General features: G+C 57.1%; 53 protein-coding genes (1 of these 53 only partly in view). 29 read left to right on the forward strand and 24 right to left on the reverse strand.

What is annotated here, in order from left to right; genetic code table 11:
- From ACR0KC_RS13300 to ACR0KC_RS13335, 8 genes are all read right to left on the reverse strand, one after another.
- A protein-coding gene (locus ACR0KC_RS13300) for an ABC transporter ATP-binding protein (RefSeq protein ID WP_170392212.1) crosses the window boundary here: on the reverse strand, positions 1–275 show its start. The gene continues 781 nt to the left of window position 1, outside the view; 275 of the gene's 1056 nt are visible here — the first part of the coding sequence; it begins with the start codon at positions 273–275; its stop codon lies off the left edge, out of view.
- Positions 275–1522, reverse strand: a complete 1248-nt coding sequence (locus ACR0KC_RS13305) for an MGH1-like glycoside hydrolase domain-containing protein (protein ID WP_480503505.1) — start codon at positions 1520–1522, stop codon at positions 275–277. Before ACR0KC_RS13305 ends, ACR0KC_RS13300 begins: the two co-directional genes overlap by 1 nt.
- 5 nt (positions 1523–1527) lie before the next feature.
- Positions 1528–2736 carry a carbohydrate ABC transporter permease gene (locus ACR0KC_RS13310; protein WP_170392208.1) on the reverse strand — a complete coding sequence of 403 codons (1209 nt, stop codon included), beginning with the start codon at positions 2734–2736 and terminating at the stop codon, positions 1528–1530.
- The gene (locus tag ACR0KC_RS13315) at positions 2736–3968 is read right to left on the reverse strand and encodes a carbohydrate ABC transporter permease (RefSeq protein WP_170392206.1); all 1233 of its coding nucleotides are present in this window, start codon (positions 3966–3968) and stop codon (positions 2736–2738) included. The genes ACR0KC_RS13310 and ACR0KC_RS13315 overlap by 1 nt, the downstream gene beginning before the upstream one ends.
- Positions 3969–4025: 57 nt before the next feature.
- Entirely contained in the window at positions 4026–5381 is a 1356-nt protein-coding gene (locus ACR0KC_RS13320) for an extracellular solute-binding protein (RefSeq protein ID WP_170625244.1), read from the reverse strand.
- Positions 5378–6538, reverse strand: coding sequence for a LacI family DNA-binding transcriptional regulator (locus ACR0KC_RS13325; protein WP_480771945.1), 1161 nt, complete (start codon positions 6536–6538; stop codon positions 5378–5380). The genes ACR0KC_RS13320 and ACR0KC_RS13325 overlap by 4 nt, the downstream gene beginning before the upstream one ends.
- 438 nt (positions 6539–6976) lie before the next feature.
- Complete coding sequence (locus tag ACR0KC_RS13330; protein ID WP_010441904.1) at positions 6977–7714, reverse strand: Bax inhibitor-1/YccA family protein; 738 nt, start codon at positions 7712–7714, stop codon at positions 6977–6979.
- A gap of 195 nt (positions 7715–7909) precedes the next feature.
- Positions 7910–8128: a DUF1127 domain-containing protein gene (locus tag ACR0KC_RS13335; protein ID WP_480771946.1), complete on the reverse strand. Its 219-nt coding sequence runs from the start codon at positions 8126–8128 to the stop codon at positions 7910–7912.
- 127 nt (positions 8129–8255) lie between these two features.
- Between ACR0KC_RS13335 and ACR0KC_RS13340 the strand changes: the two genes are divergently transcribed.
- A complete protein-coding gene (locus tag ACR0KC_RS13340; RefSeq protein WP_170512372.1) occupies positions 8256–9134 on the forward strand; it encodes a LysR family transcriptional regulator in 879 nt (292 codons plus the stop codon).
- Here ACR0KC_RS13340 and ACR0KC_RS13345 read toward each other — a convergent pair.
- Complete coding sequence (locus tag ACR0KC_RS13345) at positions 9118–10086, reverse strand: NADPH:quinone oxidoreductase family protein (RefSeq protein WP_480706783.1); 969 nt, start codon at positions 10084–10086, stop codon at positions 9118–9120. The genes ACR0KC_RS13340 and ACR0KC_RS13345 overlap by 17 nt on opposite strands.
- A gap of 337 nt (positions 10087–10423) precedes the next feature.
- On the opposite strand from ACR0KC_RS13345, the gene ACR0KC_RS13350 reads away from it, so the two are divergent.
- The 3 genes from ACR0KC_RS13350 (at position 10424) to ACR0KC_RS13360 (ending at position 13080) form a co-directional block, all read left to right on the forward strand.
- Positions 10424–10795, forward strand: a complete 372-nt coding sequence (locus tag ACR0KC_RS13350) for a helix-turn-helix domain-containing protein (protein ID WP_170343628.1) — start codon at positions 10424–10426, stop codon at positions 10793–10795.
- Between the two features lie 44 nt (positions 10796–10839).
- Positions 10840–11631: a histidinol-phosphatase gene (gene hisN / locus ACR0KC_RS13355; RefSeq protein WP_170392196.1), complete on the forward strand. Its 792-nt coding sequence runs from the start codon at positions 10840–10842 to the stop codon at positions 11629–11631.
- 114 nt (positions 11632–11745) lie between these two features.
- The gene (locus ACR0KC_RS13360; RefSeq protein ID WP_480706781.1) at positions 11746–13080 is read left to right on the forward strand and encodes an 8-oxoguanine deaminase; all 1335 of its coding nucleotides are present in this window, start codon (positions 11746–11748) and stop codon (positions 13078–13080) included.
- 65 nt (positions 13081–13145) lie between these two features.
- On the opposite strand, the gene guaD is transcribed toward ACR0KC_RS13360, so the two are convergent.
- Complete coding sequence (guaD, locus tag ACR0KC_RS13365) at positions 13146–14435, reverse strand: guanine deaminase (protein WP_480771947.1); 1290 nt, start codon at positions 14433–14435, stop codon at positions 13146–13148.
- 138 nt (positions 14436–14573) lie between these two features.
- On the opposite strand from guaD, the gene mgtE reads away from it, so the two are divergent.
- The 5 genes from mgtE to ACR0KC_RS13390 all read left to right on the forward strand — a co-directional run bounded on the left by mgtE (position 14574) and on the right by ACR0KC_RS13390 (position 20169).
- Positions 14574–15968, forward strand: a complete 1395-nt coding sequence (gene mgtE, locus ACR0KC_RS13370; RefSeq protein WP_170401569.1) for a magnesium transporter — start codon at positions 14574–14576, stop codon at positions 15966–15968.
- On the forward strand, positions 15965–16531 hold the full coding sequence (locus ACR0KC_RS13375) for a 5-formyltetrahydrofolate cyclo-ligase (RefSeq protein ID WP_480562395.1): 567 nt from the start codon (positions 15965–15967) through the stop codon (positions 16529–16531). Before mgtE ends, ACR0KC_RS13375 begins: the two co-directional genes overlap by 4 nt.
- Before the next feature lie 112 nt (positions 16532–16643).
- A complete protein-coding gene (locus ACR0KC_RS13380; protein WP_170594671.1) occupies positions 16644–17456 on the forward strand; it encodes a TIGR00282 family metallophosphoesterase in 813 nt (270 codons plus the stop codon).
- A gap of 91 nt (positions 17457–17547) precedes the next feature.
- Positions 17548–19326 carry an SLC13 family permease gene (locus tag ACR0KC_RS13385; protein ID WP_170392185.1) on the forward strand — a complete coding sequence of 593 codons (1779 nt, stop codon included), beginning with the start codon at positions 17548–17550 and terminating at the stop codon, positions 19324–19326.
- A gap of 96 nt (positions 19327–19422) precedes the next feature.
- Positions 19423–20169 (forward strand): YbaY family lipoprotein, encoded by a 747-nt coding sequence (locus ACR0KC_RS13390; protein WP_170625249.1) that lies wholly within the window; start codon positions 19423–19425, stop codon positions 20167–20169.
- Here ACR0KC_RS13390 and ACR0KC_RS13395 read toward each other — a convergent pair whose 3' ends face one another.
- From ACR0KC_RS13395 to ACR0KC_RS13410, 4 genes are all read right to left on the reverse strand, one after another.
- Positions 20170–21831, reverse strand: coding sequence for an FAD-binding dehydrogenase (locus tag ACR0KC_RS13395; protein ID WP_480771948.1), 1662 nt, complete (start codon positions 21829–21831; stop codon positions 20170–20172).
- An 11-nt stretch (positions 21832–21842) separates the two neighbouring features.
- A complete protein-coding gene (locus ACR0KC_RS13400; protein ID WP_480706771.1) occupies positions 21843–22700 on the reverse strand; it encodes a bile acid:sodium symporter family protein in 858 nt (285 codons plus the stop codon).
- Positions 22701–22772: 72 nt separating this feature from the next.
- Positions 22773–23507, reverse strand: a complete 735-nt coding sequence (locus ACR0KC_RS13405; RefSeq protein ID WP_170594678.1) for a glutamine amidotransferase — start codon at positions 23505–23507, stop codon at positions 22773–22775.
- A 16-nt stretch (positions 23508–23523) separates the two neighbouring features.
- Entirely contained in the window at positions 23524–25296 is a 1773-nt protein-coding gene (locus tag ACR0KC_RS13410) for an SLC13 family permease (protein WP_170732952.1), read from the reverse strand.
- Between the two features lie 110 nt (positions 25297–25406).
- On the opposite strand from ACR0KC_RS13410, the gene ACR0KC_RS13415 reads away from it, so the two are divergent.
- Positions 25407–26147 (forward strand): YebC/PmpR family DNA-binding transcriptional regulator, encoded by a 741-nt coding sequence (locus tag ACR0KC_RS13415; RefSeq protein ID WP_170392173.1) that lies wholly within the window; start codon positions 25407–25409, stop codon positions 26145–26147.
- A 172-nt stretch (positions 26148–26319) separates the two neighbouring features.
- Positions 26320–27594, forward strand: coding sequence for an MFS transporter (locus tag ACR0KC_RS13420; protein WP_480771949.1), 1275 nt, complete (start codon positions 26320–26322; stop codon positions 27592–27594).
- Here ACR0KC_RS13420 and ACR0KC_RS13425 read toward each other — a convergent pair.
- Positions 27591–28484, reverse strand: a complete 894-nt coding sequence (locus ACR0KC_RS13425; RefSeq protein WP_170420738.1) for a LysR family transcriptional regulator ArgP — start codon at positions 28482–28484, stop codon at positions 27591–27593. The genes ACR0KC_RS13420 and ACR0KC_RS13425 overlap by 4 nt on opposite strands.
- Positions 28485–28568: 84 nt before the next feature.
- Between ACR0KC_RS13425 and ACR0KC_RS13430 the strand changes: the two genes are divergently transcribed.
- The 6 genes from ACR0KC_RS13430 (at position 28569) to ACR0KC_RS13455 (ending at position 34396) form a co-directional block, all read left to right on the forward strand.
- Positions 28569–29168: a LysE/ArgO family amino acid transporter gene (locus ACR0KC_RS13430; RefSeq protein ID WP_170420740.1), complete on the forward strand. Its 600-nt coding sequence runs from the start codon at positions 28569–28571 to the stop codon at positions 29166–29168.
- A gap of 40 nt (positions 29169–29208) precedes the next feature.
- Positions 29209–30141, forward strand: a complete 933-nt coding sequence (locus ACR0KC_RS13435) for a DMT family transporter (RefSeq protein ID WP_480771950.1) — start codon at positions 29209–29211, stop codon at positions 30139–30141.
- Positions 30142–30198: 57 nt separating this feature from the next.
- Complete coding sequence (gene betI / locus ACR0KC_RS13440) at positions 30199–30771, forward strand: choline-binding transcriptional repressor BetI (protein ID WP_170392164.1); 573 nt, start codon at positions 30199–30201, stop codon at positions 30769–30771.
- A complete protein-coding gene (gene betC / locus ACR0KC_RS13445) occupies positions 30768–32276 on the forward strand; it encodes a choline-sulfatase (RefSeq protein WP_480771951.1) in 1509 nt (502 codons plus the stop codon). Before betI ends, betC begins: the two co-directional genes overlap by 4 nt.
- 88 nt (positions 32277–32364) lie before the next feature.
- Positions 32365–34023 carry a choline dehydrogenase gene (gene betA / locus ACR0KC_RS13450; RefSeq protein WP_170647960.1) on the forward strand — a complete coding sequence of 553 codons (1659 nt, stop codon included), beginning with the start codon at positions 32365–32367 and terminating at the stop codon, positions 34021–34023.
- Between the two features lie 133 nt (positions 34024–34156).
- Positions 34157–34396 (forward strand): HP1242/YdcH family protein, encoded by a 240-nt coding sequence (locus ACR0KC_RS13455; RefSeq protein WP_170392158.1) that lies wholly within the window; start codon positions 34157–34159, stop codon positions 34394–34396.
- 56 nt (positions 34397–34452) lie between these two features.
- On the opposite strand, the gene ACR0KC_RS13460 is transcribed toward ACR0KC_RS13455, so the two are convergent.
- Both ACR0KC_RS13460 and ACR0KC_RS13465 read right to left on the reverse strand, forming a co-directional pair.
- Positions 34453–35853 carry a helix-turn-helix transcriptional regulator gene (locus ACR0KC_RS13460; protein WP_170392156.1) on the reverse strand — a complete coding sequence of 467 codons (1401 nt, stop codon included), beginning with the start codon at positions 35851–35853 and terminating at the stop codon, positions 34453–34455.
- Positions 35854–35917: 64 nt separating this feature from the next.
- Positions 35918–37123 (reverse strand): multidrug effflux MFS transporter, encoded by a 1206-nt coding sequence (locus ACR0KC_RS13465; protein WP_480706756.1) that lies wholly within the window; start codon positions 37121–37123, stop codon positions 35918–35920.
- A gap of 181 nt (positions 37124–37304) precedes the next feature.
- Here ACR0KC_RS13465 and ACR0KC_RS13470 point away from each other — a divergent pair, with 181 nt between their 5' ends.
- From ACR0KC_RS13470 to ACR0KC_RS13480, 3 genes are all read left to right on the forward strand, one after another.
- Complete coding sequence (locus tag ACR0KC_RS13470; protein ID WP_480771952.1) at positions 37305–38837, forward strand: acyl-CoA carboxylase subunit beta; 1533 nt, start codon at positions 37305–37307, stop codon at positions 38835–38837.
- A gap of 28 nt (positions 38838–38865) precedes the next feature.
- Complete coding sequence (locus ACR0KC_RS13475; protein WP_480562390.1) at positions 38866–39345, forward strand: DUF6497 family protein; 480 nt, start codon at positions 38866–38868, stop codon at positions 39343–39345.
- Positions 39346–39481: 136 nt separating this feature from the next.
- Positions 39482–39835 (forward strand): hypothetical protein, encoded by a 354-nt coding sequence (locus tag ACR0KC_RS13480; RefSeq protein ID WP_170392151.1) that lies wholly within the window; start codon positions 39482–39484, stop codon positions 39833–39835.
- Between the two features lie 86 nt (positions 39836–39921).
- Here the strand turns inward: ACR0KC_RS13480 and ACR0KC_RS13485 are convergent, their stop codons facing one another.
- The gene (locus tag ACR0KC_RS13485) at positions 39922–41073 is read right to left on the reverse strand and encodes a DcaP family trimeric outer membrane transporter (protein WP_480752420.1); all 1152 of its coding nucleotides are present in this window, start codon (positions 41071–41073) and stop codon (positions 39922–39924) included.
- A 650-nt stretch (positions 41074–41723) separates the two neighbouring features.
- On the opposite strand from ACR0KC_RS13485, the gene ACR0KC_RS13490 reads away from it, so the two are divergent.
- Positions 41724–41927, forward strand: a complete 204-nt coding sequence (locus ACR0KC_RS13490; RefSeq protein WP_170392147.1) for a hypothetical protein — start codon at positions 41724–41726, stop codon at positions 41925–41927.
- A 117-nt stretch (positions 41928–42044) separates the two neighbouring features.
- A complete protein-coding gene (locus tag ACR0KC_RS13495) occupies positions 42045–44090 on the forward strand; it encodes an ATP-binding protein (RefSeq protein WP_480771953.1) in 2046 nt (681 codons plus the stop codon).
- A gap of 76 nt (positions 44091–44166) precedes the next feature.
- Here ACR0KC_RS13495 and ACR0KC_RS13500 read toward each other — a convergent pair whose 3' ends face one another.
- Positions 44167–44613 carry a DUF4174 domain-containing protein gene (locus ACR0KC_RS13500; protein ID WP_170512329.1) on the reverse strand — a complete coding sequence of 149 codons (447 nt, stop codon included), beginning with the start codon at positions 44611–44613 and terminating at the stop codon, positions 44167–44169.
- A gap of 170 nt (positions 44614–44783) precedes the next feature.
- Here ACR0KC_RS13500 and ACR0KC_RS13505 point away from each other — a divergent pair, with 170 nt between their 5' ends.
- The 7 genes from ACR0KC_RS13505 to ACR0KC_RS13535 all read left to right on the forward strand — a co-directional run bounded on the left by ACR0KC_RS13505 (position 44784) and on the right by ACR0KC_RS13535 (position 51050).
- Entirely contained in the window at positions 44784–45599 is an 816-nt protein-coding gene (locus ACR0KC_RS13505; RefSeq protein ID WP_170594698.1) for a hypothetical protein, read from the forward strand.
- Positions 45596–47722, forward strand: a complete 2127-nt coding sequence (scpA, locus tag ACR0KC_RS13510) for a methylmalonyl-CoA mutase (RefSeq protein WP_480771954.1) — start codon at positions 45596–45598, stop codon at positions 47720–47722. The genes ACR0KC_RS13505 and scpA overlap by 4 nt, the downstream gene beginning before the upstream one ends.
- A 109-nt stretch (positions 47723–47831) precedes the next feature.
- Positions 47832–48434: a VOC family protein gene (locus ACR0KC_RS13515; RefSeq protein WP_223116798.1), complete on the forward strand. Its 603-nt coding sequence runs from the start codon at positions 47832–47834 to the stop codon at positions 48432–48434.
- Complete coding sequence (locus ACR0KC_RS13520; RefSeq protein WP_223116797.1) at positions 48431–48955, forward strand: GNAT family N-acetyltransferase; 525 nt, start codon at positions 48431–48433, stop codon at positions 48953–48955. The genes ACR0KC_RS13515 and ACR0KC_RS13520 overlap by 4 nt, the downstream gene beginning before the upstream one ends.
- Before the next feature lie 9 nt (positions 48956–48964).
- Complete coding sequence (locus tag ACR0KC_RS13525) at positions 48965–49645, forward strand: molecular chaperone DjiA (protein WP_170392133.1); 681 nt, start codon at positions 48965–48967, stop codon at positions 49643–49645.
- Positions 49646–49648: 3 nt separating this feature from the next.
- Complete coding sequence (locus ACR0KC_RS13530) at positions 49649–50641, forward strand: endonuclease/exonuclease/phosphatase family protein (RefSeq protein WP_480771955.1); 993 nt, start codon at positions 49649–49651, stop codon at positions 50639–50641.
- 49 nt (positions 50642–50690) lie between these two features.
- A complete protein-coding gene (locus ACR0KC_RS13535) occupies positions 50691–51050 on the forward strand; it encodes a hypothetical protein (RefSeq protein ID WP_480436234.1) in 360 nt (119 codons plus the stop codon).
- Here ACR0KC_RS13535 and ACR0KC_RS13540 read toward each other — a convergent pair whose 3' ends face one another.
- From ACR0KC_RS13540 to ACR0KC_RS13560, 5 genes are all read right to left on the reverse strand, one after another.
- Positions 51051–52595 carry a Ppx/GppA family phosphatase gene (locus ACR0KC_RS13540; protein ID WP_480771956.1) on the reverse strand — a complete coding sequence of 515 codons (1545 nt, stop codon included), beginning with the start codon at positions 52593–52595 and terminating at the stop codon, positions 51051–51053.
- Positions 52596–52645: 50 nt separating this feature from the next.
- Positions 52646–53335 (reverse strand): HdaA/DnaA family protein, encoded by a 690-nt coding sequence (locus ACR0KC_RS13545; RefSeq protein ID WP_480771957.1) that lies wholly within the window; start codon positions 53333–53335, stop codon positions 52646–52648.
- A complete protein-coding gene (locus tag ACR0KC_RS13550; protein ID WP_170392915.1) occupies positions 53336–54409 on the reverse strand; it encodes an AI-2E family transporter in 1074 nt (357 codons plus the stop codon).
- 90 nt (positions 54410–54499) lie between these two features.
- Positions 54500–55474, reverse strand: a complete 975-nt coding sequence (locus ACR0KC_RS13555; protein WP_480706749.1) for an isopenicillin N synthase family dioxygenase — start codon at positions 55472–55474, stop codon at positions 54500–54502.
- Positions 55474–56871 carry an FAD-dependent oxidoreductase gene (locus tag ACR0KC_RS13560; protein WP_480706748.1) on the reverse strand — a complete coding sequence of 466 codons (1398 nt, stop codon included), beginning with the start codon at positions 56869–56871 and terminating at the stop codon, positions 55474–55476. The genes ACR0KC_RS13555 and ACR0KC_RS13560 overlap by 1 nt, the downstream gene beginning before the upstream one ends.
- Between the last annotated feature and the right edge of the window lie 96 nt (positions 56872–56967).

The following is a 56967-nucleotide window of genomic DNA, read 5'->3' on the forward strand; positions in this document are numbered from 1 at the left end:
ACCGTCAGGTGGGGATAAAGCGCATAGGACTGGAACACCATCGTCAGACCCCGCTTGGAGGGTGGGTGATCCGTGACATCATTGCCGTTGATTAGTAGCGATCCGCGCGAGATATCTTCAAGCCCACCGATCATGCGAAGCAGGGTGGATTTTCCACAGCCCGACGGACCGACGAAGACGATGAATTCACCTTCATCAATCATTAGGTCAACGCCTTTGATGACCTGGGCCGAGCCAAACCACTTTTCGACGGATTTTAGTTCGATGCTGCCCATTAGTTCCTCCCTGCCCAATGCAGCCAAACCGCGGCTGTCCAGGTGAATGAATTCCCTCCGGCAGGGCTGCCGGTCAGAGGATCGTAGTATTCAGCGAAGCCGTTTGTTGCGATCAGCTGCGACGTTTTCTGGCGCAGTGCCTCGGCTTCTTCGAGGTGCCCCATATCCGCTAATCCAAACCCGATCAGCATATTCATGAACCCCCAAGTGGGACCCCTCCAGTACCTGCGTTGGTCGAAGTTGGGCATCGCGGGGTCATAGCTGGGAACTGGAAAGGGTACTTTTGCAAGCGTCGCCTGCAGGCGCTCCAGCATGTGCTGTGAATCAAGTCCCCCAAACCAGCAAAGATACGACGCGTTAGAGATGCTTCCGGCCCAATCACCAGTCAGCGCATCACGCGAGTCGAACGAGCTCAGCGTTTCGTTCCACAAAGATCGCGCGCCCGCTTCGAGCCTTTGAATGTCGCTACTTAGTCCATCCGCAGCAATTCCAAGCCTTTCGCTGATCTCCTGCAGATCGCGTGCGGCGCGCAGAGTGATAAATGTCATCGTCGGATCTGCGACTCGGAAGGGATTCAGGCTCAGCAACTTCTGTTGATCCCAGTCGGCCTGACAGCCGATCTGAACCAATTTGATATAGCGGTCATAGTCGTATTTGGTCGGTCGATCTGCACTGTTGACGTGGCTTGTGTCACGGCGCTGGTAGTCTCCGACACCTGTGGGATCTACGCCCTCCATTGCTTTGTCCCAGTCCGGTGCATTGTCGCGACCAGCTTCCCACGGATGCGTGGTGCAGACCGCGCCGTGTTCGTCGAGTCGCCATCTCATGATCCAGCGATGCCACGCCAGCAGAGATGGGAAAAGCGCGCGAACGCGGTCCGCGCCTGCATCGCCATCTTTTTCCCAGATCTTCCGCGCCACAGTTGCAGCCACCGGGGGCTGAATGATGCCTGAGGATGGGATCGGCCCGTGGCCACCCCAGACATCCGGGCCGGGGTAATATCCGTCATCCTGTTTGTGGAACAGGATATGCGGCACCATTCCATCATCCCACTGGCCCGAGAACAGTGTTTCAAGTTCCACCCAGGCTCGATCAATGTCGAACTCGGCAAAACCAAGCGCCGCAATCGCGCTGTCCCAATTCCATTGATAGGGGTAAAGCCCTTCGGTCGGGATGGTGTAGCCGCCACGATCATTGGCAACCAGAATGTTGCGCGCCTCGCGGTCGGGGTTTGTATGTTGGTTCATCTCAGTCATCCTTTGACGGACCCCGCAGTCAGGCCCTTAGTCATGAAACGTTCAAGTCCCAGGAACAGCGCCATGATCGGAACGGTGGCGATCACCGCACCGGCCATCAGATGCTGTCGGGGAATTTCCGAGGAGTTCAGCATCGTGACGCCTCGGGTCAGGGTAAATTTCGAAGGGTCGTCCAGCAGCATGAAGGCCAGCAGGAACTCGTTCCAAGCGATCATGAAGACGTAGAGCGAGACCGACGCCAGCGCAGGCAGGCTAAGCGGCAGCGTAATCTTCCAAATCACTGCCAGCCGCGAAAGCCCATCCATGAGACCGGCCTCTTCCACCTCAGTCGGCAAGCCACGGAAATAACCTTGCAGCATGTACAGCGCGACAGGGATCGTCGTGACCGGGTAGATCATCACGATGCCAAGGATCGAGTTGCGCAAGCCAGTCAGCGAGAACGCGATATAGATCGGCAGCGCCAGAACGATCATCGGCACCATGTAGATCAGCAGGATCGAGCGTGAGAACGCCTTTTGCCCCGAGAAACGGAACCGCGCGACGGCATAGGCTCCGGGGACGCTGAACAGCAGGGTGATAAAGACCGTCAGGACCGAGACGTAGAGCGAGGTCCAAAGATAGGTGCCGAAGTTGAAATCGCGAAACAGCTCGGTATAGCTGCGAAACAGCGCGGTGCCTTGTGATAGATCTACCGAGAAATCCAGCGGGTTCTGCAACAGGGCCTGTTGCGACTTCAGGCTGGTCATCACCATCACATAGAACGGAATGATCACGATCGCCGTGAAGAAGATATAGCCAAAGCCCGTGCAGAACCGGATCACGGCCTCTTCGTACTCGTGGCGGGTGAGCTCGCCGAACGGTGTCTCTTTCAGGATTGCGGCAACGGATAGGTGTATCACGACCGCCATCGCCACGACGGTGACCAGTATTGCCTGCAGGGATGTGTCAGAGCCGATCAGGACAGGCCCGACTCCGGTCAGGCAAGACAGGCCTAACAAGGCGGATACACCCAGTCGGGCCGGTGCGCGTTGCGCCGAGAAGCGGACATACACCAGACCGGCAATAGCCCCCCATATCAAGCAGAGCAAGACCTGTGGCCGGAACGCAGCCCCGGTCGAGAATGACATGGTGATGGCGACAGTAGTGGCGATCACCACCAGCCAGAGCGCGCCTAGAATCGGGGCGGTTATATACCCTTTGCGCATCACAAACCCTCCTCACGGCTGATGAAGCGGAAGAAGACGAAGCTGAAGGCGATCAGGCACATCAGGATCACAACGGCCACCGCTGCGCCTGCGCCGATGTTCGAAACCGCAAAGGCCTGTTCATAGACATTTACGGTCAGAGTACGGGTGCCGGCATTGCCGCCGGTCAGCAGGAAGATGTCGTCGAACTTGTTAAACGTCCAAATGAAACGCAGCAGGAACAGTACCGACAGGATACCCAGCAATTGCGGGATGCTCAGCAGCCAGAACTTCTGGAATGGTGAGGCTCCATCCATATCCGCTGCTTCATACATGCTAGAGTCGATGGATTGCATCCGCGCCAGAATGAACAGGAAGGACAGCGGGAAATAGCGCCAGATCTCGAACACTGTCACCATGATCAGCGCCAAAGGGCGTTCCCCGAAGAAGTTGATCGGTTCACTGCTTAGTCCCATCTGCACCAACAATGCGTTGGCAGAACCCGAGAACGGGTCGAACAAGGTGACCCATGTGAAGGCCACAGCGATGACTGGCGCCACATAGGGGAACAGATAGAGGCCGCGTATGAACCCTTGTCCCTTGAAGCTTTTATTCAGTAACAATGCTGCAAACAGGCCCATCACCAAAGCTCCAATGGTGCCGACCACGGTGTAGAACAACGTGACCCACAGCACGCCCCAGAACTCGTCTCCATCAAAGACACGGGCGTAGTTTTCCAGACTGAATTCAAGGTTGGTCAGGACGCTGGGTCCGCTCCCGGTCACGCCGGGCTCTGATCCTTCGAGCAGCTCTTCGAAAACGTCCGGATCTCCGTTCAAAGTGACCGGAATACGGATGCGTTCGCGTTGACCGCCTTCCAGTGTGCCGAAATCGCAGAACAGGTTTTGCCCGTCCAGAACACAGGGACTTGCAACTTCGCGCGCCGTCACGCCGTCCGGTAGAACATCTGTCAGGGTGACGCCGACAACGGCGATGTCCTGACTTGAGTTGCGGACGCGGTATTCAATCCGCAGATCGTCTCCCGATCCGCGCAGGCTTTCACGCACCACAGGTGCAGGCGGACGAAGGTCAGACAGGGTGAAGGGCTTGAAGCTGATCCAGAAGATCGCCAGCAAGGGCAGGATCACCACAAGCGATACACTGATCACTGTCGGAGCCAGCAGCGTCCAGGCCAGACGCGCCTCGCGTTTGGCTAGCGCCCCGGTTCCGGTCGGTGGGGTGGCCGAAGACATGGGATACCTCGAAGGGTTGGGTGCAGCGGCGTAATCGCCGCTGCATGTGTCACAAGGTTACTGAACCTTCGCGAGCTCGTCGTTCATTGCGGCCACTGCAGCGGCGGCATCGATTTCATCGTCGATATATTGGCGCACGACCCGGTTAATTGCCTGGCTGTTGATCATTTTGGACGCCAAAGCCAGCTGGCCTTCAGCAACGCCCCAGCGCTGCGCCACGTCCAGACCGCCGACGATCTCATCGATCATCGCCTGATCATACAGCTCGCCCAACGGGGCTTTGCGGTCCACGCCAACAGGCAGCTCTGCCCATGCTTCCGAGAACGCGGTCGGGTTGTCAGCATTACCGCGACGGACCGGAAACTTGCCCTCGGGTGCGATGGCCAGTGTTTGAGTATAGCCGTCGTCCATGGCGAATTTCACGAACTCCATCGCCGCGTCGGTGTCGGCGTCGTTGGTGATGCCAAAGTAACGAACGTCACCCCAAGCCGCGCCATCCGGGTTCGATGGGCCCGAGAAGTTAGTGACGATACCAGTCTTCGAGGCCAGATCGCGCGAGGTCGGATCATCGTTGATCGTCGGCGGGGCGCTGTCGCGCAGACCGGCCAGTTCGTCAAGGATGAAGGGCGACCAGATGATCATCGCTGCTTTGCCATCAAAATACAGCTCGCGCGATTGTTTCCAGAATAGCTCACCCGGGGGCGAGGCTTTCGAGATCGCCTTGTAGAAATCCAATACCTCAATGGTCTTGGCTTCATCCAGCGGTTGGAAGCCGTCCGCGCCAACAGGGGTCACGCCATTGGCGAGGAACACATGCTCCAAAACCTGACTCATGAAGTTTTCATCAACTTTGGTTGCAGCAACGAAACCGTACATCTCGGGCGGGTTGTGCAACTGCTCCAGCGCAGCGACGACGTTGGCGAATGAGTTCGGGGCCTCAAGGCCAGCTTCATCAAACAGGTCTTTGCGGTAGACAACCATTTGAGTCCATCCATCGACCGGTACCGACGCGGTTTCGTCGTTGAACGCCGCCATACCAAGCGCGCCGGGGGCGAAGGTGTCGGCGCCCAGTTCTTCGATCACTTCGGTGGCGGCTTCGGTGTCCAAAATGCCCGCTTCAGCCCATGGCAGGGCATATTGCAGCGGATGATAGACCACATCTGGCAGGTCTCCGGCGGCAAATGCTGCTGTGGCGCGTGTACCCAGATCACTTTCGGTGACCGGGATAACCTCGACCGTGGTGCCGGTTTCAGCCTTGAACTGGTCAGCCATTTCCTGTTGCTTGGCCAGCCGCTCGGGCTGTTCTTCGGTGGTCCAGAAGCGGATCGTATCCGCCTGAGCGGACATCGCCGCCAATACTAGCGCAAGCGATGTTCCAAGCATCATTCGCGATGCTACAGGTGCAAGTTTCATAGTCGGTTTCCTCCCCGGTTATGATCTTTTGAAAGTTGAATTTTTCGGGCCAGTTCCTCGGCTGTAACGCTTGGTGGCCCGTCGGAATTGCGTTCGATCAGAACGGCCTCACTAATCTCACGCAGATCTGTCGGTGCTTCACCGCGAGTCTGGCTGATCAGCATCGTCGCAAGGCGTTCTCCGGCCCGCTTAGAATCGACGCTGAACGTGGTTAGACCAGGGCTGACATATTGGCATTCAGGGATGCCGTCATATCCCAGAATTGATACATCTTGCCCGACCTCGAGGCCCAGTTCTGCACAGACCGAGTAACACCCCAGCGCAGCCAGATCCGTTGCAAACACTATTGCAGTAGGTGGGTGATTCAGCGTCAAAAGCGCGCGTGCCTCAACCGCACCCTCCTCACGCGTACGAGCACCTTCCCGGATCAACTCGTGATCGGCAAGCAAGCCCGCGATCTTGAGACCTTCGAGATAACCGTCACGGCGCAGATGGCTGTAGTTGAATTTCGGATCGCTACCGACATAGCCGATGCGCGTATGGCCAAAATCAACGAGCCGACCGACCGCATCACGGGTTGCAGATTCACCCGAAATGTCGAACCAGGATGTCTCATCCTGCCAGTCCGCTTGCCCATACCCCGTGCGGCCATACATGATGAAGGGAACCTTCAACTCTTGCAGGTATTTCACCCTCGCATCGTCGACCTCGGTCCGGGGCAGAATGAATCCATCGGCTTTGCGCTCTTCGACAAGCCGCCCCAATACATCAAGCATATCTTTTTCGGACTTCGCCGTAGAAATCGTCATCGTCCAGTCGGATGCGCTCGCCGCTTCGCATGCTCCGGCCAGAAAATCCTGAAGAAATGGGTTATGCCGGTCTGGTTCTTCGCTGTTGATGACCATGGCAATAGCGCGCACCCGCCCGGTTCGTATCGCCTGCGCATGGCTGAGTGGGCGATAGCCCATCTTTCGCGCCGTGGTTTCAACGCGCTTTCTCGTGGATTCCGAGATGTCGGTATATCCATTCAGGGCGCGGGACACCGTGCTCTTAGAAAGCCCAAGATGATCGGCCAATTGATCCAGTTTTACCCTGCCGGGGCCAGAATGACTCCGGGGGCGAGACTGCGGTTGCTGGAGACTTGGATTCGTCATCATTCTTCTATTTGTTTTCTCCGAAACCGGTTTCGGCAATCAAAATTATGAAATTCTTTGATTGGATCGACCAGGTACACGAACGTTCCAATGGCGAAAGGCGCTGATGAACGCATATGCAAACTTGCAAACGCGGCTTTCAGAGTGGTGCAAATTAGGGTTGCGCCAACATGGTTGACTGCCGACTGCTACAGTAACTGCAGGCTGATCATTGTTCGCGGAGCTTTGATGGGAATCGGTGAATTGAGCATGAGGACTATGCGTAAATACGGGCGACTATCCGGCTATGAGGGCGTGTAAAATTTGTGGAGGAAAAAGAATCTGGTCGGAACATCATGCGAATTCACCAAGGCTTGGTATTGGCTTTTGAAGAGCAACATAAAAAAAGCCCCGCTTAGCGAAGTGCCAAGCGGGGCTTTCTGTATTCTGTTTGAAGCGGTTTTATTCTCTGTTGCCCAGTAGTTGCAGCAGGAACATGAACATGTTGATGAAGTCCAGATACAGGTTCAATGCACCCATGATCGCCGCTTTGCCAAGCCATTCCTGATCGCCAGCATGAGCCATCTGCAGATAGGTGGTTTTGATCTTCTGCGTGTCATAGGCGGTCAGGCCGGCAAAGATCAGCACACCCAGGATCGACACTGCGAACATGATCGCTGGTGATTGCAGGAAGATGTTGATCACCATCGCAACGATCAGGCCAATCACACCCATCATCAGGAAGGTGCCCATGCCGGACAGGTCTTTCTTGGTCACATAACCGTACAGCGAAAGACCTGCAAACGCGATCGAAGTCACCAGGAACACTTGCGCGATCGAAATGCCTGTAAAGGCTACGAAGATCCAGCTCAGCGACAGGCCCATGACTGCTGCAAATGCATAGAAAAACAGCTGTGCGCCAGATGCAGACAGCCGGTTGATCGCAGCGCCAAAGCCAAACACCATCGCCAAAGGTGCAAACATCACGATCCAGCCCAGGATATTGGGGCTCAGCGTGACCGGATCACGGAAGATCGACAGCAGTTGCGGGCTCGAGCCCACCGCCCATGCCACGGCAAATGTGATCAGCATGCCTACGGACATCGTGCCGTAGACTTTGTTCATATGGGCGCGCAGGCCCTCGTCTATCTCGGCAGCGCGCGCGCCGGACGCCGTCCGGATCGTGTCGAATTGTGCCATATAGGGGTCTCCCTTCAATATTCTGTTCGCAGCCCACGGATGCGAGCCGGTTTCCCGGTAAATATCGGAGAGTGTGGCCCTCGTTTCAAGGGTTTTAAGCCTGAAACTCAGCAAAACTGTCGGCAATTTTTGCAACTGTCGCCAAAAAACCGGCGGCTTGGTCGCCAAATCCCTCAAGCCGCCGGTATTTTCGAATTAATACAGATGTTTGTGCCAGCTGTCGGGCGCGTGCCAGAACGGGCGCTCTGCTTCGTTACGCGCGTCTTTGCGTGAAACGCCGATGTCATTCAGTGCATCATCATCAAGCTGGGCGAGGGCGCGCCGCTGACGAGCGAGGTTAAACAGGTCAAGTATCCGAGCACCAATCGCCTTACGCTTGATGCGACGATGAGCTGAGATGGCTATATGGGTCATGATGATTGCCCTTTCCTGATTGTTTGATGAAACCTAGCGCTTCAATCAATTTCCTTGATCTATATGGAGCAGTCTGACATATTTTGGAAATGAATGTTTATGACGAGTCTCATAAGGAATCTTGAACATGCGAAATTTGGACATCACCACATTGCGGTCTTTCGTAGCTGTTGCTGACCATGGGGGCGTGACGCGTGCCGCTGGATTTCTTCACCTCACGCAATCTGCGGTCTCTATGCAGCTCAAGCGGCTGGAAGAGCTTTTGGGGCTGGAATTACTGGATCGATCCGGTCGAACCATCGCGCTAACGGCGTCCGGAGAGCAATTGCTGGCATACGCACGGCGGATGATTGCGTTGAATGATGAGGTAATCGGGCGGTTGACGGATCAGGCGTTTGAGGGCGAGGTCGTGCTAGGCGTACCGCATGACGTCGTTCATCCGTTCATCCCGCGCGTGTTGAAGCGTTTCAATGCCAGCTTTCCTCGGGTCAGCGTGAACTTGGTCACTTCCAACACGCGGCACTTGAAAGAAGAGTTCGCACGCGGAAGCTTCGATCTGATTGTGACTACGGAATCGGGTGCGGGCGAAGGTGCCGAAACCCTGCACCATATGCCTTTGCGTTGGGTTGGCGCGCTGAACGGATCTGCCTGGCGCCAAAAGCCTTTGCGGCTGGGGTTTTGCCGGAATTGCATTTTCCGTCCGGTTGCGACAGCGGCGCTGGATGATGCGGGAATCGAATGGGATATGAGCATCGACAGCGATTCCGACCGCACCGTTGAAGCCACCGTCAGCGCTGATCTGGCTGTGGGAGTTTTGCTGGAAGGCACCCAGCCCAGCCATCAGGAACTGATTGACCATGCCGGAGTGCTGCCGGACCTGCCGGTGCAGTTCATCAACCTCTACGGTGCAGAGCGGGTACGTGAGGAATATGTATCAGAGCTTGCGAACCTGCTGCGCCAGAACTTCAGTCATCCAACGGCGCAGCCGCTTAAAGTGGCGAGTTGATGCGGATCACCACCTTGCCAGTGGATTTGCGATCGCGCAGCAGTTCCAAACCTTTTGCTGCATCCTGCAAGGGCAGGACGTGGCTGATATGAGGCTTAATCCGGCCCTCAGAATGCCAGCGGAACAAGGTGCTGAAGCTGTCGCGCACGATCTCGGGTCTGAAATTCAGATAGCCGCCGATATATACGCCGATCACGGTCAGGTTCTTGACCAATAGATGGTTGGCCGGGATCTGGGGCACCTCACCTCCGGCAAATCCGATCGGTAACAAGCGGCCTTCCGGGTTGGTCGCGCGGAAGGCGGCCTTGAAGACATCTCCACCAATCGCATCGTAGACCACGTCAGCACCACCCAGAGCGAGAACGCGGTCGCGCAGGTCTTCGCTTGCGTCAAGCAGATGGTCTGCACCAGCTTTTTGTGCCACGGCCAATTTGTCCTGCCCGCGGGCTTGGGCGATGACTGTCGCACCCATCAGTTTTCCGATTTCAACTGCGGTCAATCCCACGCCACCGGCAGCACCGGTGACCAGTAGGGTCTCGCCCGGTTGCAGTCGCGCCCGGTGCGCAAGAGCAATATGGCTGGTGCCATAGGCAATTTGGATCGCGGCCGCGTCTTCGAAACTCATGGAATCTGGAAGGGGAATTGCCCGGTCCGCATCAAAAACGCCTGATTCGGCCAGGCCGCCTTGACCTGAATAGACTGCAACACGATCGCCCAACTTCAAATGCGTAGCATTGTTTCCAATTTCGGTGACAATCCCTGCAATCTCCATGCCCAGCGTAAACGGTGCTTCGGGGGTGTCTTGATACGTTCCTTTCTGCATCAGAAGGTCTGCAAAGTTCAGGCCGCAGGCGCGGATTGCGATACGAACTTGGTTCTCTTGCGGCGGTGCTTCGCGTGTTTCGCATAGCTGAGCGGGTGCCCCTTTGGTCTCGATACGAAATGCCTGCATCATTGGTCTCCGCTCTTTTGTCGCCATAGGCCGTTTGGCTTGACCGTTTGTCAATTCCATTCGCAATCTTCACAGCGTTAAACTGAATAGGGTGGATCAACTGTTTCCCATTTAGAAACTATCAATCTCTATGTTGGCCGTACAACCACAAACCACTGTTCGATTTCTCTGATTCAACCAGCTTGAAAAAATAACGGATTGCGGCAATATTGTACTATGGTGCTGTTCGGGGGGCACGATCCGAATTAGGGAGTTCTTAAGCAGCGACCCGCTAACTAAGCGGCGATGGCTGCTGTCGCGGTTTCCCGGACAGGTGTTTGTGTAAAGGAGACTACCAATGACCCATCACGTCGATGTCCATGTGGGCAAACGCGTCCGGCATCGCCGCTGGCTGATTGGCATGACTCAGCAGCAGTTGGCGCAGCAAGTTGGTATCAAGTTTCAACAAATCCAAAAATACGAAACAGGGGCCAACCGGATAAGCGCATCGCGTTTGTGGGACATTGCCGAAGCGTTGGATGTTCCCGTCAGCTTTTTCTTCGAGGGTCTTGAAGAGGCTCAGAAGTCGGATGCAGACAAGAAATCGGTTCCTGCGGATTTGATGGGTGACAAAGAAGCGCTTGATCTTGTTCGCTCGTATTATGCGATCCCGGAAAACCAGCGTCGCCGCCTGTTTGAACTGGCACGCGTGCTGAGCGACGTCGCCTGATACAAGCGCTTGACTTCGCGGGGTGTCGGGCGCACGGGTAAGCAATGCAAAACACCCTACGAAGCGATCTAGAGATTGCCGAAGAAATGGCCGACGCTGCGCGGGCGGCCATTCTTCCGTTTTTCCGCCAATCTAACCTGAAGACAGACAACAAACTCGATGCCGGTTTTGATCCGGTGACAGCCGCTGATCGCGAAGCAGAAAAAGCAATGCGTAGGGTGCTGGCTGATCACCGGCCTGAGGACGGTATCCTGGGGGAAGAGTTCGGTCATTCCGAGGGAACTACCGGACGAGTTTGGGTGCTGGACCCAATTGATGGCACGCGCGGTTTCATAAGTGGTACGCCCACATGGGGTGTTCTGATCGCCCTAAGCGATGAGACTGGACCGAAGCTTGGTGTGATCGATCAGCCCTATATCGGCGAACGTTTTATCGGAGATAAAGAGCACGCATTTGTCAAAGGCCCTTTGGGACGCACAGAACTTGGGACGCGTGACACTCGATCTCTGGACCAGGCGATCATCTTCACCACTTTCCCGGAGGTTGGCAGCGCGGTCGAGGCCGCCGCATTCAAGGCGGTTTCTCAGAAAACGAAGCTGACACGCTATGGGATGGATTGTTATGCCTACGCGTTGCTCGCTGCAGGTCAAACCGATCTAGTGGTCGAGGCCGGATTGAATTCCTACGATATCCAGGCCCCAATCGCGGTGATCGAGGCCGCGGGTGGTATTGTGACGGATTGGCAGGGCAATCCGGCTCATAATGGTGGGCGTGCGCTCGCTGCAGCCAATACTGAGATTCATGCGGCAGCGCTAGAAATTCTGAAGCAATACTAAACGGGTTGCCGACCCTTCTTTGCGACTTTAAACTGATCACGGCTGGTTCTTACGCCCGTTTTCCACCAGCCCATCACTCCATGCATGAGACGGGCAGTATGCGGGAGTGCGAAAATGACAGAATTTCTGATCCGTAACGCCGATATGATCCTGACGATGGATGATGATCGGCAAGAGCTTGCAGGCGCTGATCTGCTGGTTCGGGATGGTAAGATTGCCCAGATTGGCCAGCGCCTTACGAGCGATGGCGAAATACATGATGCAAATGGGTGTGTTGTGACCCCCGGTCTGGTGAACACCCATCACCATCTCTACCAAACGCTCACCCGCGCGGTTCCCGGCGGGCAGGACGCATTGTTGTTTGGTTGGTTGCGAACGCTCTATCCCATCTGGTCCCGCTTTGGTCCTGACGAGATGTTTATATCTGCCCAGATCGGATTGGCCGAGATGGCACTGTCCGGCTGCTCGCTTAGCTCTGACCACCTTTACCTATATCCAAATGGCGCGCGGCTTGAACACACGATCCATGCAGCGTCAGAGCTGGGGCTGCGTTTTCATCCCACGCGTGGGGCAATGAGCATTGGAGAAAGTGACGGTGGACTGCCTCCTGATGCTTTGGTCGAATCCGAGCGGGCTATTCTGGAGGATATGATCCGCGTAGTAGATGCCTATCACGACCCATCTGAGGGTTCGATGTGTCGCGTTGGTTTGGCGCCGTGTTCACCGTTCTCGGTTAGTCGGGACTTGATGCGCGATGCCGCGCTGTTGGCGCGCGACAAAGGTGTGATGCTGCACACCCATCTGGCGGAGAACGATGAGGATATAGCCTATTCTCAAGATCAGTTCGGCTGTAGACCCGGCCAATACGCCGAAGAATTGGGCTGGACCGGTTCGGATGTCTGGCACGCTCATTGTGTCAAGCTGGATGGCGCCGAGATTGACCTGTTTGCACGTAGCCGAACCGGCGTTGCGCACTGTCCATGTTCCAATTGTCGTCTTGGTTCAGGTATCGCGCCAGTCCGAAAAATGCGTGATCAAGGCGTGCCAGTCGGGTTGGGTGTGGATGGATCAGCCAGCAACGACAGCGGCAATCTGATGGCCGAGGCGCGCCAGTCTATGCTGCTGCAACGAGTCGCAAACGGCGCTGACGCCATGTCGGCCCGTGAGGCGCTTGAGATCGCCACCCGAGGCGGGGCGGATGTGTTGAATCGGCCCGATTGCGGCCGGCTTATGCCCGGTAAACGAGCTGATATTGCCATTTGGGACGTGCAAGGAATTGAAAGTGCAGGCAGTTGGGACCCCGCTGCGCTCCTTCTGGCCGGACCAACGCGTGTCAAACACCTCTTTGTCGAGGGACGCCAGATTGTTCGTAACAGTCAGATCGCCACGATCGACCTGCCAAGGGTCATAGAAACCCAGAATCGTCTGGCACGCGCGCTGGCAGAATAGCGAATCCGCTCTTCATCTGGCTAAAAATACCTCCGCCGGAGGCATGGGCCATAGGCCCATTCCTATCAACCAGAAACAGCTCGTCCGGCGATCCAGGTATCGGTTACGGCACGGTCATCACCCATCATGATGGTCGGGAACACCGCTTCCCAAAGATCATCAGCATGAGCTTCGCGCTGGGCGATAGCAGGCGTCGATGCGAGGTTCAGCACCGCCAGATCGGCTTCCATGCCCACGGCGATGTTGCCAATACGGTCATCCATCCGCAGGGTACGGGCCGATCCCACCGTTCCAAGCCAAAGCAATTGCGAGGGGTGCAAGGGATGGCCTCGCAATTGACCAATCTCATAGGCCGCAGCCATTGTGCGCAGCATTGAAAAATTTGAGCCGCCTCCGGTGTCGGTGGCCAAGCCCACGCGGTGCCCTGAGTGAATTAGACCATTCATGTCAAACAGGCCAGAGCCGATAAACGTGTTTGATGTGGGGCAGTGGATCAGAGCTGCATCTACCTCGCGCAGACGATCGCGCTCCCGCTCTTCCAGATGGATCACGTGCCCGTAAAGGCCATTTCCACCCAGCAGCCCAAACTGCTCATAGGTGTCCAGATAGTCGCGCGCGTCGGGGAACAGGGATCGGACCCATTCGATCTCATCGGTCTGTTCGCTCAGATGGGTTTGCATCAGGCAGTCGGGATGCTCGGCCCAAAGCGCGCCCATCGCCTCCAGCTGTTCTGGCGTCGATGTCGGCGAAAATCGTGGAGTGATGGCGTAAGATATGCGATCAACCCCATGCCACTTTTCAAGCAGAGCTTTGGACTGGTCGTATCCGGTTTGTGCAGTATCTCGCAGCCCCTCAGGCGCATTGCGATCCATGCAGGTTTTACCCGCGACGACCCGCTGCCCACGCGCCTGCGCGGCGGTAAAGAAGGCATCAACACTCTCTGGATGAATGGTGCAAAAGCTGCACATGGTTGTGGTGCCATGGGCTGCGGTTAGGTCTAGATATCTGTTTGCAATTTCAGCGGCATAGGCGGGGTCGTCAAACTTCATCTCTTCAGGGAACGTGTAGCTGTTCAGCCAATCGATCAGCCGCTTTCCCCAGCTCGCGATCATCGCCGTCTGCGGATAGTGGACATGAGAATCCACAAATCCCGCCATGATCAGCTGATCGCCATAATCCTTAATGTTGGCTTCGGGATGCGCGTCAGACAGGTCGGACGCCTGGCCCAGTGCCGCGATGCGGCCATCTTCGATCAGGACGGCTTGGTGAATTTTGGTCGCATCGGTGGGCTCACCTTCGAACGGTGATCCGTTGAAGCTAAGCACACGTCCCTTCAGAAGCGTCTTTTGCGCCATTTGTTCTGTTCTCCGCCTGTTTTGGACCGCCAACCAGCATAGGGGCGCGAAAGATGCGGGTAAATTGGACCATTGTCATTGTTTTCCGGTAGCTGCTTCTTCTATCTAGGGGCAATCGACAAGATAGAGGGGCAGCGCATGACGACAGGCAACGACGAAGCCAGACCCGATCAGCCCCGTGACGAAGACGCCTATGCGCTGGACCCGCGAACCGTTGCAGCCATCCTGTATGCGGTTGATGTCGAAGATCGCGCCAAGCTGATTGAGCTGATGGAGCCGTTGCACGCGGCCGATATCGCTGACCTTCTGGAACAGATCAATCCTTACGACCGTGCGCGCCTGATCCGGCTGTATGACAAAGAGTTCGACGGCGATATCCTGTCGGAGCTCGACGAGTCAGTTCGGGAAGAAGTAATCAATGTCCTGAAACCGGACGTTCTGGCCGAAGCCGTTCGGGATATGGAAAGTGATGACGTTGTTGACCTTCTGGAAGATCTTGAAGAGCCGCAGCAAGAAACCATCCTGGGCGCGCTTGAAGACTCCGAACGCGTCGCGGCAGAGCAAGCCCTATCTTATCCAGAAAACTCTGCTGGCCGCCTTATGCAGCGCGAGGTGGTCATGGCGCCCGATCACTGGACCGTGGGGCAGGCCATCGATTTCATGCGTGCCACCGACGATTTGCCGGAACAGTTCTATCACGTCATACTTGTTGACCCGCGATTGAAACCGGTTGCTCAGGTCACGCTGGGCAAGTTGATGGCAACCCGGCGCGAGGTGCCGCTGCAGGACATTGCCGAAGATGAATTCCACACCATCCCCGTCGAACAGGATGAAGAGGACGTAGCCTATGCGTTCAATCAGTATCACCTGATTTCGGCTCCCGTCGTGGATGGCGACGGTCGTTTGGTCGGTGTCATCACCATCGACGATGCGATGGTGGTCCTGGACGAAGAATACGAAGAGGATATGCTGCGTCTTGCGGGCGTCTCGGACGAAAGCTCTCTGTCCGATAGTGTAGCGGCAACCAGTAGGCGCCGCTTGCCTTGGCTTGGTGTCAATCTGGTTACGGCGATTTGCGGATCGCTGGTGATTTCTCAGTTTGAGGCCGCGATTGATCAACTGGTGGCGCTCGCGATCCTGATGCCGATCGTCGCCTCGATGGGGGGCAATGCCGGGACCCAATCACTTACCGTTGCAGTGCGGGCGTTGGCAACACGCGACCTGACCGGCTCGAACGTAGGGCGCGTAATCCGGCGAGAACTGCTGGTGGGAATGCTCAACGGGCTGTGTTTCGCTATCGTGTTGGGAACCGTCGGGATGATGTGGTTCGACTCCCCGCTGCTGGGCGTCGTGATCGGATCGGCGCTGGTCGTGAACATGATCATCGCGGGCTTTGCTGGTACGGTAGTACCGGTAGTGCTGGACCGTCTGGGTGTTGACCCGGCGCTGGCGTCAGGAACCTTTGTGACCACGACAACGGATGTCATGGGGTTCTTCATCTTTCTGGGGCTTGCCAGCGTGGTGCTACTGTGAACGAGACAACCGATCTGACCGAAATCAAGGCCACAGCGCGCAAGGCGGCATTCGTGCGACGCAAGGTAGCGTTTGATATGCGCATCCCTGGCGCGGCCGGGCGCTTGTCCGAGGTTCTGGCGGGTCATCGCGGTGTTCCCATGTCTGGCTATATGCCGATCCGCACCGAAATCGACCCGCTGCCTGCAATGGCCGAGGCTTCTGCATATGGCCCAGTGGGCGTGCCTGTCATTCAGGCCGCAGGGCAGGCCTTGCGCTTCTCTCGATGGACGCCTGAGGGCATGCTGAAAGATGGACCCTTCGGCGCGAAAGTTCCCGAGATCGATGACTATTTCGACCCGGAAATCCTGATCGTGCCACTGGTTGCCTTTGATGCGCAGGGTGGTCGCTTGGGGTATGGCGGCGGCTTCTATGATCGCACGCTTGAAGGGTTGCGCGCCAAGCGCCCGACGCTTGCCATAGGATTTGCTTTTGATGCGCAGGAAGCCGAACACCTGCCGCTGGAGCCGACTGATCAACCACTCGATATGGTGATTACTGAAAGCCGGGTGCTAACTTTCTAAGTTATCCCTCGCTATGCGCGATCGCGATTTCCTTTACATTGGCAGCCTTCAGGCTGAGTGATTGTTTGCTTCTGCCTTGTTATTGCCACTTCCAGCCCCTAGGACCGCAATCATGAGGATTTTGTTTCTTGGTGACGTCATGGGGCGCTCGGGTCGCGCCGCCATCCAACAGCATTTGCCACGTCTGCGTGACGAATGGCGGCTGGATTTTGTCGTTGTCAACGGCGAGAACGCCTCGAACGGAATGGGGCTGAGCGGGGATCACGCCAAGTTGCTTTTGGACGCGGGGGCCGATTGTATCACCTTGGGCGATCATGCTTTCGACCAGAAAGACATGCTGCAGTTTATTGAGAAAGAACCTCGCATCGTGCGTCCGTTGAATTATGCCAAAGGGGCACCGGGGCGGGGGCATCGACTGTTCACCGCGCCGGGCGGTCGCAAGGTTTTGGTGGTGCAGGTGTTAGGGCAGGTCTTCATGAAACGCCCCTTTGACGATCCCTTTTCGGCCATTGAACCAATCCTGAAATCGCACCCACGCGGCGGCCAGGCGCAGGCGATCATCGTCGACATGCATTGCGAGGCAACGTCCGAGAAAATGGCGATGGGCCATTATTGCGACAAACGCGCAAGCCTTGTGGTTGGGACGCATACGCATGTGCCTACCGCGGATGCGCAGGTATTGCCGGGCGGTACAGGATACCTGACCGATGCCGGGATGTGCGGCGACTATGACTCGGTCATCGGAATGGACAAGCAGGAACCGATGCGCCGGTTCATAACCGGGATGCCCAAGGCGCGGTTTACGCCTGCGACCGGTGAGGCGACCTTGAGCGGAGTTTTTGTCGAAACCGATGACCGCGATGGAAGCGCAAAATCCGTGCAGATGATTCGTGTTGGCGGGCGGTTGCAGCAGTCTACACCCTGAAAAGCACGTCAGACTTGCCCCGCCGCACGCAATACGTGAAACTACCTATTAGGCGCGTATGCCAGATCAGGGTTCGGACAGAATACCAAGAATGCAATTCCTTCAACTGACAGAGATGGGCAGCGCAATTCTGGCGCTGATGATCGTAGCGGGCATGTTCATCATGTTTCTGCGCGAGGTCTATCCGACCGAAGTTGTCGCCATCGGCGGGGCGGCCCTGATGCTGGCAACCGGTATCCTGCCCTATCAAAGTGCGCTTGCAGTCCTTTCGAATCCCGCGCCGTGGACCATCGGCGCGATGTTCATCATCATGGGTGCCTTGGTGCGCACCGGAGCGCTTGATGCCTTCACCTCGCTCGCGCAGAAGCAGGCGCAGGTGAACCCTCGGTTTGCCATCGGGTTATTGATGGCGTTTGTCGTCGTCGCTTCGGCGGTGGTGTCGAACACACCGGTTGTCGTTGTAATGATCCCGGTCTTTATCCAGATCGCCCGCACGCTGAACGTTTCGGCGTCCAAATTGTTGATCCCGCTCAGCTATGCGGCGATCCTTGGGGGTACGCTGACGCTGATTGGCACCTCGACTAACCTGTTGGTCGATGGTGTGGCCCGCGCACAAGGTATGACGGCGTTTTCAATCTTCGAGGTTACCCCGCTGGGCATAGCGCTGGTGATCTACGGTATGGTGTACCTGCGCTTCATTGCGCCACGACTGCTACCCGAGCGTGACAGCATGGCCGAGATGCTCAGCGACCGCTCCAAGATGAAGTTTTTTACCGAGGCGGTCATTCCACCCGACAGCAATCTGATCGACCGCGAAGTGACCGGCGTTCAGCTGTTCAAGCGCCCCGGAGTGCGTTTGATCGACGTGATCCGGGGGGATGACTCGCTGCGGCGGAACCTCAAGGGGGTGACGCTTAAAGTGGGCGACAGGGTAGTTTTGCGCACCGAGATGACCGAATTGCTGAGTCTTCAAAGCAACAAGGAACTCAAGCGCGTTGATCAGGTCTCAGCTGTTGAGACCAAGACGGTTGAGGTTCTGATCACGCCGGGCTGCCGCATGGTCGGTCGAACGCTTGGTGCGATGCGGTTACGTCGCCGATATGGTGTCTACGTCCTGGCGGTTCATCGCAGGAACCAAAATATCGGGCGTCAGTTGGATGCTTTGACCGTGCGTGTCGGGGATACACTGCTGTTAGAGGGCTCGCCTGCGGATATCCAGAAGCTGGCCGCCGATATGGATATGGTCGATGTTACGCAACCTTCGGCACGAGCGTTTCGCCGCAGCCATGCGCCCATAGCCATCGGTGCGCTGGTCGGGATCGTCGCCCTGGCGGGGTTGGGCGTGGCACCGATTTTGCTGTTGTCGATCATCGCCGTTGCTGTGGTTTTGCTGACCCGATGTATCGACGCGGATGAGGCGTTCTCATTTGTCGAAGGCCGATTGCTGGCCCTAATCTTCTCCATGCTCGCAATTGGGGCTGCGCTCGATAAATCGGGCGCGGTTACACTGATTGTCGAAGCGGTCGCACCGGCGCTTGGCATGTTGCCACCTTTCTTGATCATATGGGCCGTATATCTGTTGACCTCGGTGCTAACCGAATTGGTTTCGAACAACGCCGTGGCGGTGGTGGTCACTCCGATCGCGATCTCTCTGGCTCAGGCTGTAGGAATTGATCCGCGCCCGCTGGTGGTCGCGGTGATGGTGGCGGCATCGGCATCCTTTGCGACGCCGATTGGCTATCAGACCAACATGATGGTGTATGGCCCGGGTGGGTACAGATTCACCGATTTTCTGAAAGTTGGTGTGCCGCTGAACCTGACTGTGGGTCTGCTGGCGTCACTTCTTATTCCGTTCATCTGGCCGCTCTGACACTGGCACGGATTCGCCGACCTGGTGTTTCGGGCCTTGTAAATGTCGATATCGTCACAATCTTTTTGCCTAAGATGAATGTGAAAGGATGGGATCATGCCTTTTCCAAAACTCGGGCAGGCCATTGTGGCCGGAGCAATCGTATTGGCCTTGCTGGGCAGCCAAAGCTCGGCAGGAACAGTCACTGGCACGGCAACCTACCGTGAACGGATCGCCCTGCCACCGGATGCGACGCTATTTGTCGAATTGCAGGATATCTCTCGGGCCGATGCGGCAGCGGTCACGCTGGCGGCGCAACGCTATGCGTTGAACGGAGTGCCCTCGGAATTTGAGCTGACTTTTGATGACGCGCTGATCCGCGAGGGTATGACCTATGCAGTACGCGGATCGATCTATCGCGGGGGTGAGCTGTTGTTTACGACGGATACGGTCCATCCCGTGCTGACCAACGGCGAAGGCAATTCGGCAGATCTTGTGCTGGTGCAGGCCGGTGCTCAGAGCCCCGCGACCCTGGAAGGGACTGAGTGGACAGCCATCGGTATCGGTGGAACCGTGCTCGATACAAAACGGCCGCCCCAGCTTTCCTTCGCCCAAGGTGGTGCGTTCGGTGGCACGGGCGGTTGCAACCGGTTTTCCGGGCAAGCCGAGATCACCGGCAACAGCCTTGAGTTTCCAGACAATATGGCCGCGACTTTAATGGCGTGCCCGCCAGAACTGGACGAGGTCGAGGATCAGTTCTTTGCCGCCCTGCAAAACGTGACGAGCTATGCCGTTGCCGGTGACAGCATGGTTTTGCTCGATGCTGCAGGTGAGCCGATACTGAAATTCGTGCGCACCCAGTAATCAGGCCACTGCGCGGGACCTTCCTGCGTTGCGACCCGAGAAGATGCAACCGCCCAGAAACGTGCCCTCTAGCGCGTTGTACCCGTGATAGCCGCCACCGCCAAAGCCCGCGACCTCTCCGGCTGCAAACAAGCCGGGGACGATTTGTCCATTGGCGCCGATCATCTGACTGTCAAGATTGGTCTGCAGCCCGCCCAGTGTCTTGCGGGTCAGTACGTGCAGCTTGACCGCGATTAGCGGGCCGTTTGATGGATCGAGGAACTTGTGCGGTTTGGCCGTCCGGATCAGCTTGTCGCCCCGATAATTGCGTGCCGCAAGGATGGCCATCATCTGGGCGTCTTTGGAAAACGGATTGTCGACCTGAGAATCCCGTGCCTCGATCTGGGTGCGCAAATGCGTCTCGTCTATCAGACCTCCGCCTAATTGGTTCATGCCGCTGACCAATTCAGTCAGCGTGTTGGCGACGACGAAATCCTCGCCCTTTTCCTTGAATGCCTCGACCGGGCCAGTCGCCTTGGTGCCAGACAGGATGCGCTGACGGATCACCTCTTTCCAGCTGCCCGAAGTGAAATCCGGGTTCTGCTCGGACCCCGATAGCGCAAATTCCTTTTTGATGATCTTCTGGGTCAGAACGAACCAGCTATATTCATATCCGGTTTTCAGGATCTCTTTCAGCGTTCCCAGCGTATCGAACCCCGGCAAGCAAGGGGGGTGCAGGCGATTGCCGCGCGCATCGAACCACATCGAACTTGGGCCGGGTAGAATACGTATACCGTGCGCGGGCCAGATCGGATCCCAATTGCGCACACCTTCAGTGTAATGCCACATTCTGTCGCCGTTGATGACATGTCCGCCAGCTTTCTCGCTGATCGGGATCATGCGGCCATCGACATGAAACGGAACGCCTGCCACCATATCTTTGGGCGGTTCACCCAGCCGGTCGCGGGGCCAGTTCTGTCTCACCATCTCAAAATTCCCACCGATCCCACCAGAGGTGACAATAACCGACGGGGCATAGACTTCGAATTCGCCTACTTCGTCCCGGTTGGTCTTGCCACCTCTTTGAATGCCGTCATCGGCCAGGACTTCCCCTGACACGCCTTTGGCAGAACCATTTTGCATAATGATGTGGCTGACTTGGTGACGGAACTTCAATTGGATCAACCCGGCGTCGACATGCGCGCGGACGCGGCGAATAAAATGCTCAAGTACACCTGGGCCGGTTCCCCAAGTGATGTGAAAGCGCGGGACCGAGTTGCCATGGCCGTCCGCATAAGACCCTCCGCGTTCGGCCCAGCCCACGACGGGAAACCAGCGCAGCCCCATGTCTTGCAGCCAGGGACGCATTTCACCTGCGGCGAACTCTACATAGGCTTCAGCCCATTTGCGGGGCCAGTTGTCTTCGTCGCGGTCAAACTGCGCGCTGCCCATCCAGTCGCGCAGCGCCAGATCGTGGCTGTCGCGGATGCCCATGCGACGTTGCTCGGGGGTGTCGACCATGAACAGGCCGCCGAGGCTCCAAAACGCCTGTCCACCCAGAAAATGCTCGGGCTCCTGATCCAGCACGATCACCCGCTTGCCCCGGTCGCCCAATTCGGCCGCCGCCGAGAGGCCCGCAAGGCCGCCTCCGATCACGATCGCATCTGCGGTGTTATTGGTCATCGGATGTCCTTTCAGCGGCTGCGGAACCAAAGGATGAAGGGGGTTACGACCACATACATCGTGATACCATAAACGGCGGCAGGAACGGCAAGTGGGCTGAAGCCGGTCGTGGTGCCGGTGATCAAAGCTGCCAGCGTAATTCCCATCGCCGAATTCTGAATGCCAGTCTCGACCGAGATCGTTTTCGCCTCACTCCATGTCAGATTGGCGATGCGCGCCAGCCCCAGACCGATCAGCAAAAGCGCAACGTTCAACGCGATCAGAGCTGCCCCAATCGAGCTGAGGTTTTGGATGAAGAACTGCCAGTTTCCGGCCAGTGCCGCCGCGACGATCAGCACGAACAGTATCGATGCGAGCGTCGAAAGCGGGCCGTCGACCCGAATGGCGAACCCCCTTGCAAAGTGACGTATGGCGACGCCAATGGCGACTGGAAGGGTCGTGATCAGGAACAGCGCGGTGGCTAATGCGCTGATCGAAACTTTGGGTGCGGCCTCGCCCATGAAATGATCTATGGACCATGCGGCCAGAATGGGGACGGTCGCGATGGACAGCAGGCTGATCACCGCTGTCAGGCTGACCGACAGCGCCACATCACCTTTGGCAAATTTTGCGAGGATGTTGCTGGTGACCCCACCGGGGCAAAAGCTTAAAAGCATGACACCCACGGCGATTTCAGCGGGCAGTCCGAACAGAGTGACCGTCGCGAAGGCAGCCAATGGTATCAGCACAACTTGACTGATGGCGCCAATGGCGAAGGGGTACCCCCGCGCCAAAACTCGGCGGAAATCGGCGGCTTCTAGCCCGATCCCCAGTGACAACATGATAATGGCCAGCGAAATGGGCAGGCCAACGTTGATAAGCAGGTCCAAGAACAACTCCTCCCAAAGTCATTCGGGCCAGCCTATGCGAGGGGTCGTAGATCAGGCAACAACGCCGTTGGGTCACCCGTAGCGTTGAGCAAACCGGCGCAGGATTTCACCCGGCTCCGTAACGTCTGCGGCATGGCACATATCGATCAAGCTTTGCGCATCCTCTGGCGGAAAATAGCCGTGGTCCTTGTAGATGTTGATCCGCTGTTCAAAATCTTTGGCGTCCGCTTCGGGGTGGAATTGGGTGGCATAGACATTCTGCCCCCAGCGGATCATCTGAAACGGGCAGGGGTCAGACGCTACCAGATGAACGCAGCCATCCGGCAGTAGCTGTACGGCTTCCTTATGTCCCACAAACGCTTCGAATTTCGGCTTTAGGCCTGCGGTCAAGGGGTCTTGAGCGCCATCTTCTGTCAGACGGCAGTCGGACGGTCCGACCGGTTCGCCAAATTGCCGTTTGCTGACATCTCCGCCCAAATGTACGGCGAGAATACCCAAGCCATAGCAGCAGCCCATGAACGGGTGATCTTTCGCAGTGATCTGGGGCATCAGTCTCATGATCGCGCCTTCGATCTTTGCATCCAGCGCGGATTTGGTGGTCGGATCGTCGCTAACGCAGCCGGGACCCCCACCCACGATGACACCAGCGTAATCGACGACATCCAACCCTTCGGGCAGGTCTTCGCAATCCAGCCGGATGCGATGAGTTTGCGCAGGGCTCAGCCCGGTTTTGTCCAGTATCGAGGCATATTCGGCATCCGATGCATCGGTTTCCGGGCGCAGTTGCAGGATCAGAAAGCGTTTCATAAACAGCCTTTAGCCATCAAAGCGGCCAGAACACAAGGATCGCGGGGATCGAGACCGCGATGATCAGGATTTCCAGCGGCAGCCCCATGCGCCAGTAATCACCAAAACGGTATCCTCCGGGACCAAGCACCAGCGTATTGTTCTTGTGCCCAATGGGCGTCAGAAACGCGGCAGACGCCGCAACGGCCACCGTCATCAGAAACGGATCGGGCGACACCTCAAGCGTGCGCGCCATCTGAATGCCAACCGGGGCGGCGACAATGGCGGTGGCTGTGTTGTTCAACACATCGGACAGGGTCATCGTCACGACCATCAGTACGGTCAGGATTGCCCAGGCGGGCAGGCCGTTGGTCAGCTGAATCAAGGCGTTGGCGATCAACTCGGTTCCGCCCGAGGTTTCAAGCGCGCTGCCCAATGGGATCATTGACCCCAGCAATACAACCACCGGCCATTCGATGTGGTTGTAGATATCCGCAATCGGCATGATCTTGGTCAGCACATAGGCGACGACCACGAACCCCAGTGCGATCGGCAGATAGATCAGCCCGATACTGGCCGCCAACACGGCTGCGGCAAACAGGCCGATGGCAAGCCAGGCTTTATCATTCGCGGTTACATTCAAGCCGCGCTCGGCCAGGGGCAGGCAGCCGAGCCACTCGGTGACATCGGGTGCTCGGTCGCGCGGGCACAGCAGCAATAAGATGTCGCCGGGCTCGACCTCGGTTTTGCGAACCTGACTGGTGATCCGGCGCCCTTGGCGTGAAATGCCCATCAGGACTGTACTCTGTCGCCAGGCCAGTCCTAACGCCTGCGCAGTTCGCCCAGTGATGCGCGCGCTTTCGGGGACAACGACTTCAACCACTTCCAGCCCTTCGCCTTCGGCAGTCAAAACCTCCTGCCGACGGGCGTCCGAGAAATCCAGATTGAGCGCGGCGCGGAACTCATCCAGCGCTTCGGGGCGTGCTTCCAGAACAAGCGCATCGCCTTCATGCAGGGTTGCGTGGGTTGATCGACCATAGCGTCGCTTTCCGTCCCGGATCAGGCCGATGATAGCGACGTCAGATTTCTCGGCGGCCTCATAAAGCTCACTGACCCGTTTCCCGATATGGGGCGATTCAGGCGGGATCGTCAGTTCGGCGATGTATTCGGCCAAAACTTCCGAGGTTTCTTCCTGCGCGCCGCGATTGGGAATGAGGCGCCAGCCGATCAGCGCGACGAACGCCAGCCCCGCAATTGCAGCCAATCCGCCCACCGGTGCGAAATCGAACATGTGAAACGGTTCGCCCAGTGTTTCAGCCCTGATCGAGGCGATGATGATATTTGGCGGCGTACCAATCAGCGTGGCCATCCCTCCCAGGATCGTCGCAAAGCTGAGCGGCATCAGGCTAAGGCCGACCGGGCGCCCCGCTTTGCGCGCGGTCTGGATATCGACTGGCATCAGTAGCGCCAGCGCCGCGACGTTGTTCATGAAGGCCGACAGGATCGCCCCGATGCCGCCCATTAGCGCGATATGCGCGCCCAATCCGCGCGATGCGTCGACCAGCGTGCGCGTGATCATGAACACTGCACCCGAGCGCACCAGACCGGCAGAAACCACCAGCACCAACGCCACGATGATCGTGGCCGGGTGCCCGAACCCGGCAAAGGCATTGTCAACGGGCACCACACCCAGCGTGACCGCGATCATCAAGGCGGTGAATGCTACAAGGTCATAGCGGAACCGCCCCCAGAGCAGCATTCCGAAAACGGCGATGAAAAGGGAAAAAAGAATGATCTGATCTGTCGTCATACCGCCACCATAGTCACGGGCGAAGACAGGGCAAGCCGCTCTCTTGATCCTTTGCCCCGCAAACGTCTATATGAGCGCCAAACACGCAATCACGATGACGAGGACGCACCATGGCAGGCCACTCCAAATGGGCCAATATCCAACACCGCAAGGGACGTCAGGACGCCGCGCGGTCCAAACTGTTTTCCAAGCTGTCGAAAGAGATCACGGTCGCCGCCAAGATGGGCGACCCCGATCCCGACAAGAACCCGCGCCTGCGTCTGGCGGTGAAAGAGGCCAAGTCGAATTCGGTGCCCAAGGACGTGATCGACCGTGCGATCAAGAAGTCCGTAGCAGGCGAGGGCGATGAATACGAAGAAATCCGGTATGAGGGCTATGGTCCCAACGGTGTGGCCGTGATTGTTGAAACGATGACCGATAATCGCAACCGTACCGCCTCGACTGTTCGTTCGACCTTTTCGAAGAATGGTGGAAACTTGGGTGAAACCGGCTCGGTCGGGTTCATGTTCGACCGCAAGGGCGAAGTTGTGTATCAGGCAGACGCAGGCGATGCGGATACGATTTTCGAAGCCGCGATCGAGGCCGGGGCAGAGGATGTCGAAAGCTCGGATGACGGTCACATCATCTGGTGTGCAGATACGGATCTGAACGATGTGTCGAACGCGCTGGAAGAGGCGCTGGGCGAATCCGAATCCACCAAGCTGGTCTGGAAGCCGACAACGACGACCGAGTTGGGTCTGGAAGACATGCAAAAGCTGATGAAACTGGTGGATGCATTGGAAGACGACGACGACGTTCAGCGCGTGACCACTAACTTCGAAGCGACCGACGAGGTTATGGCGCAGCTCTGATGTATCGGACAAACGCCAGATGAACCAAACCCGGCCCAGCGGCCGGGTTTTTCTGTTGCAGTTGCGCGTCTTACACAAGCCTTGGTCCTGAAGCCTCTTGCGATTAAACTCAGATCATTGAGGCTGAAGGACCTGAAAGGCAACCGTAGGCACATCATGCAGAGCATCGCAAATGGCGAGTAAATCGACTGATCCGGCCCGACGAAATGTCCCGGTTCTGGCTAGCCAAAGTATCCTTTCCCAAGTGGCGTGGACTTTGGGCAGCCCGTCTATCGTATTGCCATTCCTTGCGGTCTCGCTGGAGTTACCGATGTTCCTTGCCGGTGCATTGGTGTCGATCCGCATGGTTGGCAGCATGATCTCGGACGTGTTTTTCGCCCGCTCCATTGCTGCGCAGGCGCGGAAGAAACGCGGGATTGCCCTGACCGAGATCGGAATTGGCGGTTGCCTTCTGATGGCCCTTTTGATCGCGGCCACCGGCAGTGTCTCATTGACGGCCATTGCCTTTGTGATCGCCTTTTTCATGATTGGGCTTATTGAAGAAAGCCAATCCCTGATGCTGTCTGACTTGTTGGGCGATCATCTGAAATCGAAATCCCGGATGGTTATCCGTTATCTCCAATTGGGCGCGGGAGGTCTTTGTGCCATCGGCTTGGTGTTGCTGATACACGAGATCACGAAAGAGTACCCGCCATTCTCGCGGCATTCCGCGGTGATTGCGGCCTCGGTTGTGTTTTTCTTGTTTTCAGCATTATGCATTCTCGGCATGGCTGAGATCTCCCCCGATGAGTCCGGTAATGGAAAACCTAAAGGTGCAGGACGTCAATCGCTGCAGAACATCATCTCCGGCATCGTAAGTATGTTCGAACAGCCATGGTTCCGGCGCTATATGGCTCTACGGCTTCCTTTGGTTGTCGTGTCGCTGTCGGTTCCGTTTTTTGCGCTCATCGCTGCCGAGGCACATCACAACTCGGCCAAGGGTTTGACGGCCATGATCATCTCATCCGCGTCCGGCTATCTGGTCTCGGCACCCTTGTGGCAACTGGTGAACATGAAATCACACCGTACCGTGATGGTCGCGGGCAACTTGTTGGTCGCAGTGACAGGGATCGTTTTGTTGGCGTTCCACTATGCCGGTATCGATCACGAAGTTCACTTACACGCCATTGCCCTGTTTGTCGTCTCGGTGGCGACAACGGGAATTTCCAGCGCGCGCCAGCTTTATTTTTTAGACGTTGCGCCCAAGGAACAACGTATTCAGGGCGCAGCAGCCATCAAATCCATCTGCAGACTCGCTGCCGTTGCACTGTCTGCAATTTTGGCTGCGGTTGCACATATGCACGAGGTTGCAGCTGCCATCGTGTTTATCGTGCTGGCCAGCATCTGGGCGGCTTTTAGCTGTTACCGCATCGCGAAACCGCAAAAGGCTGCAGAGTCGCAGGCCTAATGTGCCGCCGGCGCGATCAGTTGCTGCGTTGCCGCGCGACGTACCGCTTGGGTCAAGGGTGCAAGGGCAGGGGCAAGGACACGCCCGATCTGCCAGGTCAGTTCGATATCGAGCGGCGCATCGGGGATTACTTCACAAATCTGCCCGTTTGCGATCGCTCTTCTTACAAGGCTTTCGGGGTTCATACCCCATCCTAAACCGGCGATTGCCGCGTCAACAAAGGCATTTGTGGACGGCAGAAAGTGAGACGGTGGCGAAAGACGGCTGCCTGTCTGGGCATATATCCAGGATTTCTGCAGATTATCTTTACGGTTGAAGGTCAAGCAGGGGGCCTGTGCCAGGGATTTGGCGGAAACCCCATCAGAAAACCACCGCTGCATGAAGCCGGGGCTCGCGGTCGGCAAATAGCGCAAAGTGCCCAACGCAATGGCATCGCATCCGGTAATGTTCTGACCACCCACCGTTATCGCCGCACTTACGTCGCCACGCCGCAGCCAGTCAGCCGAATGGTCCTGATCGTCAATTACAAGGTCGAACAGTATGTCTTCGGCGCGCGCCATCGCGTCGATAAACCATGTGGCCAGACTGTCAGCCGGTAGCGCGACGCGAACCCGTACCGGACCTTCACGCTGATCCAAAGTCAGCTCTCGCGCCAGCTTTGCCTCCAACAGGCCGATATCTTCGGCATGACGGGCGATCCGCAGACCCGCCGGAGTGCCGGTGCATGGGGTGCCGCGATGAATGAGGGCCGCACCAACACGATCCTCCAACGCCTTGATCCTCTGCGAAATAGCCGACGGGGTGACGGATAGCTCTGCGGCTGCGGCCTCAAAGCTGCCGTGTCGCAAGATCGCCGCCAATGCTGATAGCTGATGAGGGTCGAGGAGCATTAGAGTTACTTAATCTGGGTAATCATCATTAATTTGATAGATTCACACTGGCCATGTAGTCAACGAGCATCGACAGGAGGCTGCATGTTCCCATCAATGATTGCCGGGTTTGCCCTGAGTTTTAGCCTTATATTGGCGATAGGCGCTCAGAACGCCTTTGTTCTGCGCCAAGGCCTGCGGCGCGAGCACGTCTTTGCACTGTGCCTGACCTGCGCAGTGTCTGACGCGATACTGATCGGGGCGGGTGTTGCAGGGTTCGGCACCCTGGCTCAGGCCGCGCCATGGTTTGAAACGGTGATGCGCTATGGTGGGGCGGTGTTTCTGATTTGGTACGCCCTACGAAGTTTTGGGTCTGCCTGGCAAGGTGGGGCGGTGATGGATACCGCAACAGGGCAGCGCACCAGCCTGCGTGCGGCCATGCTGACCGTGCTGGCCTTCACTTGGCTCAACCCCCATGTATATCTGGATACGGTCGTATTGATCGGGTCGATATCGGCCCAATATTCAGATCGCATGGGGTTTGCGATAGGGGCTATGACTTCGAGTTTCGTTTTCTTCTTTTCGCTCGGCTACGGTGCCAGAGTGCTTTCACCGATTTTTGCACGCCCGCGCGCATGGCAGATTCTTGATTTTATCATCGGAATCGTGATGCTTATGATCGCGTTGAAACTTGTTATCATGTGAAGGGTTGTCCCGGATCAGAATTCGGTGTTCAACCGTTTGTATGACCTCACCTAATGATCAGCACCGCCCGCTTGTTGGCATGTTTTGGATGCTTGCGGCCGGGCTGTCCTTTGTGGGCATGAATGCGCTGGTGAAGGCGCTGGGAACCAGCATGAACCCCATTCAAGCGGCATTCTTGCGCTATGTCCTGGGGCTGGTGTTTCTTTTGCCCGCAATCCGGGCGATCCTCGGAACTCCATTGACCCCGCGCAATCTAACGCTGTTTGGACTACGCGGAATGGTCCACGCCATCGCCGTCATGCTTTGGTTTTTTGCGATGACGCGCATCCCCCTCGCCGAGGTGACCGCGATGAATTACATGACACCTATCTACGTCACGGTGGGTGCGGCACTGTTCTTGGGTGAAAAGCTAGCTTTTCGTCGTATCGCCGCGATTGGTGTTGCTGTGATTGGAGTAGTGATCATCCTGCGCCCGGGCTTTCGCGAGATTTTGCCCGGTCACATAGCGATGCTGGGGGCTGCACTAGCGCTTGGTGGTTCCTATCTGCTGGCCAAAGTCATGGTCCGTGATATCCGTCCCTCAGCCGTTGTTGCCCATCTTTCGATATGGGTCACCATCGCGCTTATCCCTTTCGCCGTCGCGGTTTGGGAGCCGCCCAGCCTGCGCGATCTTGGTATACTTTTCATCGTCGCCAGCTTTGCGACTGCGGGGCACTATTTCATGACGCTTGCATTGCAGGCTGCCCCGGTGGCCGTGACCCAGCCAGTAACGTTCCTGCAGCTGATCTGGGCCACTTTGCTCGGCGCTTTGGCCTTCCATGAACGCATCGACATCTGGGTAATCGCAGGAGGCACTCTGATCCTGGCTGCCGTCAGCTTCATCACCTGGCGTGAAGCCGTGCTGAGCCGTGGCGGCACACCGCCGCAAGGTTCTGAGACCCCACCGGCGAAACCAAGAACCGTTATTGATTGACGAGTCAATAAAAACCGCTTAGCCTTCCTTGCACTCAGGTATGGCGAAGAGGCGAAGATGCCAAAACTCGGAATGGAGCCGATCCGGCGGGACGCGATCGTCAAGGCGACGATCGCCGAGCTTGGCGCGCAAAAATCCCTTGATGTCACCGTTAGCCAGATCGCCAAACGCGCAGGTATGTCCAGTGCATTGGCGCATCATTACTTTGGGGGCAAAGAACAGATATTCCTAGCCGCGATGCGGCGTATCCTGACGGATTTTGGATCTGAAGCGCGTGCACAACTCAGCACGGCAGATCCGGAAGAGCGCGCACAGGCCATCATTCGTGCCTGTTTCGCGCCATCATGTTTCACACCGGATGTTATCGCAGCTTGGATGACTTTTTATGTTTTGGCGCAAACCAACGATGATGCGCTGAGGCTCTGGCAAATCTATCAGGCACGCATCCGCTCGAACCTGATCCATGCGTTGCGTCCACATATGAGTGACCCGAGCGAGGCTGCCGAAGGTATGATCGCGCTGATCGATGGGTTGTACATCCACTCTGCACTGAATTCCCCACAAGAGCCGCAGCGGGCAGTCACCCATGCGCTGCGGGTACTGAGAGTTTTCCTAGAGGCCGAAAAATGACAAAGCCGAATATTCTGATCCTGATGGTGGATCAGCTCAACGGGACCCTTTTCCCCGACGGTCCTGCAGAATGGTTGCATGCGCCGAACCTGAAGAAGCTGGCGGCAAGATCAACGCGTTTCGCAAATGCATACACTGCTTCGCCGCTCTGTGCTCCGGGACGTGCGAGCTTTATGTCGGGTCAACTGCCATCGCGTACTGGCGTCTATGACAACGCCGCCGAGTACAGCAGCGATATCCCGACCTATGCCCACCACCTTCGTCGTGCAGGATATTACACCTGCTTGTCCGGCAAGATGCACTTTGTTGGCCCAGACCAGTTGCACGGGTTCGAAGATCGTCTGACCACTGATATCTACCCGGCAGATTTCGGTTGGACGCCGGACTATCGTAAACCCGGTGAGCGCATCGACTGGTGGTATCACAATATGGGCTCGGTCACTGGGGCAGGCATTGCCGAGATTTCCAACCAGATGGAATATGATGACGAGGTCGCTTATAACGCCAAGGCCAAGCTATATGACCTTGCACGCGGCAAGGATGATCGCCCCTGGTGTGTGACCGTCAGCTTCACGCACCCACACGATCCTTACGTGGCGCGACGCAAGTACTGGGATCTGTATGAAGATTGTGAGCATCTTGAGCCACAGATCGCGGATCTGGGATATGACAATCAGGACCCGCATTCCAAACGTATTTTCGATGCCAATGATTGGCGCAGCTTCGACATAACGACCGAGGATATTCGCAAATCCCGTCGCGCCTATTTCGCCAATATCTCATATCTGGATGACAAGATAGGTGAGATACTGGAGGTTCTGGAAACGACGCGTCAAGAGGCGATCATACTGTTCGTGTCCGACCACGGCGACATGCTGGGTGAGCGCGGGTTGTGGTTCAAGATGACTTTCTTCGAAGGCTCTTCCCGCGTGCCGCTCATGATTTCGGCCCCCGATCTTCCAGTTGGTCGCATCGATACACCAGTTTCGACGATCGATGTGACACCGACGCTTGGTACGCTGGCGGGCGTCGATATGGCTGAAATCTCGCCTTGGACGGATGGTGAAGACCTTGTTCCCTTGGCAAAGGGCACAGACCGAACCGCGCCGGTTGCAATGGAATATGCCGCCGAGGCCTCATACGCTCCTTTAGTCTCTCTGCGCTATGGCAAATGGAAATACAATCGCTGTACATTGGACCCCGATCAACTGTTCGATCTCGAGGCTGATCCGCATGAGATGGAAAATCTCGCTGGCCTGCCCGAACATGCAGGCACCTTGCAAACACTGCGTGCTAAATCCGAGGCGCGATGGGATATGGATCGCTTTGACGCCGATGTGAGGGCCAGCCAAGCCCGGCGCTGGGTGGTTTATGAGGCATTACGGCAGGGTGGCTATTATCCTTGGGACTATCAGCCTCTTCAGAAAGCGTCTGAACGGTACATGCGCAATCATATGGACCTGAACGATGTCGAGGATAGCCAGCGTTATCCGCGTGGCGAGTAATCCTTTACATTTTTGAAATTGCACCCGTCGGAAGTGCGGAGATTTTTCGTCGAAAAATCTTGCCCCGAAGGTGAACGGAGACACGAATATGGAAGCAGATTTTGTCATTGTTGGCGCCGGTTCTGCTGGTTGCGCGATGGCTTACCGTCTGAGTGAGGCCGGAGCCTCGGTTCTGGTGATCGAGCATGGCGGCACTGACGCTGGACCCTTCATCCAAATGCCTGCCGCCCTAAGCTATCCGATGAATATGTCGCGATATGACTGGGGCTACAAATCCGAGCCCGAACCGCATCTGAACAATCGTCAACTTGCTTGCCCCAGAGGCAAGGTGATCGGAGGGTCTTCTTCGATCAATGGCATGGTCTATGTGCGCGGTCACGCGCGAGATTTTGACACCTGGGCCGAGATGGGCGCAGATGGATGGTCCTACGCAGATGTGCTGCCGTACTACAAACGCATGGAAACCTGGCATGATGGTGGCCATGGGGGTGATCACACCTGGAGAGGCACGGATGGACCTCTGCACGTGTCGCGAGGGCCTCGTGAAAATCCGCTGTTTAAGGCGTTCGTCGATGCAGGTCAGCAGGCTGGATATGAGGTCACTGGCGACTATAACGGTGAGAAACAAGAAGGTTTTGGGCCGATGGAGCAGACCGTCTGGAAAGGACGGCGCTGGTCGGCGGCGAATGCGTACCTTAGGCCAGCGCTCAAGCGGCAAAACTGCGAAATCATCCGGGGTCTTGCGGCGCGCGTGATTATTGAATCTGGGCGCGCATCCGGGGTCGAATTGATACGGGGTGGCAAACGGGAAGTGATCACAGCGCGGCGCGAGGTTGTATTGGCGGCTTCGTCTATCAATTCGCCTAAGTTGCTGATGCTTTCGGGGGTTGGACCCGCGGCGCACCTGGCTGAGCACGGTATCAAAGTGGTCGCCGACCGCCCTGGCGTCGGCGCCAATCTGCAGGACCACCTAGAGCTTTATATTCAGCAGGCCTCGATCCAGCCGATCACGCTTTACAAGCATTGGAACCTGATCAGCAAAGGAATGATCGGAGCGCAATGGCTGTTTACCAAAACAGGCCTTGGCGCATCGAACCAGTTTGAAAGCGCCGCCTTTGTGCGTTCGAAACCGGGTGTGGAATATCCTGACATACAATATCATTTTCTGCCGATGGCGGTTCGCTATGATGGGCAGGCGGCAGCCGAAGGGCACGGATTCCAGGCGCATGTGGGGCCAATGCGGTCGCCCTCGCGCGGCGCTGTGACTCTGCGATCCGCCAAAGCCGAAGACGCGCCGGTGATCCGGTTCAACTACATGAGCCATGACGCGGATTGGGAAGACTTCAGAACCTGCATTCGCTTGACCCGAGAGATCTTTGGACAGCAGGCGTTCAAACCCTTTGCCGGTAAAGAGATCCAACCGGGGGCGGAGGTTCAGTCGGACGAAGAGCTAGATGCCTTTATCGCCGAGCATGCCGAAAGCGCCTATCACCCTTGCGGGACTTGCCGCATGGGACGTGCGGATGACAAGGATGCCGTTGTCGACCCGCAGGGGCGTGTGATTGGGGTGGATGGATTGCGCGTCGCCGATAGCTCGATTTTCCCGCAAATCACCAATGGCAATCTGAACGCGCCGTCGATCATGGTGGGTGAAAAGATGTCGGACCATTTGCTGCAGAAAGACCCTCTGCCCAAAGCGAACGACCAACCCTGGATAAGTCCGAGATGGGCAACGGCACAGCGCTGACACATCCAAAACCCACGGCGTGCATTTATCCTGAAAGCTGGATGATTGCGCTCGGAATTTGATCGGCGTCAAAGCGGAGTGCGACAGTCATGTTTAGCCTTGGGATGTAACGCTGAAACAAGGAGCCAACTGGATGTCTCATACCCCGCATGAACTGGCTGAAGAGTTCCCCGACAAGCTCGAAGTGATGAGCCAGCTCAAGCAAACGGATGCGCATTTTGCCCGACTTGCGGATGAGTATCATGAGGTCAACCGCACCGTGCATCGGGCTGAAACCAACGTCGAACCGATGGAGGAATTGGCCGAGGTTGATTTGCGGAAGAAACGCGCGGCGCTCAAAGACGAGATCTGGGCGATCTTGTCAAAAAGCTGAGGATTAGGCGGGGGCTCTGCCCCCGGACTCGCAGGATATATATGGCCAGGCGAAGATCAGGTGACCTCATAAGGCAGGGTGCCGCGGCTATGGGCGTCGATGGTCAGGCGGCGCTCTAACGGTGGGACTGATCTTTGGTGGCAGGTTTGGCGCTCGCATATGCGACATGATATGCCGATGGGCTCGTAAGCGCTCGCGTTGTTTATGTCGAGATTATCGGCGTAGACCAATGCTTCGGCATGACGAACCTCACATCCCAAGGCGATGGCGTAGCGGCGGACAGGAGCACCGAACGAGCCCCCGGATTTTGAAACATCACGAGCCAATGAGATATAGCGGACGCCATCCGGTGTCTCGGCTAGCTGTTGCAGGAAATGACCCGGGGTCTCGAATGCCCGGTGGACATTCCAGAGTGGGCAGGCGCCGCCGAAGCGGGCGAATTGAAGCCGCGTGGCTGAATGTCGTTTAGTGATTGTGCCCGCCTGATCCACGCGGACGAAGAAGAAGGGAATTCCTTTTGCACCGGGGCGCTGTAGCGTGGACAGGCGGTGCGCCACCTGTTCAATCGACGCCCCGAACCGGTTGCTGAGCAGCTCCAAATCGTGCCGATAGTCCTGCGCTGCGGATAGGAAAGCGCCGTAAGGCATCAGCGAAGCCCCGGCAAAATAGTTGGCGAGGCCAATTTTGGCGATGGCGCGGGCCTCATCGCTTTGGAAACGGGCGAAATCTAGCGTTGCTTCAAGCAGCTTATCCTGACTGATCAACGCCACCTGCAGCAATAGTTGGAAGACCTGCGTTTGTGGTGCGGCGCGCGAGGAAAGGCGCAGGGTTTTGTCACCAGCATTGTAGCTGCGTAAGGTTTCTGTGTCGGCGAAAGTGACGTGAATGCCGCGTTCTGACAGGCTGTTCAGGGCGACTTGCCGAATATCGCTGGTTTCATCGGCACGGCTGGCGAAGCGTTCGGCGGCGCGGTCAACGGCGTCAATATAATTGTCGCAGTAGTGAAAGAAATCGCGCACCTCTTCCCAAGGGCTGGCCTGAATACGGGCATCCTCGCGGCCCAATGCCTCGTCGAGCGAGGCGAGGCGTTCATGGGTCTGGCGATAGGCGCGGTGTAACTCGATGAACGCGCGTGCAAGCGCGGGCGCATTTGAAGCGGTGAGCCTGAGATCAGCCAGAGGGGGCGCCGTTTCGGCGAACACCGGATCGGCCAGTGCTTCGCGCATGTCCGAAACCAATCGTTCGCTATCCCCTGTGCTGAGTTCGGTCACATCCATACCAAACTCTTGCGCCAGTGCCAGAACAACGGTTGTCGAGATCGGCCGGTTGTTATTCTCCATCTGGTTCAAATAGGGCAGTGAAACGCCCAGTTTTGCGGCGAAATCCTTCTGCGTGAGGGTCAGGCGTGTGCGCATTTCGCGCAGCTTGGCGCCAGCGTATAGTTTCTGAGTGGCCATGGCGGTTCTTTGCAGCTTTACTGAATCTGCAGGCTAACTTTGCAAACCCTTTCGCGCAAGCCGTCTACAGACCCAATTGCCGTTCGCGCCAGATAACAACGCTGATCGCGCAGATTGCCAGGGCGGCGGTTGCCAGCATCAGCCAAAGCAGAGGCATCGCGCCTGTCTCATGCGTCAGCAATGCGCCTGCCAATGCGCTGAGTGCCGCGCCGCCGCCCAACATGATTGCACCGCTCAGGCCAGATGCTGTGGCCGCCAGATGCGGGCGGACCGAAAGCGATCCGGCAGTCGCATTCGGGATCGCCATGCCGTTACCCAACCCGACGAAGGTCATCAGGCCAAAGAAGCTGAGCGCCGTTCCCAAATCCACTAGGAACAACAAAGCTGATAGGGCCACGCCAATTGCATTCAGCCAGCATCCCCAACGCACCATTCGGTTGACGCCGAAGCGAACCGAGAATCGACCGCTGATGAAGTTACCGAAGAAATAGCCAATCGCAGGCGCGCCAAAGTAGATGCCGACCTCGGCGGCTGTCATGCCGAAAACTTCGGTCCCGATATAGGGTGCGCCCCCGAGATAGGCAAAGAACGCGCCTGAAGAGAAAGCTGAGGACAGGGAATAGCCCCAGAAGCGGGGCGATTTCAGCAATTCAGGATATTCGCGAAATTGCTGCATCAGTGTTTTGCCGCTTGCGGCGGCGGTTTCGCCAAAATCTTGGTAGGTCAGCACCAGCGCTAGCGCCGCAAGGGCAAAGGGTAGCCAGAAATTGGCTTTCCAGCCAAAAGTTTCTTCGAGAAGCCCGCCGACAGCAGGGCCGATCATCGGGACGACTGCCATCCCCATGGTGACATATCCGAGCATCGAAGCAGCCTGGTCCTGTTCGTACATGTCCCGCACAGCCGCACGACTTAAGACAATACCAACGACAATGACGGCCTGAAACATTCTGAAGGCCAGAAAGGTCTCGACATTTGGGGCGTATATACACCCCAGCGTTGCAAGCAGAAAAAGGGCGAGTCCCCACAGCAGTACAGGCCGACGTCCGGCCTTATCGGCAATGGGTCCTATTAAGATTTGCAGTGCCGCGTTGACCAGAAGATAAAGCGCGATCGAAAGCTGCATCACCTTGTAATCAGTCTGAAAATACGTCGCCATAAAGGGAAGGCTGGGCAGATACAGATTCATGCTCAGTGCCGACAATCCTGACAACAAAACGAGTGTTGCAAGCGTGGGGGGCGTGCGGCTGACAGAGGGTGAACTGAACTGCATGGTTTACCTTTAGACCCTGATCGCAGGAAATGCCATCGGCAGTTTGGCTTGTTGTGTTAATTAACAAATTTGCAGTTATCTCAAATAGTGTTGCCAAATATTTGCAAATTTGCCGAAAACTTCTTTGGCCGCCGATCCCAACTCGTTATGGTCGCGCAAATTCTCTTGGGAGACTACCGACATGAAAGACATCCTTTCCGAGCTCGAAGGCCGTCGCAACAACGCGCGATTGGGTGGCGGGCAAAAACGCATCGACTCGCAACACGCCCGCGGAAAGCTGACGGCACGCGAACGGATCGAGTTGCTGGTAGACGAAGGCAGCTTTGAAGAGTTTGACATGTTTGTCAGCCATCGCTGCACTGATTTCGGGATGGAGAAACAAAAGCCTGCTGGTGATGGGGTGGTCACAGGCTGGGGTACGATCAATGGTCGAATGGTCTACGTCTTCAGCCAGGACTTCACCGTATTCGGTGGCTCTCTGTCAGAAACCCATGCGCAGAAGATTTGCAAGATCATGGACATGGCAGTTCAAAACGGAGCGCCGGTGATCGGGATCAACGACTCGGGCGGCGCGCGGATTCAGGAGGGCGTCGCTTCATTGGCCGGATATGCTGAGGTGTTCCAGCGTAATATCATGGCCTCAGGCGTTGTTCCGCAGATCAGCGTGATTATGGGGCCGTGCGCAGGTGGTGCGGTTTACAGTCCTGCAATGACCGACTTCATCTTCATGGTCAAAGACACCTCGTACATGTTCGTGACCGGCCCAGACGTTGTAAAGACCGTCACCAATGAGGTCGTGACGGCGGAGGAACTGGGAGGGGCTTCAACCCACACCAAAAAGTCGTCGGTCGCTGATGGCGCGTTTGAAAACGATGTGGAGGCGCTGGCCGAGGTGCGCCGTCTTGTCGATTTCCTTCCGCTCAACAATCGCGAGAAACCGCCGGTTCGTCCGTTTTTTGACAGCCCTGACCGGGTCGAGACATCGCTGGATACGCTGATCCCGGACAATCCGAACATGCCGTACGACATGAAGGAACTGATCACCAAAGTGGCGGATGAGGGTGATTTTTACGAGATTCAGGAAGACTACGCTAAGAACATCATCACCGGTTTTATCCGGCTTGAAGGGCAGACCGTGGGCGTCGTGGCCAACCAACCCATGGTATTGGCAGGATGTTTGGACATCGATAGTTCCCGAAAAGCGGCCCGGTTCGTGCGGTTCTGTGATTGCTTTGAAATCCCGATCCTGACGCTTGTTGATGTTCCGGGCTTTCTGCCGGGCACTTCGCAGGAGTATGGCGGCGTGATCAAGCACGGCGCGAAACTGCTATTTGCTTATGGCGAAGCGACCGTGCCAAAGGTCACCGTAATCACGCGTAAGGCCTACGGTGGCGCGTATGATGTTATGGCCTCCAAACACCTGCGCGGCGACTTCAACTATGCGTGGCCCACGGCTGAGATCGCGGTGATGGGCGCAAAGGGCGCGACCGAAATCATCCACCGCGCCGATCTGGGCGACGCCGACAAGATTGCGAAACACACTCAGGACTACGAGGACCGGTTCGCAAATCCCTTCGTCGCGGCCGAGCGCGGCTTTATCGACGAGGTGATCATGCCACAATCGACCCGCCGCCGTGTATCACGTGCATTTGCGAGCCTGCGCGGTAAGCAACTGAAGAACCCTTGGAAAAAGCACGACAATATCCCGCTGTAAATGCCCGCCGAGGAGGCCCGAGCCGTAAATGCCCCGATTGACCGGACATAAGACCGTGCAGGTTGCAACCACTCTGCACGCTCCCCCGGAGGAAGGAGGCCGCCGCTGGCGGATCCGGGGATGCGCCGGGGTTATTACGTTGCTGGTCGGAGTAGGTTCGGCGCTGGCCTCAAACCTGCTGCCCGTGCCATCGGGTCAACCGGTCGAGCTTAGCGATGTGCTTCTGGACACCAATCCGGGTGAGCTTTGGGTGCGGTTTCGGTTCATTGCACCCAAGATCGGATCGACTGCAGGTCGTATCACATATGATGTCGCCGTAGTCGACATGGAGCATTTGTGTGAAACACTGGCGGTGCCTTACGTGGCCCAGCACGAATTGCAGCCTGCCCGGATCGTGATTTCGTTTTCGGACAGACCGGTGGCGTTCGGCACCTCCGAACCTGACGCAACGCAATTCTTCGAAGCCTACCGGCTGGATCAATCCCGGTGTATCTGGGAGGGGCTCTGACCATGAACCAACAATGTCACGGTCTCAGAGTGTCCCGATACAGTGATGCAGCTCTGGAGGTTCGCATGATCACTTCAATCCCGCAGGCATGTCCGATGGCCTGCCATATCTGGAACTTGTCCGTTGAGGTTTCGCAATGCTGAAACATCGCGGTTTCCCCGGACGTTTGCCCGGAACAGATTTCCAGTTCACCATTCGGCGGGCCAATCCCAAGGGCGTTACGCCGCTGACCCAGCGAGAACGCTTTCGCGATCGCAAACCCGCCGACAAGCGCGCAGATGTCGCGTTTATTGAGGCGTTATGGGCGCACTTTGGTGATCAGCCCTTTGAGCGGGGCAATCTGGACGCGGGCCGTCTAAGTTGGCTGTTCGGGCGCGAGGTTGTCGCCGCCGAAGACCCGTTTGATCCTGCAAGCTATGATGCTCTGCTGGTGATCAATCTGGACGCCGCGCGCCAATCTTTCCCTGACGTGTTCGACGGAGTGCGCTGATTGTGACCGGGGCTGCCGCACATAACACTCAGATGATCAGTGACACTGGAACCCTGCCCACTAATGGGCAGGGTAGGCTGTTTTCATCAGAAGTTGAGTTGCGCGGCCAACTGGACACGATTGCCGTCGAATGTGTCGCCGGAAATTGTATCGTTCCGCTCTCCATAGATGTATTCGGCGCTGAGCGTCAGGTTGTCTGTCGCCTTGTAAAAGGCATTGACGTGGATCGTCTCAAGCTCGGTGAACGACAAAGTACCGGTCGATGTAGGCAGGTCGTAGTCTTCCTTGCCATAGGCGATGCCGACGTTCCATTTGGAACTCAGGTCCTGACGGAATTCGATGGTGTAGCCATCAACATCGTTGGCCTGACCCCCGACGACTGCGTCACCCAAGCCGATCAGGTAGGGGCCAAGTGCCTCGCCGTTGACATAGTTGACCTGAAACAACCCACCTTCCCACGGTCGGATCGAGCCCGACAAAGAGAAACCGGTCTGATCGACCTCGACGTCGCCGGATTGCGCCTTGCCGTAGAGCGCCGAGGCACGAGCGATGTATTTGCCATCGTTGTATTCGACCGAACCAGTCAGCACGGGATCATCCGAATCCGAGCCGCCGACGTTTTCTTCAACGGAAACGGCGAAGGTGGTATTCGATCCGATATTGTTGGTGTAGCGCACCTGCGGTACGCGCGCGAAAGCGATCCCGACCGGCCCGTTAAATTCCACCGAGGTCGGGTAGGTGTCCAGAGGTTGGAAATTGGTCCAGTATTGTCCGATCAGCCATTGTTCCCCAATTCGGATATTGGCATGACGAATTCGGAATTCGGCGGTTCCGTCCGAGCCGAAGGCATCGACTTCGATCTGGCCCTGAATGTCACCGATTCCCGAAGGCGTGCTGGTGCGCAGCCCGATACGAGACTGACGGACTGTGGCGCCAAACGTACCATCTGTCTCGGCCGAGGGTTCACCAATCACGTTTACGAATGCGGTGTCGCCCTGATCGTATTCGAAGTCATAGAAGAAGTCGGCTTTGACATAACCGTAGACGTCCAGAGTGGTGTTGCCGATCTGCAGATCCCCAGTACCAGACCCGGGATTGGAGGATTCCAGCGCTTCGACCCGGGCGCGCAGTGCATCCAGTTCAGCCTGAGTTTGTGCATCTTGCGCCAAGGCTTGCATACCGGTCACGGAAAGCGCGCTGGCAGCAAGCAAGATAGCAGTTTTACCCTTTGTTATCATATGGATAGTTCCTTGTGTGCGAGTGTGCAGGGGCACCGTTCCACGCAACTGAATTCTTGGGAAATCACCAAGTTGAGAGAAGATGCTCTCAATTTTTCAAGCAAAAGTGTCGGTAGACATGTGACGTTTCACACTGCGGTGAAACCGGAATCTAAGTTACTGTCACCGGAAGGATTTTTGCGTGAGTTTGTAGTGATGTTGCGTGAGGTGCCTCGCGCACTGCCTCGCTACAAGTCTTCGATTTGTAACAGGAACGTGACGGATTTCAGACGTAGTCGTCGCTGTCCGGGCGATTACGACGTCGGCGCAAATCTGCGTGGTGCCGCGCTGGATGGGCAGGTTTCAGCCGGAATCTCAGATGGAAACAATAACTGGTTGGCGGCCAGAATTGTGCTGTGCACAGTGATTGGGCCGTGCGGCTCTACTTTGCCTGCGTCGCACAAGCACCTACTATTCCGTACCCCTTCCTTCCGCGGGCAGGCTTGTGTTCCCCACAGAGTTCTGTCCGCGGTTTTCTTTTTGTCAGGATTGGACAAAAAGCGGCAAAAACCTGCGCAATTCGCAAGTTTGTGGTCCGTGTTATTGCATAACAAGGCGCGAAATCGGCATCTGCTCTCAAAGACTGCAAAAAATCTAGAAGGGCAGAAACCATGCGAATCAAACGAATTTCCCTTGCGTTGGCAACCTGCGCGGGTTTGGCGGCCTGCGGTGGCTCGACCGGCGAACAGGCGATCCTTGGCGGCGGTGCGGGGGCTCTGGGGGCGGCGGTCCTCAGTGCAGATCCGCTGCTTGGGGCGGCAGTTGGGGCTGCGGGCAACGTGCTTTACTGCAAGACCCAGAACAACTGTAACTAAAGCTGAATTTAACGGGGCTGGAAAAGTCCCGTCCGTCATTGCGCATCACGCCGTCGTGGGGTCAACGCCCCGCGGCGGCGTTTTGCGTTTCCAGAACATCAAGCCAAAGGACGTTCCATGTTCAACAAGATCCTGATCGCAAACCGGGGCGAGATTGCCTGCCGGGTCATCAAGACCGCCCGCAAGATGGGCATTGGCACGGTTGCCATCTATTCAGATGCTGACAAGAACGCCCTGCATGTTTCAATGGCGGATGAGGCCGTGCATATCGGCCCGCCGCCCGCCAACCAGTCATACATCGTCATCGACAAGGTGATGGATGCCATCCGTAAAAGCGGCGCGCAGGCGGTCCACCCCGGTTATGGCTTTCTATCCGAGAACTCCAAATTCGCCGAGGCGCTGGATGCCGAAGGCGTCGCCTTTGTCGGCCCCCCGGTCGGTGCGATCGAAAGCATGGGGGACAAGATCACCTCGAAGAAGATCGCGCAGGAGGCCGGGGTTTCGACGGTGCCCGGTTACATGGGCCTGATCGAAGACGCCGATGAGGCGGTGAAGATTTCGAACGACATTGGCTATCCGGTGATGATCAAGGCCAGCGCAGGCGGCGGTGGCAAGGGCATGCGGATTGCGTGGAATGACGAAGAGGCGCGGGAAGGTTTCCAGTCATCCAAGAACGAGGCCGCGAACTCCTTCGGCGACGACCGGATTTTCATCGAGAAATTCGTGACTCAGCCGCGCCATATCGAGATTCAGGTGCTCTGTGACAGTCACGGCAATGGCATCTATCTCGGGGAACGCGAATGCTCGATCCAGCGCCGGAACCAGAAGGTTGTGGAAGAGGCGCCATCGCCCTTTCTTGACCCCGAAACCCGTAAGGCGATGGGCGAACAGGCCGTCGCGCTTGCCAAAGCGGTGGACTATGCCAGTGCCGGTACGGTGGAATTCATCGTGGATGGCGAAAAGAACTTCTACTTCCTCGAAATGAACACCCGCCTGCAGGTGGAACACCCGGTGACCGAACTGATCACTGGTGTCGATCTTGTCGAACAGATGATCCGTGTGGCCGCTGGTGAAAAACTGTCGATCACGCAGGATGACGTCACCCTGACAGGCTGGGCGATTGAAAACCGTCTTTATGCAGAGGACCCGTATCGTGGCTTCTTGCCCTCGATTGGCCGCCTTACCCGTTATCGCCCGCCGCAGGAGGTCGCAGCCGGCCCGCTGCTTGTGAATGACAAATGGCAAGGTGATACGCCTAAAGGGGATAGCGCTGTGCGTAACGATACTGGCGTCTATGAGGGCGGCGAGATCAGCATGTATTACGACCCGATGATCGCCAAGCTGTGTACTTGGGCACCGACCCGCGAACAGGCGATTGAAGCCATGCGCGTGGCGCTGGACAGTTTCGAAGTCGAAGGCATCGGTCACAACTTGCCATTCCTGTCAGCGGTCATGGATCACCCGAAATTTGTAAGTGGTGACATGACGACCGCTTTCATCGCCGAGGAGTATCCGGACGGGTTCGAAGGCGTCGACCTTCCCGAAGAAGATCTGCGTCGCATCGCAGCCTCGTGCGCTGCCATGCACCGGGTTGCCGAAATCCGTCGCACCCGCGTATCGGGCCGGATGGACAACCATGAACGGAAAGTCGGCAAACGTTGGAATGTCGCTCTGCAAGGGCAGGATTTCAGCGTCAAGGTTAAGGCTGACAAACAGGGCGCGACTGTCAAATTCAAAGACGGGTCAGCTCTGCGAGTGTCCTCTGACTGGACGCCGGGTGACCAACTTGCGGTGTTGGACGTGGATGGCAGCCCGTTGGTCTTGAAGGTTGGAAAGATATCGGGCGGGTTCCGTATCCGAAACCGAGGGGCTGACCTCAAGGTACATGTGCGCACCCCGCGTCAGGCCGAACTGGCCCGCCTGATGCCCGAGAAGCTGCCGCCTGATACATCGAAAATGCTGCTCTGCCCAATGCCGGGCTTGATCGTGAAGATTGATGTGGAAGTAGGTCAGGAGGTGCAGGAAGGTCAGGCACTTTGTACCGTTGAGGCGATGAAGATGGAGAACATCCTGCGCGCCGAGAAAAAGGGCGTTGTCTCCAAGATCAACGCGGGCCCCGGCGACAGTCTGGCCGTTGACGATGTGATCATCGAGTTCGAGTGATGATGCGCGCACCTGCGACATATCTTTCAAGGTTCCCAGCGGCTTCCGCCGGGATCTTGAAGCATGTCGCAGGTGCTCAGCCGCCCTCACGTCGTTCGCGGATTTCGCGTTCGCGCAAAGGCGTCTTGTCAATGGATCGGCCAATCTCACGCACGCTCCATGGGCTGGGTTTGCGCAGTTTGACGACACCATCCTTGTCGACAAACACCATCTGGAATCCACGTGGTCGCAGTTTTGATCGGATCGATGATCGCGCCGCCGGATCAGTATCGGTCAAGACAATCACGTCGCGATCCCGCATTGCGTCCTCGCCTTCGAGTAACATGTCAATCTGTTGCTGGAATCTTGGGTCTGCCGGGGTATCGGCAAAAACGACGATCGGGCGATGCGTCCAGAGAAAATCGCTTAGATCGCTGTCAGCTACTGGACGAACAAAGCTGTCATTCGCAGGGGCAGTCGCGTCGGCGGCCAAGGCGGCCAACGGGAATAGTGCCGAGAAAACAAAGGCAAGCGTGCGTGTCATGAGGCCTCCTGTTGTGATGAATATAGCCTCTGCTGGGGCGAATGCGACTGACGAAATGCGTGTGATCACCAAAAATTTGCTTCGTGGACGCCGCACCCACCCATGCGTATTTATCAATTTGCCTACAAAATGCGCCGTTCCCGCGGCCTTCGTGTGGGGAGAGTAGGCCGATGGAAGTGATCCTGCATTGCGGTGCACATCGATGTGCAAGCACCAGTTTCCAGAACTATCTGAGCCGGAACGTGCAGGTCCTTGCAGATCAAGGTCTGGCGTATTGGGGGCCGGAGCGAACACGCTCCAATGGCCTCAACAGCTTGAATAAACTGACGCCTGAGGTCTGTGATGGATTACGCCGCGAGTTGGACGTATGTCAGCAAGACGGCGCGACGCAGCTATTGGTCAGCCAAGAGAATTTCGTGGGCTCAATGGAGCGCAATATTGCCTTTGCCTCGCTCTATCCAGGTATGCAGGAACGTGGGCAGCTTTTGGCAAGGGCATTTGATGGAAGAGTCACTAAAATTGCTTTGAATATCCGCGCGTTGGATATGTATTGGTCTTCCGTGGCCGCCTATAAGTTCAAACGTGGCAGCGCCCCAATAGAGCCCACAAAGTGGACCCGCATCGCGCAAAGCAAGCGGAGCTGGCGAGACGTCATCACCGATATTAGCCACGCCTTCCCGGGCGTCCCATTGCTCGTTTTGCCGTTTGAGGAATTTGCGGGTCATCAACAGGCGCAGCTTCAGGCGCTGACGGGTCGCACCGCGCCCGAATTCAGCGATGGCCTTGCGTTGAATGCTGCGCCCAAACCCACGCCCCATGGTCTGACCGCTGAACAGGCGATGCAGCTTTGGGCTGATTATGCCGATGATCTGGAATGGCTTGCCTCGGGCGCCGATGGGAGGGCTGAACTGATCTGCCGGACAGATAGCAATGCACGCGGGGTCGCCCCCGCCGAAACCAGAATTGAACAGAGGAAATCGACATGACCGACACCAACGACTGGCAGGTGCTGGCTGAAAAAGAGCTGCGCGGCCGACCTTTGGGCGATCTGACCAAAGAGACGCTGGAAGGCATCGACGTCAAACCGCTTTATACTCAGGAAGACACGGCTGATCTGCCGCATATGGGCTCGCTTCCGGGCTTCGGTCCGTTTACGCGCGGCGTAAAAGCGACGATGTATGCGGGGCGCCCTTGGACGATCCGTCAATATGCAGGCTTCTCGACGGCTGAAGAATCGAATGCATTTTACCGCCGCAATCTGGCAGCCGGCCAGCAAGGTGTCTCGGTCGCCTTCGATCTGGCGACTCACCGGGGGTATGACAGTGACCATCCCCGTGTGGTGGGCGATGTCGGCAAGGCCGGTGTGGCCATCGACAGCGTTGAGGATATGAAAATCCTGTTCGACGGTATCCCGCTGGACAAGGTTTCGGTCTCAATGACGATGAACGGGGCGGTGATCCCGGTTCTGGCCAGCTTCATCGTTGCAGGTGAAGAGCAGGGGCATGACAAGGCCGTGCTCTCGGGCACCATTCAGAACGACATTCTGAAAGAGTTTATGGTGCGTAACACCTATATCTACCCGCCCGAGCCTTCGATGAAGATCATCTCGGACATCATCGATTACACTTCGAATGAGATGCCCAAGTTCAACTCGATCTCGATCTCCGGCTATCACATGCAAGAGGCCGGGGCGAACCTGGTGCAGGAACTGGCTTATACGCTGGCCGACGGGCGCGAATATGTGCGCGCAGCGACGGAATCAGGCATGGACGTGGACAAGTTCGCGGGTCGTCTGTCGTTCTTCTTTGCCATCGGCATGAATTTCTTCATGGAGATCGCCAAACTACGCGCTGCGCGCACCCTTTGGCATCGGGTAATGACCGAGTTCGGGGCGAAATCCGAACGGTCGAAAATGCTGCGAACTCATTGCCAGACCTCGGGCGTGTCGCTGCAGGAACAGGACCCCTATAACAACGTGGTCCGCACTGCCTATGAGGCCATGAGCGCGGTTCTGGGCGGCACACAGTCACTGCATACCAACGCACTGGACGAGGCGATCGCGCTGCCAACCGATTTCTCGGCACGTATCGCGCGAAACACGCAACTGGTGTTGCAAGAGGAAACCGGCGTGACCGATGTGGTCGATCCGCTGGCGGGCTCTTACTACGTCGAAAGCCTGACCAACGAGTTGGTCGAAAAAGCCTGGGCTCTTATGGAAGAGGTCGAGGAAATGGGCGGTATGACCAAGGCCGTTGCCAGTGGCATGCCCAAGCTGCGGATCGAGGAAAGCGCTGCGCGCCGTCAGGCCATGATCGACCGGGGCGAAGAGGTCATCGTTGGTGTCAACAAGTATCGCAAAGAGCAAGAAGACCCGATCGATATTCTGGACGTCGATAACGTGGCCGTGCGCGAAGCTCAGGTCGCGCGGCTGGAGCGTATCCGTGCAACGCGCGACGAGGCGGCTTGCCAACAGGCACTGGACGTCCTGACAACAACCGCCCGCGAGGGAGGTAACCTGCTGGCCGCCGCCGTCGAGGCCGCTCGAGCCCGCGCATCCGTAGGAGAGATCAGCATGGCAATGGAGAAAGAGTTCGGTCGTCACCGCGCCGAAGTGAAGACCCTGGCCGGTGTTTATGGGGCGGCCTATGAGGGTGACGAAGGTTTTGCCGCGATTCAGAATTCCATAGAAGAATTCGCCGAGGCCGAGGGGCGTCGCCCGCGTCTGCTGGTGGTCAAGATGGGGCAGGACGGCCACGATCGAGGGGCCAAGGTGATTGCCACTGCCTTTGCCGATATCGGGTTTGATGTGGATGTCGGCCCTCTGTTCCAGACGCCTGCAGAAGCCGCACAGGACGCGGTGGACAATGATGTGCATGTGATTGGGATCTCTTCGCAGGCTGCGGGGCATAAGACATTGGCGCCTCAGTTGGTTGAGGAACTGAAAAAGGCGGGGGCTGAGGACATCATAGTCATCTGCGGTGGGGTCATTCCGCAACAGGATTACCAGTTCCTTTACGATCACGGTGTGAAGGCGATCTTTGGTCCGGGAACGAACATCCCTGAAGCGGCACAAGACATCTTGCGTTTGATCGGCGAAGCCAAAACCTGACGCCGGCGCCAAGATTTTTCGTACGAAAAATCTTGTGATTTCGCCCCTTTGCGGAAAACATGCGACCAGACCCAAATGGTCTGGTCGTTTGTCATCAGGAGGCGTCTTCATGTTACTGGATCATCTGGCTGTTGCGGGCGAAACGCTTGAAGAAGCTTCTGACCATATCGAACAGGCGCTGGGCGTACGGCTTCAGGACGGCGGCAAGCATGAAAAATTCGGGACGTATAATCGACTTTTGGGCTTGCGGGATGGGCTCTATCTGGAGGCGATTGCGATCGACCCCGAAGCCTCCAAACCGCAAAGGACGCGCTGGTTCGATCTGGACCGGTTCACCGGATCACCCCGCCTGACCAACTGGATTTGCCGGGTTCCGGATATCGAAGCGTCACTGACCGTTTTCCCTGACGGCGTCGGACAACCTATCGATCTGAACCGAGGCGCGCTGCGCTGGCGTATGGCAGTCCCCCCAAGTGGACGTCTGCCATTTGACAACCTCTTTCCGGCGCTTATCGAGTGGCAGGGTGATCTGCATCCGGCGCAAATGCTTCAGGACAGTGGCTGCCGGTTACGCCGCCTTATAGTGTGCCATCCGGATGCAATCGACTTAGCCAAAGGTTTGGGGGCGTTGGAGAATGTCGCGTTTGACAGCGGCCCGGCTGCATTGCGCGCTGAATTCGAAACACCGCACGGGTTGCGCGTGCTGGAATGAACATCCGGCAGGCCAGAACCCAAGATGCACCTGCGATTAGGGCGATCGCAAACGCGATCATCAGAGATACGCTTATCACGTTCACCAACGATGAACGCAGCGTAGAAAGCGTGGCCGCAGAGATCGAAACCAAAGGCCCTGCTTTTCTCATCGCCGAGCGCAGTGGTGCCGTCGAGGGGTTTGCGACCTATGGCGCCTTCCGCTCGGGACCGGGATATGCGCAGTGCCGCGAACATTCGATACAGTTGGCACCCGAAGCCAGAGGCCAGCATGTTGGCCGTTCGTTGATGGAGGCTCTTGAAGCCATCGCGCGGGAGGATAACGTGCATGTCTTGGTGGCGGGCATTTCATCGGCCAACCCCGCAGCCATCGCCTTCCATAAGGCAATTGGCTTCAAGCAGGTGGGACGCATGCCTGAAGTGGGGTTCAAATGGGGGCAGCGGCTGGATCTTGTCCTGATGCAGAAAATACTCGGCCCGCAGTCATCTGTCGCACCTGACAGTCGTGACAAGGCACGCTAGGGTGCGCCCATGTCGATCTGGTCCAGAATAGCCGACGCGCTGAACGCGCTTGCCCAGGGCGAAAGCCTGACTGCGGTGTTTGAGAAACTGCGCACGCCGCCAGAACGTTCGGTGGCCTTTGCGATTGCTGTCGTGGCGCTTGGCGCCAAGATGGCCAAGGCCGACGGTCAGGTGACGCGGGATGAGGTGACGGCTTTCCGTGAAGTGTTTCAGATCGCGCCCGAAGATGAAGACGGGGCGGCCAAGGTCTTTGACATGGCACGGACAGACGTTGCTGGATATCAGGACTATGCCCGCCGGATTGCCCGCATGTTCGCCGAAGATAGCACCACCCTGTGCGATTTGATGGAAGGGCTGTTTCACATTGCTATGGCGGACGGGTTCTACCATCCGAACGAAAACGAGTTTTTGGAAGAAGTCAGCCGCATTTTCGGCCAGACCGACGCTCAGTTCATGGCCCTGCGCGCGCGTTTCGTACCGGATGCGCCGAAAGACCCCTATACGGTTCTGGGCGTTCCCCGCGACGCTCCTCTGACCGAAATTCGCAAGGTTTGGCGGCAACTGGTGCGAGAAACTCACCCCGATGCGATGCTGGCACGCGGCGTTCCGGAAGAGGCGGTGCGGCTGGCCGAGAAAAAGATGATCGACATCAACCGCGCCTGGGATGAAATCAACGGCGCTCGGGTCTGATCCGTGCGGTTGGCGACCTACAATATCGAATGGTTCGCCAACCTGTTTGATCGCAATGACAGCCTGATTGTCGATGGCAGCTGGTCAGGGCGTCACTATGTGACCAAGGCCCGGCAGGTTGAGGCGATCGCAAAGGTGCTGACGGCGATCGATGCCGATGCGATGCTGATCGTCGAAGCCCCCAACACAGGCAAGTCTCAGAATACCGTCCGTGCCTTGCAGCGATTTGCCGAGGCGTTCGGTCTGCGTACAAGCCATGCAATCATGGGATTTCCCAATGATACACATCAGGAATTGGCCCTGCTTTATGATCCCGAAATTCTTACAGCCAAACACGACGCAAGGGAGGCCGAGAACGCGCCGCGTTTCGATGCCGAGTTCCGGATCGACCTGGATGTGGATGCGACCGAGGATCTTGTGCGGTTTTCAAAGCCTCCGATGGAATTGGCGATCCAAACAACCTCAGGGCAGGAGTTTCGACTGATCGGGGCGCATCTGAAGTCCAAAGCGCCCCATGGCGCTGCATCGCGGGATGAGATGATACGAATTTCGATTGCCAATCGCCGTAAGCAGTTGGCGCAGGCGGTATGGCTGGGTCGACGGGTCCGACATCATTTGACGGAGCAAGAGCCGGTGATTTTGCTGGGCGATCTCAATGACGGACCCGGACTGGATGAGTTCGAACACCTCTTCGGTCGATCGTCGGTCGAGATATTGTTGCAGGCGGGGCTCTATGATCCTCATGCAGCAAGGGCATTGGAACTGCGCCCCGGTTCCGTCCCAGCAACTGCACGATTTGCGCGGCCGAATGAGGGACGGTATCTTGAGGCGTTGTTGGACTACATCATGATTAGCGAGGATTTGCGCGCCCACCACCCGAACTGGCGCATCTGGCATCCGTTTCGCGATGCCGCCTGCTGGGGCAACCCCGAGCTGAGGGATGCCTTGCTAACCGCATCCGACCACTTCCCGGTGACGTTGGATATCGACCTGTGACCTTTCAACACTCGGCACGCTCGCTTATATTCAAGCTATGCTACGTCTCATGCTGATCAGCGCTATTTGTACCGCCTTGGCCCTGCCTGCCCAAGCACAGGACGATTCGGGTAAGTCGCTGATGGAGCGGGGTGCCGAGTTGTTTCTGGAAGGCTTGCGGCAAGAGATGGAGCCCACGATCGAAGACCTGCGTGGATTTGCGGACCAATTTGGTCCGGCTTTGCAGTCTTTCATGCGGGAAATGGGTCCGGCGCTGGCTGAGTTGGCTGCTCAGGTGCAGGATTGGAGCGCGTATGAATCGCCCGAGATGTTACCAAACGGCGACATTATCATCCGCAAGAAGCCCAAAGATCAGCCCGAAGAAGTTGTGCCGGAAGAAGAGACTTCTAACGGTTATACCGATATCTGATTATCCGCGAATGATCACTTTGGGTTCTGATTTCAGCGCGCCGGCCAACGAGTTAAAACGGGCCTCGGCGACTTCGTTGAACAATGCGCCTGCCGATTTGGGCAGACGCAGTTCGAGCTTTTGTTTTTTGGGATAGTAACGCATCTTGCCCATGGCTGCGTCGTGCTGCATCCAAAGCATCGCTCCGAACCGTAGTGCTTTGCCCAGGATTTCGGCTTGTTCCTGGCCGCGTTCGTCGAGCAGTTCGTAAAGCTCGGTAAAGCGGCTCCCTTCGCGTTTGTTGCGATATCGGTGTTGCAAAGCGAGCCCGATAAAGATCCGCTCGGAATGTTTGATCCCGCTCATGTTGGCGCGGGTGACATATTCGAAACAAGCCTCGGCCCGGTAATCTGGATGCGCACGCCAACTGACGTCGTGCAGCAGACAAGCTGCCTTGATCAGGCGCAGCATCGGTTCCGGCGCCGAACGGAACAAGGGCATGACAAAATCGAACAGGTGTTTGCCGAAACCGGGCAAGCGCGCGTCTTTCGCTTCGGCAAACCGGCAGGCTTCGATCAAAGGATCCCGGTCGCGCAGGCGTTGCGGCATCTGTTCATACAGCAATCCTTCGCGGATGCCGTAGCTTGAAATCGCGATGTCCTTTGGTTTGAACGTGCGGATCAGGCGTGAAAGCACATCCATTGCATAGGGGATCAATGCCATACGCGATCCCGACACACCGGCCAATGCGCGCAATTCATCAGGATCATTCTGTTCGATGAACTTGATGGTCTCGCGTACCTGACTTTGTGTCATGCGGTATTCGTGCAGCACGTTCAGCGGATAGCCTCGGCGCAACATGTCCAGACGTGCGAAGGCGCGCCAACTGCCGCCGACCAGAAACAGCCGATCACGTTGAGGGCCCATCCGGTCGCGCATCTCTTCCAGCGTCTTCTTGATATGCTCCTTACGCGCCCGGCGACCGCCTTTGATATCGCGCAGCTTGAGCGGCCCCAGGGGCGAAGTCATGCGACGTCCGACCTTGCCGCCTCCGATCTCAGCGAGTTCGACGGACGAGCCACCGATGTCGCAGATCAGCCCATAAGCTCCGGGCCAACCCAGCAGCACGCCCTGAGCTGAGAGCCGTGCTTCTTCCTCGCCATCGACAACGTTGATGATCAGGCCGGTTTCGGCTTTTGCCTGCGCGCAGAAATCCGGTCCATCGCTGGCCTCGCGCACCGCAGCGGTGGCGACCGCGTGCAGGGCGGGCAGGCCGAGGTCTCTGGCAAGATGCTGAAACCTGTCCAAGGCAGCCAGCGCCCGTTTGCGACCTTCAGGGTTCAGTCGGCCGGTCTCTGACAGGCCGGCGCCCAGTTCGCACATCACCTTTTCATTGTAGAAATAGGCCGGTGAGCGCGCCGCGCCGTCAAAAATCACCATCCGGACCGAGTTCGATCCGATATCGACAACCCCGACCCGGGAAAGTGCACGGGCGCCCGGATCTTCGAACAGCGGCCTTCCGAACAGCCCGTGATCCGGGAAATCAGTCTCGGCAATCTTGGTCATGGTGTCCCCAGGTCTTTTGCGCGACAGGATGCGAGATCACCCTTGTCCGGTCAATTGCAGGCATCCGATTGTTCGGCTTCTGTGTTCAATAGACGCACCGCCAGCGCACGGGTGATGTCGCGTTTTTCGGTCAGCGCAATTTCGTCCAGCTGTTCGACGACGCGGGCGGCGGTTTCAAAGCTGCGATTCATGTGCTTGACCAGATAGGCTATGACATCCGGCCCCGGATTGAGCTGCCGGTCGGTGAATAGCTTCGCCAGCACTGCGCCCAGCAGCGCATCGTCCGGCCCTTCAAGCGACACATGATGCGCACCTTCGACCCGGCTTTGCAGGTCGGCCAGCGGCAGATGCCACAGTTTCGGCGTCGTGCGCCCAGTCATCAGCAAGGCGTGGCCCTCAGCCAGAACCAGATTGTGCAAATGGAACAGAGTTTTCTGCTGCTCGACGTCCGCCGCGATTACCGGTACATCTTCGACCGCCACCGGACCGCGCGCCAGGTCCGGCACGTCGTCATATCGAAGCGCGGCGGCTTGTACGATTCGACCGCCGGTCTCGCCGGCCCAGACATGCGCCAGATGGGTCTTGCCCGATCCCGCAGGGCCGCTCAGCACCAGTTTGTTGCCAGGCCATGAGGTGGCAGAGATCATCGCAACAGCCAGAGCATTAGCAGGCGAGACGAAAAAGTCTTCGCGGCCCAAGGCAGTCTTGGACGGCAGATCAAAACTGAGCTGCATGGCCATTTATTCGTCTTCCTGATTGAGCCCTTCAAGCCCGGTATATAGGCGGCTGTGCAGATACTGCTCGGTCGCAAACCGTGCCAGCACACCCAAGGCAGCCGCTACAGGTACTGCGATCAGCATTCCGACAAAGCCGAACAGCGCGCCGAAGACCGACAAGGCCAGCAGCAGCCAGACCGGGTGCAGGCCCACCGAACTACCGACGAGTTTGGGTGTCAGGAAGTTGCCCTCGGTCACCTGTCCGATAGCAAAAATACCGGCGACCAAACCGATATGTGCCCAGTCCCCCCAGAACTGAAACAGGGCCAGGCCTATGGCTAGGGTGCCTCCGATCAGGGCGCCCAAATAGGGGATGAAGGTTACCAGCCCTGCAATGAAGCCGACGATCAGGCCGAATTGCAGACCGACCAGCATCAATGCGACAGCATAGTAGGTGCCGAGGATCAGGCAGACGGTACCCATTCCACGCACGAATGAGGCAAGAACGGCGTCGATTTCACCAGCAAGTCGTTTGATCGTGGGGGCGTGATCACGGGGCAAGAGCTCTCCGATCCGGGTGATCATGCGATCCCAATCCATCAGCAGATAAACCGCGACAACCGGTACGATAACCAACAGGACGACAACATTTATCGCTGAACCCAATGAGGCCAGAACGGTTTGCAGCACATCGCCGGTTTTTGATTTCAGCGTCTCGCCAAATGACACCAGCATCTGGTGGGTATTTGATTCGCGATCGAGCAAAGCCGGGAATTGTTTCTCAATAAAGGCGCGCAGTTCTTTAAAAAGGCTTGGCAAAACATCAATCAGATCCAGTAGCTGTGTGATCAACGCGGGCACAACCATAAGAATCATCAAAACAAAACCAAACACGCCGACAACGGTAATGATCCCGGTCGCAGCCATGCGCGAAAGGCCGAGTGTTTCCAGGCGGTCCGCAACGGGATCAAGGAAATATGCAATCGCACCACCGATCACAAAGGGCAGCAAGACATCGCCCAACAGGTACAAAAGCAGCACGAAAACAGCGGCGGCAATGCCCCAGTATCTAAGCTGATCCTTCACCGGCAAGGCCATGGCGCAATCCCTCGTTTGCACAGCATTGCCGTGTTCTTGGCCCATGACGCCCGGCGATGCAAGCGGTTCATGGCGCGCGATTTTTATACCCTAGTCTGTCAGAGTACCCAGTTCCGGTGTCTCACCTGTGGCCATTTCATCAGGCCAGTTGGTGCGCCAGATTTCCGCCGACCAGTGTCCGCAATGTACCTTCGGGCGATCAAAGCCGGACAGGGCAGGCAGCAGTGGCGCAACCACCACATCGTGGCGCGGAACGGCGAAATAAGGGAAGGAATAGCGTTCACGCCCGGATCGATTAACCACGCGATGCGGGGTCGATTTCAACCGCCCGCCCGACCACAGTTCCAGCATGTCGCCGATATTGACCACGAAGCCGCCGGGCGGGCAGTCCGGTGTGATCCAGCCGCCGGTGCGGGTCTGCACCTCAAGTCCTCCGACCGGATCGGGAGCGATTATTGTCAGCGCGTCGGTGTCCTTATGCGGATGAATTCCATAGCCAAGCTCATCCGGGGATTGTGGCGGATAGTGTAGCAGGGTCATGTTGGTCATCGGGTCGCGGAAGGCGTCGCGTAGTGTGTTGGGCGGGATTTTTAACCCCACTTCCAATGCACCCAGCAAAAGATCTGTCACGCCATCAAGCTGTAGCCAGTAATCCAGTATTACCGCGCGGGCCTGGGGCACTTCTCGGGGCCAGATATTCGGGCCGTAAAGTGCGCATTCAACCCGGATCGGCGCATCTTCGGCTGCTTCGAAATGCAGCTTGTACCCTTCGTACTTATCCGCCGCGCCCGAGCCGTCATTGGGCGTGAAGAACCCCATCGGAATGTACCCACGATAGTTTTCGCGGGTGATGGCCTGATCCCATTTTCGGGCCTCGTCGATATCAAAGATCGCACTGACACACTCGCGCACCTGCTCGATGTGCTCAGGCGTGATGCCTGTCCCTGTGATCGACAGAAACCCGATGCTGGTGCAGGCATCCATGATCTGCGCGACCGTTGCTTGATACAGCGGACCAGAAGGATCAGTCAGCGGGCTGATATCTATGGTCGGAATATGCTCCATCAGTTAATTCTCACGCCTTGTCGTTCCAGTTCCTGATGCACAGGAACAAGGTTCATGCTGTCGAGATCTTGATTGCTTTTCAAGGATAACGCCGCAGCGATCCCTGCGCCCTGACCCATCACCGCGCAGCAGGACATGTTGCGCGTCGCGGCGTGAGCGACCCGATCCGCGCCATGGGACCGGCCCGCAACCAACAGGCCCTTGATCCCTTTGGGCAGCATCGAGCGATACGGAATCTGCATATATCGCCCCGTGGTCGGCAAGATCAGAATGCCGTAGCCATCGATGAATTCAGGGTAGATACCGATGGAATCCTCGAACCGGCCCTGATGACGCGCGTCATTTTCGGTCATGTTGTAGACAGCATCGATCTTGCGCGTATCCCGAATGCCGATGGTCATTCCGAAATTGCGTAGACGTGCGTTTTCGCAACCCGGCATGAAACGGCGAAGGGCATCAATGGCCAGCATCGCCTGTCGGCGGCCTTCGATTTCACCAAAGGTCAGGCTTTCGGGGTCGGTTCCATCGATCTGGTCCATATGAATCAGGTTCATATAGGTCAGTTCTCCGGTATCGTGCATCGCCCCCCAGGTCCCCGCGATCGTGTTCAAATGAGCCGGTATCAGGCCCTCATCAATCGCCTGCTGGAAGGGTTTCTTGACGAAGGGCGAGAACATGTCGTCCTCTTTGCCCGAGGTTTCGATATTCCATTCGCCTCCGCCACCCCAGTCTTTATAGGTCTGCGGGTCGGCTTTGACACCTTCAATAAAGGCCCGTTTGTCGACACCGGCCAGATGGAACATCACTGAGGCCGCCATCATGTCCTCGCGTGGCGTCTTGTGCGTCGGGGCGCCCGCGCGATGCGCTACATCTGCATCCCCTGTGGCGTCGATGACAACCTTGGCCAAGATCGCCTCACGCCCCGCTTTGGATTCGGTAATCACCCCAGTGATGCGATCCCCCTCCATGATCGGGGCGACGAATTGCCGGTGCAACATCGGATGGACGCCAGCCTCTTCAACCAGCTTGTCGGCCACCAGCTTGAAGCCCTCGCTGTCCAGTTCGTAGCTGAGCGATTGGCTTTCAGGCACTGCTGCACCCATCTCTTTGGCGCGGGTTTCGAACTCCATGCCGATGCCTCCGGCCTCGACAGTTTGTTCGTGGCGATACCAGGCAAAGCCTTCGACACCGACTGCCGTAATATTCCCACCCATGCAACCGAACCTATCCATCAAGGAAACTTCGGCCCCAGCGCGTGCGGCAGCCAGCGCTGCTGACAATCCAGCGGGGCCCGAGCCCACAACCAATACGTCTGTCTGATGAACAACGGGGATCTGGCGGGCGGGTTCGGTGATTGTTTGCATTGCTGCCTCGCGGTTTAACGTTTGCGCCAACATTGAAAACCCCAACGCTCGGGTCAATCAAAAAACCGACTGCGCATGGGTCGCAAAACACCGATGTGCGATTGCCCCCGGCTAGGCTTTGGAATAATC

It is taken from the genome of Ruegeria sp. CF3, assembly GCF_056537365.1.

Excerpts from the sequence above, each read along its gene's own strand:
- ACR0KC_RS13305 (WP_480503505.1), bottom strand. The coding sequence starts at position 1,522 with ATGAACCAACATACAAACCCCGACCGCGAGGCGCGCAACATTCTGGTT.
- ACR0KC_RS13310 (WP_170392208.1), bottom strand. The coding sequence starts at position 2,736 with ATGCGCAAAGGGTATATAACCGCCCCGATTCTAGGCGCGCTCTGGCTG.
- ACR0KC_RS13315 (WP_170392206.1), bottom strand. The coding sequence starts at position 3,968 with ATGTCTTCGGCCACCCCACCGACCGGAACCGGGGCGCTAGCCAAACGC.
- ACR0KC_RS13320 (WP_170625244.1), bottom strand. The coding sequence starts at position 5,381 with ATGAAACTTGCACCTGTAGCATCGCGAATGATGCTTGGAACATCGCTT.
- ACR0KC_RS13325 (WP_480771945.1), bottom strand. The coding sequence starts at position 6,538 with ATGATGACGAATCCAAGTCTCCAGCAACCGCAGTCTCGCCCCCGGAGT.
- ACR0KC_RS13330 (WP_010441904.1), bottom strand. The coding sequence starts at position 7,714 with ATGGCACAATTCGACACGATCCGGACGGCGTCCGGCGCGCGCGCTGCC.
- ACR0KC_RS13335 (WP_480771946.1), bottom strand. The coding sequence starts at position 8,128 with ATGACCCATATAGCCATCTCAGCTCATCGTCGCATCAAGCGTAAGGCG.
- ACR0KC_RS13340 (WP_170512372.1), top strand. The coding sequence starts at position 8,256 with ATGCGAAATTTGGACATCACCACATTGCGGTCTTTCGTAGCTGTTGCT.
- ACR0KC_RS13345 (WP_480706783.1), bottom strand. The coding sequence starts at position 10,086 with ATGCAGGCATTTCGTATCGAGACCAAAGGGGCACCCGCTCAGCTATGC.
- ACR0KC_RS13350 (WP_170343628.1), top strand. The coding sequence starts at position 10,424 with ATGACCCATCACGTCGATGTCCATGTGGGCAAACGCGTCCGGCATCGC.
- hisN (WP_170392196.1), top strand. The coding sequence starts at position 10,840 with ATGCAAAACACCCTACGAAGCGATCTAGAGATTGCCGAAGAAATGGCC.
- ACR0KC_RS13360 (WP_480706781.1), top strand. The coding sequence starts at position 11,746 with ATGACAGAATTTCTGATCCGTAACGCCGATATGATCCTGACGATGGAT.
- guaD (WP_480771947.1), bottom strand. The coding sequence starts at position 14,435 with ATGGCGCAAAAGACGCTTCTGAAGGGACGTGTGCTTAGCTTCAACGGA.
- mgtE (WP_170401569.1), top strand. The coding sequence starts at position 14,574 with ATGACGACAGGCAACGACGAAGCCAGACCCGATCAGCCCCGTGACGAA.
- ACR0KC_RS13380 (WP_170594671.1), top strand. The coding sequence starts at position 16,644 with ATGAGGATTTTGTTTCTTGGTGACGTCATGGGGCGCTCGGGTCGCGCC.
- ACR0KC_RS13385 (WP_170392185.1), top strand. The coding sequence starts at position 17,548 with ATGCAATTCCTTCAACTGACAGAGATGGGCAGCGCAATTCTGGCGCTG.
- ACR0KC_RS13390 (WP_170625249.1), top strand. The coding sequence starts at position 19,423 with ATGCCTTTTCCAAAACTCGGGCAGGCCATTGTGGCCGGAGCAATCGTA.
- ACR0KC_RS13395 (WP_480771948.1), bottom strand. The coding sequence starts at position 21,831 with ATGACCAATAACACCGCAGATGCGATCGTGATCGGAGGCGGCCTTGCG.
- ACR0KC_RS13405 (WP_170594678.1), bottom strand. The coding sequence starts at position 23,507 with ATGAAACGCTTTCTGATCCTGCAACTGCGCCCGGAAACCGATGCATCG.
- ACR0KC_RS13410 (WP_170732952.1), bottom strand. The coding sequence starts at position 25,296 with ATGACGACAGATCAGATCATTCTTTTTTCCCTTTTCATCGCCGTTTTC.
- ACR0KC_RS13415 (WP_170392173.1), top strand. The coding sequence starts at position 25,407 with ATGGCAGGCCACTCCAAATGGGCCAATATCCAACACCGCAAGGGACGT.
- ACR0KC_RS13420 (WP_480771949.1), top strand. The coding sequence starts at position 26,320 with ATGGCGAGTAAATCGACTGATCCGGCCCGACGAAATGTCCCGGTTCTG.
- ACR0KC_RS13425 (WP_170420738.1), bottom strand. The coding sequence starts at position 28,484 with ATGCTCCTCGACCCTCATCAGCTATCAGCATTGGCGGCGATCTTGCGA.
- ACR0KC_RS13430 (WP_170420740.1), top strand. The coding sequence starts at position 28,569 with ATGTTCCCATCAATGATTGCCGGGTTTGCCCTGAGTTTTAGCCTTATA.
- ACR0KC_RS13435 (WP_480771950.1), top strand. The coding sequence starts at position 29,209 with ATGACCTCACCTAATGATCAGCACCGCCCGCTTGTTGGCATGTTTTGG.
- betI (WP_170392164.1), top strand. The coding sequence starts at position 30,199 with ATGCCAAAACTCGGAATGGAGCCGATCCGGCGGGACGCGATCGTCAAG.
- betC (WP_480771951.1), top strand. The coding sequence starts at position 30,768 with ATGACAAAGCCGAATATTCTGATCCTGATGGTGGATCAGCTCAACGGG.
- betA (WP_170647960.1), top strand. The coding sequence starts at position 32,365 with ATGGAAGCAGATTTTGTCATTGTTGGCGCCGGTTCTGCTGGTTGCGCG.
- ACR0KC_RS13455 (WP_170392158.1), top strand. The coding sequence starts at position 34,157 with ATGTCTCATACCCCGCATGAACTGGCTGAAGAGTTCCCCGACAAGCTC.
- ACR0KC_RS13460 (WP_170392156.1), bottom strand. The coding sequence starts at position 35,853 with ATGGCCACTCAGAAACTATACGCTGGCGCCAAGCTGCGCGAAATGCGC.
- ACR0KC_RS13465 (WP_480706756.1), bottom strand. The coding sequence starts at position 37,123 with ATGCAGTTCAGTTCACCCTCTGTCAGCCGCACGCCCCCCACGCTTGCA.
- ACR0KC_RS13470 (WP_480771952.1), top strand. The coding sequence starts at position 37,305 with ATGAAAGACATCCTTTCCGAGCTCGAAGGCCGTCGCAACAACGCGCGA.
- ACR0KC_RS13475 (WP_480562390.1), top strand. The coding sequence starts at position 38,866 with ATGCCCCGATTGACCGGACATAAGACCGTGCAGGTTGCAACCACTCTG.
- ACR0KC_RS13480 (WP_170392151.1), top strand. The coding sequence starts at position 39,482 with ATGCTGAAACATCGCGGTTTCCCCGGACGTTTGCCCGGAACAGATTTC.
- ACR0KC_RS13485 (WP_480752420.1), bottom strand. The coding sequence starts at position 41,073 with ATGATAACAAAGGGTAAAACTGCTATCTTGCTTGCTGCCAGCGCGCTT.
- ACR0KC_RS13490 (WP_170392147.1), top strand. The coding sequence starts at position 41,724 with ATGCGAATCAAACGAATTTCCCTTGCGTTGGCAACCTGCGCGGGTTTG.
- ACR0KC_RS13495 (WP_480771953.1), top strand. The coding sequence starts at position 42,045 with ATGTTCAACAAGATCCTGATCGCAAACCGGGGCGAGATTGCCTGCCGG.
- ACR0KC_RS13500 (WP_170512329.1), bottom strand. The coding sequence starts at position 44,613 with ATGACACGCACGCTTGCCTTTGTTTTCTCGGCACTATTCCCGTTGGCC.
- ACR0KC_RS13505 (WP_170594698.1), top strand. The coding sequence starts at position 44,784 with ATGGAAGTGATCCTGCATTGCGGTGCACATCGATGTGCAAGCACCAGT.
- scpA (WP_480771954.1), top strand. The coding sequence starts at position 45,596 with ATGACCGACACCAACGACTGGCAGGTGCTGGCTGAAAAAGAGCTGCGC.
- ACR0KC_RS13515 (WP_223116798.1), top strand. The coding sequence starts at position 47,832 with ATGTTACTGGATCATCTGGCTGTTGCGGGCGAAACGCTTGAAGAAGCT.
- ACR0KC_RS13520 (WP_223116797.1), top strand. The coding sequence starts at position 48,431 with ATGAACATCCGGCAGGCCAGAACCCAAGATGCACCTGCGATTAGGGCG.
- ACR0KC_RS13525 (WP_170392133.1), top strand. The coding sequence starts at position 48,965 with ATGTCGATCTGGTCCAGAATAGCCGACGCGCTGAACGCGCTTGCCCAG.
- ACR0KC_RS13535 (WP_480436234.1), top strand. The coding sequence starts at position 50,691 with ATGCTGATCAGCGCTATTTGTACCGCCTTGGCCCTGCCTGCCCAAGCA.
- ACR0KC_RS13540 (WP_480771956.1), bottom strand. The coding sequence starts at position 52,595 with ATGACCAAGATTGCCGAGACTGATTTCCCGGATCACGGGCTGTTCGGA.
- ACR0KC_RS13545 (WP_480771957.1), bottom strand. The coding sequence starts at position 53,335 with ATGGCCATGCAGCTCAGTTTTGATCTGCCGTCCAAGACTGCCTTGGGC.
- ACR0KC_RS13550 (WP_170392915.1), bottom strand. The coding sequence starts at position 54,409 with ATGGCCTTGCCGGTGAAGGATCAGCTTAGATACTGGGGCATTGCCGCC.
- ACR0KC_RS13555 (WP_480706749.1), bottom strand. The coding sequence starts at position 55,474 with ATGGAGCATATTCCGACCATAGATATCAGCCCGCTGACTGATCCTTCT.
- ACR0KC_RS13560 (WP_480706748.1), bottom strand. The coding sequence starts at position 56,871 with ATGTTGGCGCAAACGTTAAACCGCGAGGCAGCAATGCAAACAATCACC.